At 65.9% G+C, this 57,671-nt stretch carries 52 protein-coding genes, 1 tRNA gene and 1 pseudogene (2 of these 54 only partly in view); 36 read left to right on the top strand and 18 right to left on the bottom strand.

Annotation, left to right across the window (positions count from 1 at the left end):
- The 5 genes from steA to xerD all read left to right on the top strand — a co-directional run.
- Positions 1-877, top strand: partial view of a putative cytokinetic ring protein SteA gene (steA, locus tag N4S67_RS27290; RefSeq protein ID WP_260996168.1) — the 3' portion only. It extends 308 nt beyond the left edge of the window; 877 of the gene's 1,185 nt are visible here — the last part of the coding sequence; the start codon falls outside the window, past its left edge; the stop codon is at positions 875-877.
- A 9-nt stretch (positions 878-886) separates the two neighbouring features.
- The gene (locus tag N4S67_RS27285) at positions 887-1,828 is read left to right on the top strand and encodes a copper transporter (RefSeq protein WP_260996167.1); all 942 of its coding nucleotides are present in this window, start codon (positions 887-889) and stop codon (positions 1,826-1,828) included.
- A gap of 141 nt (positions 1,829-1,969) precedes the next feature.
- Positions 1,970-3,733 carry a CTP synthase gene (locus N4S67_RS27280; RefSeq protein ID WP_260996166.1) on the top strand — a complete coding sequence of 588 codons (1,764 nt, stop codon included), beginning with the start codon at positions 1,970-1,972 and terminating at the stop codon, positions 3,731-3,733.
- A complete protein-coding gene (locus N4S67_RS27275; protein ID WP_260996165.1) occupies positions 3,726-4,346 on the top strand; it encodes an NUDIX domain-containing protein in 621 nt (206 codons plus the stop codon). The genes N4S67_RS27280 and N4S67_RS27275 overlap by 8 nt, the downstream gene beginning before the upstream one ends.
- Positions 4,343-5,290 (top strand): site-specific tyrosine recombinase XerD, encoded by a 948-nt coding sequence (gene xerD / locus N4S67_RS27270; RefSeq protein ID WP_260996164.1) that lies wholly within the window; start codon positions 4,343-4,345, stop codon positions 5,288-5,290. The genes N4S67_RS27275 and xerD overlap by 4 nt, the downstream gene beginning before the upstream one ends.
- Here the strand turns inward: xerD and N4S67_RS27265 are convergent.
- Positions 5,235-6,134, bottom strand: coding sequence for an endonuclease/exonuclease/phosphatase family protein (locus N4S67_RS27265; protein WP_260996163.1), 900 nt, complete (start codon positions 6,132-6,134; stop codon positions 5,235-5,237). The two genes, xerD and N4S67_RS27265, sit on opposite strands and share 56 nt — an antisense overlap.
- 38 nt (positions 6,135-6,172) lie before the next feature.
- Positions 6,173-6,925, bottom strand: a complete 753-nt coding sequence (locus tag N4S67_RS27260; RefSeq protein ID WP_260996162.1) for an O-methyltransferase — start codon at positions 6,923-6,925, stop codon at positions 6,173-6,175.
- 129 nt (positions 6,926-7,054) lie between these two features.
- Here N4S67_RS27260 and N4S67_RS27255 point away from each other — a divergent pair, with 129 nt between their 5' ends.
- From N4S67_RS27255 to N4S67_RS27220, 8 genes are all read left to right on the top strand, one after another.
- Positions 7,055-7,930, top strand: coding sequence for a ParA family protein (locus N4S67_RS27255; RefSeq protein ID WP_260996195.1), 876 nt, complete (start codon positions 7,055-7,057; stop codon positions 7,928-7,930).
- 8 nt (positions 7,931-7,938) lie between these two features.
- Positions 7,939-8,784: a segregation/condensation protein A gene (locus N4S67_RS27250; protein WP_260996194.1), complete on the top strand. Its 846-nt coding sequence runs from the start codon at positions 7,939-7,941 to the stop codon at positions 8,782-8,784.
- Positions 8,777-9,478 carry an SMC-Scp complex subunit ScpB gene (gene scpB, locus N4S67_RS27245; RefSeq protein WP_260996161.1) on the top strand — a complete coding sequence of 234 codons (702 nt, stop codon included), beginning with the start codon at positions 8,777-8,779 and terminating at the stop codon, positions 9,476-9,478. The genes N4S67_RS27250 and scpB overlap by 8 nt, the downstream gene beginning before the upstream one ends.
- Positions 9,471-10,214 carry a pseudouridine synthase gene (locus N4S67_RS27240; protein WP_260996160.1) on the top strand — a complete coding sequence of 248 codons (744 nt, stop codon included), beginning with the start codon at positions 9,471-9,473 and terminating at the stop codon, positions 10,212-10,214. Before scpB ends, N4S67_RS27240 begins: the two co-directional genes overlap by 8 nt.
- Complete coding sequence (cmk, locus tag N4S67_RS27235) at positions 10,211-10,897, top strand: (d)CMP kinase (protein WP_260996159.1); 687 nt, start codon at positions 10,211-10,213, stop codon at positions 10,895-10,897. Before N4S67_RS27240 ends, cmk begins: the two co-directional genes overlap by 4 nt.
- Complete coding sequence (gene der / locus N4S67_RS27230) at positions 10,894-12,297, top strand: ribosome biogenesis GTPase Der (RefSeq protein WP_260996158.1); 1,404 nt, start codon at positions 10,894-10,896, stop codon at positions 12,295-12,297. Before cmk ends, der begins: the two co-directional genes overlap by 4 nt.
- Before the next feature lie 82 nt (positions 12,298-12,379).
- Positions 12,380-13,147, top strand: coding sequence for a sulfite exporter TauE/SafE family protein (locus tag N4S67_RS27225; RefSeq protein WP_260996193.1), 768 nt, complete (start codon positions 12,380-12,382; stop codon positions 13,145-13,147).
- 231 nt (positions 13,148-13,378) lie between these two features.
- Complete coding sequence (locus N4S67_RS27220) at positions 13,379-14,293, top strand: sulfite exporter TauE/SafE family protein (RefSeq protein WP_260996157.1); 915 nt, start codon at positions 13,379-13,381, stop codon at positions 14,291-14,293.
- A gap of 1 nt (position 14,294) precedes the next feature.
- On the opposite strand, the gene N4S67_RS27215 is transcribed toward N4S67_RS27220, so the two are convergent.
- Positions 14,295-15,788, bottom strand: a complete 1,494-nt coding sequence (locus N4S67_RS27215; RefSeq protein ID WP_260996156.1) for a cryptochrome/photolyase family protein — start codon at positions 15,786-15,788, stop codon at positions 14,295-14,297.
- Positions 15,789-15,878: 90 nt separating this feature from the next.
- On the opposite strand from N4S67_RS27215, the gene N4S67_RS27210 reads away from it, so the two are divergent.
- Both N4S67_RS27210 and N4S67_RS27205 read left to right on the top strand, forming a co-directional pair.
- A tRNA-Pro gene (locus N4S67_RS27210) sits at positions 15,879-15,952 on the top strand.
- 154 nt (positions 15,953-16,106) lie between these two features.
- Positions 16,107-16,889: a phage terminase large subunit family protein gene (locus N4S67_RS27205; RefSeq protein ID WP_260996155.1), complete on the top strand. Its 783-nt coding sequence runs from the start codon at positions 16,107-16,109 to the stop codon at positions 16,887-16,889.
- 153 nt (positions 16,890-17,042) lie between these two features.
- Here N4S67_RS27205 and N4S67_RS27200 read toward each other — a convergent pair whose 3' ends face one another.
- Positions 17,043-17,684 carry a TetR/AcrR family transcriptional regulator gene (locus N4S67_RS27200; protein ID WP_260996154.1) on the bottom strand — a complete coding sequence of 214 codons (642 nt, stop codon included), beginning with the start codon at positions 17,682-17,684 and terminating at the stop codon, positions 17,043-17,045.
- Positions 17,685-17,688: 4 nt separating this feature from the next.
- Positions 17,689-18,252, bottom strand: coding sequence for a hypothetical protein (locus tag N4S67_RS27195; RefSeq protein WP_260996153.1), 564 nt, complete (start codon positions 18,250-18,252; stop codon positions 17,689-17,691).
- Positions 18,253-18,471: 219 nt separating this feature from the next.
- On the opposite strand from N4S67_RS27195, the gene N4S67_RS27190 reads away from it, so the two are divergent.
- From N4S67_RS27190 to N4S67_RS27170, 5 genes are all read left to right on the top strand, one after another.
- On the top strand, positions 18,472-19,839 hold the full coding sequence (locus N4S67_RS27190) for an aromatic ring-hydroxylating oxygenase subunit alpha (RefSeq protein ID WP_260996152.1): 1,368 nt from the start codon (positions 18,472-18,474) through the stop codon (positions 19,837-19,839).
- A 68-nt stretch (positions 19,840-19,907) separates the two neighbouring features.
- Positions 19,908-20,342 carry a hypothetical protein gene (locus N4S67_RS27185; RefSeq protein WP_260996151.1) on the top strand — a complete coding sequence of 145 codons (435 nt, stop codon included), beginning with the start codon at positions 19,908-19,910 and terminating at the stop codon, positions 20,340-20,342.
- Positions 20,339-21,631 (top strand): cytochrome P450, encoded by a 1,293-nt coding sequence (locus N4S67_RS27180; RefSeq protein WP_260996150.1) that lies wholly within the window; start codon positions 20,339-20,341, stop codon positions 21,629-21,631. Before N4S67_RS27185 ends, N4S67_RS27180 begins: the two co-directional genes overlap by 4 nt.
- A 12-nt stretch (positions 21,632-21,643) precedes the next feature.
- A complete protein-coding gene (locus N4S67_RS27175) occupies positions 21,644-22,399 on the top strand; it encodes an SDR family NAD(P)-dependent oxidoreductase (RefSeq protein WP_260996149.1) in 756 nt (251 codons plus the stop codon).
- Positions 22,396-23,028 carry a carboxymuconolactone decarboxylase family protein gene (locus N4S67_RS27170; RefSeq protein WP_260996148.1) on the top strand — a complete coding sequence of 211 codons (633 nt, stop codon included), beginning with the start codon at positions 22,396-22,398 and terminating at the stop codon, positions 23,026-23,028. The genes N4S67_RS27175 and N4S67_RS27170 overlap by 4 nt, the downstream gene beginning before the upstream one ends.
- Here the strand turns inward: N4S67_RS27170 and N4S67_RS27165 are convergent.
- On the bottom strand, positions 23,016-23,192 hold the full coding sequence (locus N4S67_RS27165; RefSeq protein WP_260996147.1) for a hypothetical protein: 177 nt from the start codon (positions 23,190-23,192) through the stop codon (positions 23,016-23,018). The genes N4S67_RS27170 and N4S67_RS27165 overlap by 13 nt on opposite strands.
- 419 nt (positions 23,193-23,611) lie before the next feature.
- Between N4S67_RS27165 and N4S67_RS27160 the strand changes: the two genes are divergently transcribed.
- The gene (locus N4S67_RS27160; RefSeq protein ID WP_260996146.1) at positions 23,612-27,694 is read left to right on the top strand and encodes a beta strand repeat-containing protein; all 4,083 of its coding nucleotides are present in this window, start codon (positions 23,612-23,614) and stop codon (positions 27,692-27,694) included.
- Positions 27,695-28,114: 420 nt separating this feature from the next.
- Here the strand turns inward: N4S67_RS27160 and N4S67_RS27155 are convergent, their stop codons facing one another.
- A complete protein-coding gene (locus N4S67_RS27155; protein WP_260996145.1) occupies positions 28,115-28,474 on the bottom strand; it encodes an Rv2640c family ArsR-like transcriptional regulator in 360 nt (119 codons plus the stop codon).
- Positions 28,475-28,573: 99 nt separating this feature from the next.
- Between N4S67_RS27155 and N4S67_RS27150 the strand changes: the two genes are divergently transcribed.
- From N4S67_RS27150 to N4S67_RS27125, 5 genes and pseudogenes are all read left to right on the top strand, one after another.
- A complete protein-coding gene (locus N4S67_RS27150) occupies positions 28,574-29,056 on the top strand; it encodes an ArsI/CadI family heavy metal resistance metalloenzyme (protein WP_260996144.1) in 483 nt (160 codons plus the stop codon).
- A gap of 106 nt (positions 29,057-29,162) precedes the next feature.
- Positions 29,163-29,543, top strand: a complete 381-nt coding sequence (locus tag N4S67_RS27145; RefSeq protein WP_260996143.1) for an ArsR/SmtB family transcription factor — start codon at positions 29,163-29,165, stop codon at positions 29,541-29,543.
- Positions 29,540-31,059 (top strand): annotated as a pseudogene (arsB, locus tag N4S67_RS27140) (ACR3 family arsenite efflux transporter). Before N4S67_RS27145 ends, arsB begins: the two are co-directional and overlap by 4 nt.
- Positions 31,059-31,487: an arsenate-mycothiol transferase ArsC gene (locus N4S67_RS27130; protein ID WP_260996142.1), complete on the top strand. Its 429-nt coding sequence runs from the start codon at positions 31,059-31,061 to the stop codon at positions 31,485-31,487. Before arsB ends, N4S67_RS27130 begins: the two are co-directional and overlap by 1 nt.
- Before the next feature lie 117 nt (positions 31,488-31,604).
- Positions 31,605-32,399 (top strand): bestrophin-like domain, encoded by a 795-nt coding sequence (locus tag N4S67_RS27125; protein WP_260996141.1) that lies wholly within the window; start codon positions 31,605-31,607, stop codon positions 32,397-32,399.
- A gap of 42 nt (positions 32,400-32,441) precedes the next feature.
- On the opposite strand, the gene N4S67_RS27120 is transcribed toward N4S67_RS27125, so the two are convergent.
- Positions 32,442-34,205 carry a putative bifunctional diguanylate cyclase/phosphodiesterase gene (locus N4S67_RS27120; RefSeq protein WP_260996140.1) on the bottom strand — a complete coding sequence of 588 codons (1,764 nt, stop codon included), beginning with the start codon at positions 34,203-34,205 and terminating at the stop codon, positions 32,442-32,444.
- 214 nt (positions 34,206-34,419) lie between these two features.
- Here N4S67_RS27120 and N4S67_RS27115 point away from each other — a divergent pair, with 214 nt between their 5' ends.
- Entirely contained in the window at positions 34,420-34,737 is a 318-nt protein-coding gene (locus N4S67_RS27115; RefSeq protein ID WP_260996139.1) for a hypothetical protein, read from the top strand.
- Positions 34,738-34,843: 106 nt separating this feature from the next.
- Positions 34,844-36,034 (top strand): metallophosphoesterase, encoded by a 1,191-nt coding sequence (locus N4S67_RS27110; RefSeq protein ID WP_260996138.1) that lies wholly within the window; start codon positions 34,844-34,846, stop codon positions 36,032-36,034.
- Here the strand turns inward: N4S67_RS27110 and N4S67_RS27105 are convergent.
- Positions 36,015-37,427: a WS/DGAT/MGAT family O-acyltransferase gene (locus tag N4S67_RS27105; RefSeq protein ID WP_260996137.1), complete on the bottom strand. Its 1,413-nt coding sequence runs from the start codon at positions 37,425-37,427 to the stop codon at positions 36,015-36,017. The two genes, N4S67_RS27110 and N4S67_RS27105, sit on opposite strands and share 20 nt — an antisense overlap.
- A gap of 37 nt (positions 37,428-37,464) precedes the next feature.
- Positions 37,465-38,346 (bottom strand): alpha/beta fold hydrolase, encoded by an 882-nt coding sequence (locus tag N4S67_RS27100; protein ID WP_260996136.1) that lies wholly within the window; start codon positions 38,344-38,346, stop codon positions 37,465-37,467.
- Between the two features lie 141 nt (positions 38,347-38,487).
- Between N4S67_RS27100 and N4S67_RS27095 the strand changes: the two genes are divergently transcribed.
- The 3 genes from N4S67_RS27095 (at position 38,488) to N4S67_RS27085 (ending at position 42,638) form a co-directional block, all read left to right on the top strand.
- Entirely contained in the window at positions 38,488-39,957 is a 1,470-nt protein-coding gene (locus N4S67_RS27095; RefSeq protein ID WP_260996135.1) for an amidase, read from the top strand.
- A gap of 147 nt (positions 39,958-40,104) precedes the next feature.
- Positions 40,105-41,301 (top strand): NAD(P)/FAD-dependent oxidoreductase, encoded by a 1,197-nt coding sequence (locus N4S67_RS27090; RefSeq protein ID WP_260996134.1) that lies wholly within the window; start codon positions 40,105-40,107, stop codon positions 41,299-41,301.
- Positions 41,302-41,354: 53 nt separating this feature from the next.
- Entirely contained in the window at positions 41,355-42,638 is a 1,284-nt protein-coding gene (locus N4S67_RS27085) for an acyltransferase family protein (RefSeq protein ID WP_260996133.1), read from the top strand.
- Here the strand turns inward: N4S67_RS27085 and N4S67_RS27080 are convergent.
- Both N4S67_RS27080 and N4S67_RS27075 read right to left on the bottom strand, forming a co-directional pair.
- A complete protein-coding gene (locus N4S67_RS27080) occupies positions 42,586-45,462 on the bottom strand; it encodes an MMPL/RND family transporter (protein WP_260996132.1) in 2,877 nt (958 codons plus the stop codon). The genes N4S67_RS27085 and N4S67_RS27080 overlap by 53 nt on opposite strands.
- 160 nt (positions 45,463-45,622) lie before the next feature.
- Positions 45,623-46,270 carry a cutinase family protein gene (locus tag N4S67_RS27075; protein ID WP_390893538.1) on the bottom strand — a complete coding sequence of 216 codons (648 nt, stop codon included), beginning with the start codon at positions 46,268-46,270 and terminating at the stop codon, positions 45,623-45,625.
- 160 nt (positions 46,271-46,430) lie between these two features.
- On the opposite strand from N4S67_RS27075, the gene N4S67_RS27070 reads away from it, so the two are divergent.
- Positions 46,431-47,819 carry a DUF7159 family protein gene (locus tag N4S67_RS27070; RefSeq protein WP_260996131.1) on the top strand — a complete coding sequence of 463 codons (1,389 nt, stop codon included), beginning with the start codon at positions 46,431-46,433 and terminating at the stop codon, positions 47,817-47,819.
- Between the two features lie 21 nt (positions 47,820-47,840).
- Here the strand turns inward: N4S67_RS27070 and N4S67_RS27065 are convergent, their stop codons facing one another.
- From N4S67_RS27065 to N4S67_RS27045, 5 genes are all read right to left on the bottom strand, one after another.
- Positions 47,841-48,281: a DUF5078 domain-containing protein gene (locus tag N4S67_RS27065; protein ID WP_260996130.1), complete on the bottom strand. Its 441-nt coding sequence runs from the start codon at positions 48,279-48,281 to the stop codon at positions 47,841-47,843.
- Positions 48,282-48,294: 13 nt separating this feature from the next.
- Positions 48,295-48,621 (bottom strand): DUF732 domain-containing protein, encoded by a 327-nt coding sequence (locus tag N4S67_RS27060; RefSeq protein ID WP_260996129.1) that lies wholly within the window; start codon positions 48,619-48,621, stop codon positions 48,295-48,297.
- Positions 48,618-51,530 carry an MMPL/RND family transporter gene (locus N4S67_RS27055; RefSeq protein ID WP_260996128.1) on the bottom strand — a complete coding sequence of 971 codons (2,913 nt, stop codon included), beginning with the start codon at positions 51,528-51,530 and terminating at the stop codon, positions 48,618-48,620. The genes N4S67_RS27060 and N4S67_RS27055 overlap by 4 nt, the downstream gene beginning before the upstream one ends.
- A complete protein-coding gene (locus N4S67_RS27050) occupies positions 51,527-51,955 on the bottom strand; it encodes an MmpS family protein (protein WP_260996127.1) in 429 nt (142 codons plus the stop codon). The genes N4S67_RS27055 and N4S67_RS27050 overlap by 4 nt, the downstream gene beginning before the upstream one ends.
- A gap of 162 nt (positions 51,956-52,117) precedes the next feature.
- Positions 52,118-52,711 (bottom strand): TetR/AcrR family transcriptional regulator, encoded by a 594-nt coding sequence (locus N4S67_RS27045; RefSeq protein WP_260996126.1) that lies wholly within the window; start codon positions 52,709-52,711, stop codon positions 52,118-52,120.
- Between the two features lie 49 nt (positions 52,712-52,760).
- Between N4S67_RS27045 and N4S67_RS27040 the strand changes: the two genes are divergently transcribed.
- Positions 52,761-53,597: a mycofactocin-coupled SDR family oxidoreductase gene (locus tag N4S67_RS27040; protein WP_260996125.1), complete on the top strand. Its 837-nt coding sequence runs from the start codon at positions 52,761-52,763 to the stop codon at positions 53,595-53,597.
- Between the two features lie 8 nt (positions 53,598-53,605).
- Complete coding sequence (locus N4S67_RS27035; protein WP_260996124.1) at positions 53,606-54,817, top strand: cytochrome P450; 1,212 nt, start codon at positions 53,606-53,608, stop codon at positions 54,815-54,817.
- A 321-nt stretch (positions 54,818-55,138) separates the two neighbouring features.
- On the opposite strand, the gene N4S67_RS27030 is transcribed toward N4S67_RS27035, so the two are convergent.
- Positions 55,139-55,387, bottom strand: a complete 249-nt coding sequence (locus N4S67_RS27030) for a DUF6457 domain-containing protein (RefSeq protein WP_260996123.1) — start codon at positions 55,385-55,387, stop codon at positions 55,139-55,141.
- Positions 55,388-55,482: 95 nt separating this feature from the next.
- Between N4S67_RS27030 and N4S67_RS27025 the strand changes: the two genes are divergently transcribed.
- Together N4S67_RS27025 and N4S67_RS27020 are read left to right on the top strand one after the other, a co-directional pair.
- Positions 55,483-56,856 (top strand): aromatic ring-hydroxylating oxygenase subunit alpha, encoded by a 1,374-nt coding sequence (locus N4S67_RS27025; RefSeq protein WP_260996122.1) that lies wholly within the window; start codon positions 55,483-55,485, stop codon positions 56,854-56,856.
- Positions 56,853-57,671: the beginning of an FAD-binding protein gene (locus N4S67_RS27020; protein ID WP_260996121.1), read on the top strand. It continues 840 nt past the right edge of the window; the window shows 819 of its 1,659 coding nt (coding positions 1-819); its start codon is at positions 56,853-56,855; its stop codon lies off the right edge, out of view. Before N4S67_RS27025 ends, N4S67_RS27020 begins: the two co-directional genes overlap by 4 nt.

Here is a 57,671-nt window from a genome sequence, read left to right as displayed (position 1 = left end):
CGGCGCCCGGATCCGGCTGCACGACGGCGGCGTCTACTCCGGTGACCGGCGACTGGCCCTGGGCGCTGAGCGCACCGAACACGAGATCAACGAGTTGATGCACGAGGCCAAGAGTGGCCTGGTCGCCCATCTGGAGGCCTTCGCGGGCAACACGATCGAATTCATCCGCAGTGAGAGCCCGCTGCTGATCGACGGCATCGGCATCCCCGATGTCGCCGTCGACCTCAACCGGCGTCACGTGGTCATCGTCGCGGAGGAACCCAATGCCGCGGCGGACCTTAAGGCGCTCAAGCCCTTCATCAAGGAGTACCAACCGGTGCTCGTCGGCGTCGGCACCGGCGCCGACGTGCTGCGCAAGGCGGGCTACCGACCCCAGCTCATCGTCGGTGATCCCGACCGGATCAGCGCCGACGCGTTGCGGTGCGGGGCACAGGTGGTGCTGCCCGCCGACGCGGACGGGCACGCGGCCGGCCTCGAACGGATCCAGGACCTCGGCGTGGGTGCAATGACGTTCCCCGCCGCCGGTTCGGCCGCCGACCTGAGCCTGCTGCTGTGCGACCACCACGGCGCGTCGCTGATCGTCACCGCAGGTCACACCGCCAGCATCGAGGAGTTCTTCGACCGCTCGCGTCAACAGAGCAACCCCTCGACGTTCCTGACCCGGCTCAAGGTCGGCGAGAAGTTGGTCGACGCCAAGGCCGTGGCCACCCTGTACCGCAGTCGGGTGTCCGGCGGCGCGATCGCGCTGTTGGTGCTCGCGATGCTCGTCGCGGTGATCGTGGCGCTGTGGGTGTCGCGCGCCGATGCGGCCCTGCTCGACTGGGTCGTCGACTACTGGAATCGGTTCTCGCTGTGGGTCCAGAGCTGGGTCACCTAGGAGACGGACATGATCTCCCTACGCACTCATGCGATTTCGCTCGCCGCCGTCTTTCTCGCGCTGGCCATCGGCGTGGCCCTGGGTTCGGGGTTGCTGTCGAACACGGTGCTGTCCGGACTCCGTGAAGACAAGCAGGAACTGCAGAACCAGATCAACACCCTCACTGACGACAAGAACGCACTCAACGAAAAGCTCAGTGCTGCGGGAGAATTCGACGCCCAGATGTCGCCCCGCATCCTGCGTGACACCCTCGTCGACCGATCAGTGGTGGTGTTCCGCACGCCGGACGCCGCGGACGACGACGTCGATGCACTGACGCGGTTCGTCGGCCAAGCCGGCGGCGCGGTCACCGGGACGATCACGTTGACGCAGCAGTTCGTCGACGCAAACGCCGCCGAGAAACTGCTGTCGGTGGTCAACTCGCCGATCGTGCCCGCGGGTAAGCAACTGAGCACGACGGCGGTGGACCAAGGCTCACAGGCCGGCGACCTGCTGGGGATCGCGCTGTTGATCAACCGGGATCCGAAGGTGCCCGCCGTCGACGACGTCCAACGCGACACCGTGCTGGCCGCGCTGCGCGATACCGGCTTCGTCAGCTACGAGGACGCACGCATCGGCGCGGCCAACACCGCATTGATCGTGACGGGCGGGGGACTGGGCGACGACGCGGGTAACCGCGGGTCCACTGTCGCCCGGTTCGCGGCTGGACTGTCGGCCCACGGATCGGGCACCGTGCTCGTCGGTCGCGACGGGTCGGCGTCGGGCACCGCGGCCGTCGCCGTGACCAGATCCGACGCGGCGATGGCGTCGGCCGTCAGCACCGTGGACGACGTCGATTCGGAGTCCGGCCGGATCACGTCGGTGCTGGCCTTGAGCGATCTGATCAACGGCGGCCGACCCGCGTCCTACGGCATCGGCCAGGGTGCCGCGTCGGTGACCGTCCCGCAGTAGTCGACGAGACCGTCCCCCTTCTCGCGTGTGCGCGGCGCGTCAGCGACGCCTTGTCGGTGTCGGTGTTAGGGTGAGATTCCGTGGGTCGGCAGGCCCCAGCTACTCACAGCGCATCCCTGCCCGTCGTCACGGAGGTTGCTCTTGCCAGCGCTACGCAAGCACCCACAGACCGCGACCAAACACCTCTTCGTCACGGGCGGTGTGGTTTCCTCGCTCGGCAAGGGGCTCACCGCGTCGAGTCTGGGGCAGTTGCTGACCGCGCGGGGTCTGCAGGTGACCATGCAGAAGCTCGACCCCTACCTCAACGTCGACCCCGGCACCATGAACCCGTTCCAGCACGGCGAGGTGTTCGTGACCGAGGACGGTGCGGAGACCGACCTCGACGTCGGGCACTACGAGCGATTCCTCGACCGCGACCTGCCCGGCTCGGCGAATGTGACGACCGGGCAGGTCTATTCGACCGTGATCGCCAAGGAGCGGCGCGGCGAGTACCTCGGCGACACCGTCCAGGTGATTCCGCACATCACCGACGAGATCAAGAACCGGATCTTGGCGATGGCCGCACCTGGCCCCGACGGATACCGGCCCGACGTCGTGATCACCGAGATCGGTGGCACGGTCGGCGACATCGAATCGCTGCCCTTCCTCGAGGCCGCGCGGCAGGTGCGCCACGAGGTCGGCCGCGAGAACTGCTTCTTCCTGCACTGCTCGCTGGTGCCCTTCATGGCGCCGTCCGGCGAACTCAAGACCAAGCCCACGCAGCACTCGGTGGCCGCGTTGCGCAGCATCGGCATCACCCCGGACGCGCTGATCCTGCGCTGCGACCGGGACGTGCCCGAATCACTGAAGAACAAGATCGCGCTGATGTGCGACGTGGACATCGACGGCGTGATCTCCACGCCCGATGCCCCGTCGATCTATGACATCCCCAGGGTGCTGCACCGCGAGGAACTCGACGCCTATGTGGTGCGGCGACTCAACCTGCCGTTCCGGGATGTGGACTGGACCCAGTGGAACGATCTGCTCGAGCGGGTGCACGAACCCCATGAGAGCGTGCGGATCGCGCTGGTGGGCAAGTACATCGACCTCTCGGACGCCTACTTGTCGGTGGCCGAGGCCCTGCGCGCGGGCGGGTTCGCGCACCGCGCCAAGGTCGAGATGCGGTGGGTGGCCTCCGACGACTGTGAATCCGAGACCAGCGCGGCCGCGGCGCTCGCCGAAGCGCACGCCGTGCTGATTCCCGGCGGCTTCGGCATCCGGGGGATCGAGGGCAAGATCGGCGCCATCCGCTATGCCCGCAAGCGCGGGTTGCCGGTACTGGGACTGTGTCTCGGTCTGCAGTGCATCGTGATCGAGGCGGCCCGCTCCGTCGGACTCGGCGAGGCGAACTCCGCCGAGTTCGACCCGTCGACGCCTGATCCCGTCATCTCCACAATGGCCGACCAACGCGATGCCGTCGCCGGCGAGGCCGACCTCGGCGGCACCATGCGGCTGGGCGCCTATCCGGCCGTCCTCGAGCCGGGTTCGATTGTGGCGCAGGCCTATGACGCCACGGAGGTTTCTGAGCGGCACCGCCACCGCTACGAGGTCAACAACTTCTACCGGGACCGCATCGCTGAGAGCGGGCTGAAGTTCTCGGGCACCTCACCCGACGGACACCTGGTCGAGTTCGTCGAGTACTCACCAGACGTCCATCCGTTCATCGTCGGCACTCAAGCGCATCCGGAACTCAAGAGCAGGCCCACGCGGCCACACCCGCTGTTCGTCGCGTTCGTCGGCGCGGCGCTGACATACAAGGCCGAAGAACGGCTGCCGGGCATGGACATCCCCGAACAACGGTCCAATGGCGCCGACCATTCGGAGGATGTGGGGCAACTGCTGCAAGAACCCGCGGCCCGTGGCTGAACACGACTTCGAGACCGTCTCCTCCGAAATCCTGTACACCGGAAACATTTTCGCGCTGCGCGCCGACGAGGTGCGCATGCCCCACGGTAACGTGGCACGCCGAGAAGTCGTCGAGCACTACGGCGCGGTGGCCGTGCTCGCGATGGACGACGACAACAACATCGTGATGGTCTACCAGTACCGCCACCCCATCGGCAGGCGGCTGTGGGAACTGCCCGCTGGCCTTCTCGACGCCGGTGGTGAGCCACCGCACGTCACCGCCGCACGCGAACTCGAAGAAGAGGCAGGTCTGAGCGCCACGACGTGGCGTGTGCTCGTCGACCTCGATTCGGCGCCCGGGTTCAGCGACGAGAGCGTTCGGGTGTACCTCGCCACGGGGGTCAGTGAGGTCGGCAGGCCGGACGCACACGACGAGGAAGCCGATCTGCAGCTGCGGTGGCTACCCCTTGCCGAGGCCGTGCAAATGGTGTTCGCCGGTGAGATCGTCAATTCCATTGCAGTGAGCGGAATTCTGGCCGCGCATGTCCTCGACGACGTCGAGTCGCTACGGGCTGTCGACGCAGGGTGGACCGACCGGCCGACGGCGTTCGCACGTCGCAAGGGCCATCCGTGACGACGTTCCGCCCCGCGCTCGACGACCAGATCCAGGGCTATCTGGACCATCTGACCATCGAGCGTGGTGTCGCAGCGAACACGCTGTCGTCGTACCGCCGCGACCTGCGTCGCTACGCCGAGCACCTGACCTTGCGCGGCGTCGACGATCTGGCCAAGGTGACCGAATCCGACGTCAGCGAGTTCCTGGTGGCGCTGCGCAGAGGCGATTCGGACGTCGGCAGCGCGCCCCTGTCGGCCGTGTCGGCGGCGCGCGCGTTGATCGCCGTACGGGGACTGCACCGCTTCGCCGCGTCGGAAGGACTCGTCGACCTCGATGTGGCTCGCGCGGTCAAGCCGCCCACCCCGAGCCGACGACTGCCCAAGAGCCTGACTCTCGATGAGGTCCTGGCGCTGCTGGAGGCGGCGGGCGGGGACAGCGAGGCCGACGGCCCGCTGACGCTGCGCAACAGGGCGCTGCTGGAACTGCTCTACTCGACCGGAGCGCGAATTTCCGAGGCGGTCGGACTCGACATCGACGACATCGACACCCAGGCGCGGTCGGCGTTGCTTCGCGGCAAGGGCGGTAAACAGCGACTGGTCCCCGTCGGCAGACCCGCCGTCACCGCGCTGGACGCTTACCTGGTGCGGGGTCGCCCCGACCTGGCCCGCCGCGGCCGGGGTACGCCCGCGATCTTCCTCAACGCGCGCGGCGGCCGATTGTCGCGCCAGAGCGCGTGGCAGGTGCTGCAGGACGCCGCAGAGCGGGCCGGCGTCACCGCGGCGGTGTCGCCGCACGTGCTTCGGCATTCGTTCGCCACCCACCTGCTCGACGGCGGCGCCGACGTGCGAGTCGTACAGGAACTACTCGGCCACGCATCGGTGACGACGACGCAGATCTACACGATGGTCACCGTGCACGCGCTGAGGGAGGTCTGGGCCGGCGCGCATCCACGCGCGCGGTGACGCCGGAGCCCGCCTTCCCGCGTCGAATGCGGCAGCGCAATCCGAAGTGGTCCGACGGAAAGATTCGCGGATGCTTCTTCGAAATCGGCTCGGTGCCTAGCAGTTCGATGTCCTCTGGCACCCAGTCGCGGCCCTTGAGCAGCACCCGGTCGAACCGGACATGTCGATGCTTGTCCTTCATGTCGTAGCGCATGAGGTTGATCGACGTGTCCTCGGTGAAGCCGTCGTCGTCGGGTCGTAGCGTCGGCCAGACGTCGCGGTACGGCTCTGCGATCCGCTCGTTCTCGTCGTCGCGCATGTTGAAATCGCCCATGATCAACGCATTTTCGACGTCGCGCAGCGCACGGAACACCGCCCGCAGCTGCCAGCCTCTGATCCAGCGCGACCGCTTGCCGCTGTCCAAGTGCACGGAGCAGACGGCCGTCGTGCCGCCGTTGATCATGAACTCCGCGCGCAGCAGCCCCCGGTCCGCCTTCGTGGGGAGGCGGGTGTAGACGACGCGGCGAATCGGCAGCCGAGACAACAGCAGCATCCCGTACTTGCCGACCTCGTCGTCGACCACCGCCGCGCACGCGTAGTCGTCGCGGATCCACCGTTGCGCGAGGAACACTTTCAAGGCCTCGGCGGTGACTTCCTGGAACACCATGACGTCCGGGGAGTCGCGTGACAACAACTCGGCGATGTGGCGGAAACGCAGGTCTGCGCACTTGCTGTCGAACCAGACGTTGTAGGTCGACACCGTCAGCTCGTCACGGTCGACGCTGCCGCCTCCGTTGCAGCCGACCCAGCGGCCGGATTCGGGGTCGAAGGCTCGCACGTCCACCTTGCGCGTGCGCGGCCTCACGCTCGCTCGGCTACCCGGCACCGCACACCGCGAAACGGTCAGCCGAGGTACTCGGATTCGAGCACCAAGTCCGCCAGCAACGTCTGGTACTCGGCGTGGGTCTTGTGCTCGACGGTGTCGAAGAGCACGCCCTGCTGCTGCCGCATGTACTCGCGGTACTTCGGCGCGCCGGGGATCCGCACGTTGTCGGCCACCACGATGGAACCTTTGTGCAGCCAACCGCGGTCGAGAATGCCCTGCAGGTCTGACAGGTAGGCGTTTTTGTCGTGGTCGAGGAACAGCACGTCGAGAGTGCCTGCTGCGAACCCATGCTCGGTGGACAGCGCGTCGATGGTGCTGCCGCCGTCACCGAGGGTGCCGACCACACACGTGATGCGATCGGCCACGCCGGCGTGCTCCCAGATGCCGCGAGCGACGGCGGCGTTCGCCTCGGCCAGTTCCACCGAGTAGACCCGCGCGGCCGGGGCGGCCCGGGCGATCCGCAGCGCGCCGTAGCCGCAGTAGGTCCCCAGTTCCAGCACCTGCCGCGCATCGACCCGCTGGACCGCGGCGTCGAGGAGGGCGCCCTTCTCGTCGCCGACATTGATCAGGAAGGACTTCTCGTAGGCGAACTGGTCGATCTTGGCGATGACGTCGTCGATGTCGCCCCGGCGGGCGTTGGCCACCACCCAGTCCAGGACGGCGGCCTCGCGTCCGTCGCCGATCTGGCCCGTGGTGGAGATGTTGCGGACGCCGAGGGCCATTCGGAGGAAAGACCACCGCAGGAGGGGTATGCGTTGCTTCAAGGACATGGCGTCACCATAGGACGGCTCAACTCGATGAAGTTGCCCGCGGGTCTGCCAGACCAGGCAGGCGCGCACCGTTAAACTTGCCCGGATGTTCGCCATGGGGTCCGGATGCCTGACCAGCGACGGTTCCGCATGACCGACGAGGGCGGTCCGCCCGCCGGGACGGCGGAGCCTGCGAGTTTGACCGGGCGCCCACCCCGGCCCATTCCTGAACCTGCGCCCAAGAGCACGCACGGTCCGGCCAAGGTCATCGCGATGTGCAATCAGAAGGGCGGCGTGGGCAAGACGACGTCGACCATCAACTTGGGCGCCAGCCTCGCCGAGTACGGCCGTCGCGTCTTGCTCGTCGATCTCGACCCGCAGGGCGCCTTGTCGGCGGGCCTCGGGGTGCCGCACTACGAACTCGCTCACACCGTGCACAACCTGCTGGTCGAGCCGCGGGTGTCGATCGACGACGTGCTTTTCAACACCCGGGTGAAAAACCTGGACCTGGTGCCCAGCAACATCGATCTGTCGGCAGCGGAGATCCAGTTGGTCAACGAGGTGGGCCGCGAGCAGTCGCTGTCCCGCGCGCTGTACCCGGTGCTGGACCGCTACGACTATGTGCTGATCGACTGCCAGCCGTCGCTGGGACTGCTGACCGTCAACGGGCTGGCCTGTAGCGACGGTGTGATCATCCCCACCGAGTGCGAGTACTTCTCGCTGCGCGGCCTGGCCCTGCTGACCGATACCGTCGAGAAGGTGCACGACCGGTTGAACCCCAGGTTGTCGATCAGCGGCATCCTGATCACCCGCTACGACCCGCGCACCGTCAACGCGCGCGAGGTGATGGCGCGGGTGCTCGAACGCTTCGGTGACCTGGTGTTCGACACCGTCATCACCCGCACCGTCCGCTTCCCGGAAACCAGCGTGGCCGGTGAGCCCATCACCACGTGGGCGCCGAAATCGGGTGGGGCACAAGCGTATCGGTCGTTGGCGCGGGAAGTCATCGACCGGTTCGGCGCGTGACCGACTCGCTGACAGAGGACGGAGCCGAGGAGGCGGCGACATCTCGCTCCGCCAAGCAGACCCAGCAGGCAGGCTTCCAAGTTCGGCTGAGCAATTTCGAGGGTCCCTTCGACCTGCTGTTGCAGCTGATCTTCGCGCACCGCCTCGACGTCACCGAAGTGGCGCTGCACCAAGTCACCGACGACTTCATCGCCTACACCAAAGCCATCGGTCGACAACTCGAGCTCGACGAGACCACAGCCTTCCTGGTGATCGCGGCGACTCTGCTCGATCTCAAGGCTGCCCGATTGCTGCCCGCGGGCGACGTGCACGACGAGGAGGATCTCGCGCTGCTGGAGGTGCGCGACCTGCTGTTCGCCCGGCTGCTGCAGTACCGCGCGTTCAAGCATGTCGCCGAGATGTTCGCCGAACTCGAGGCGGCGGCGCTGCGCAGCTACCCGCGCGCCGTTGCGCTGGAGGAGCAGTATCAGGACCTGCTGCCGGAGGTGATGCTGGGCGTCGACGCCGACGCCTTCGCGCAGATCGCCGCAGCGACCTTCACCCCGCGACCGGTGCCTACGGTCGGCACCGAGCACCTTCACCAGGTGGCGGTCTCGGTGCCCGAGCAGGTCGGCAATCTGATGGCGCTGCTCCAGACCCGGGGCATGGGGCAGTGGGCGTCGTTTCGCGAACTTGTGGCCGATTGTCAGGCGCCGATCGAGATCGTGGGCCGCTTCCTGGCGCTGCTCGAGCTGTACCGGGCGCGGGCGGTAGCATTCGAACAACCAGAACCGCTTGGTGTGCTCCAAATTTCGTGGACCGGCGAACGCCCGACGAACGAACACCTCGCGGCGGAAGTAGACCACTATGACTGACGACACCTCAACGGATCTCGAAATCGGCATCGATGTTGCCACCGCGCCCGAGTTGGAAGACGCTGAACTCGGGGCGGTGCTCGAAGCGCTGCTGTTGGTGGTCGACACGCCGGTGACCGTCGAGCAGCTCGCGGCCGCGACCGAGCAACCCGCCTATCGCGTCGCCGCCAAACTGACGATGATGGCCGACGAGCTCGCGGCCCGCGAGAGCGGTATCGATCTGCGCGAAGCCGGCGGTGGCTGGCGGCTTTACACCCGGGCGCGGTTCGCGCCGTACGTAGAACGGTTGGTGCTCGACGGTGCCCGCTCGAAACTCACGCGCGCGGCGCTCGAGACGCTGGCGGTGATCGCCTACCGGCAGCCGGTCACGCGGGCCCGGGTCAGCGCGGTGCGCGGGGTCAACGTCGACGCGGTGATACGCACACTTCTTGCGCGCGGACTGATCACCGAGGCCGGCGCCGACTCGGACTCCGGCGCGGTCACGTTCGCCACGACCGAATTGTTCTTGGAGAGGCTGGGATTGACCTCATTGGCCGACCTACCCGACATCGCGCCGCTGCTGCCGGATGTCGACGTGATCGACGACCTCAGCGAATCACTGGACGACGACCCGCGTTTCATGAAGCTCAGCGGCACCCCGGCACCGGCCGTACAGCCGATGTCGTTCGACGTCGACCGGGATGCCGATGCCTGACACGGAAGGCATACGGCTGCAAAAAGTCCTGTCGCAGGCCGGGATCGCCTCCCGGCGGGTCGCGGAGAAGATGATCATCGACGGCCGCGTCGAGGTCGACGACCGCATCGTCACTGAACTCGGCACCCGCGTCGACCCGACCGCCTCGGTGATCCGCGTCGACGGAGCCCGGATCACCGTCGACGACACCCTGGTGCACCTGGCGATCAACAAACCGCTCGGAATGCATTCGACGATGTCGGACGACCGCGGCCGACCCTGTGTCGGCGACCTCGTGGAATATCGGGTTCGCGGCAACAAGAAGCTGTTTCACGTCGGGCGACTGGACGCCGACACCGAAGGGCTGATGTTGTTGACCAACGACGGTGAGTTGGCGCACCGTTTGATGCACCCGTCTTACGAGGTGCCCAAGACATATGTGGCGACGGTGGACGGCGCCGTGCGTCGCGGAGTAGGTAGCACGCTGCGCGCTGGAGTCGAACTGGACGACGGCCCGGCGCGCGTCGACGACTTCGCCGTGGTGGACAAGCTGCCCGGCAAGACGCTGGTGCGGGTCACGCTGCATGAGGGCCGCAAGCGGATCGTGCGCAGGCTGCTGGCCGCGGTCGGGTATCCGGTCCTGGAATTGGTGCGCACCGACATCGGGTCGGTGTCGCTGGGCGAGCAGCGGCCGGGCAGTATCCGGGTCCTCACACAGAAAGAATTGGGCGAGTTGTACAAGGCGGTCGGACTGTGAGCGTTCCGGTCGTGATCGCCGTGGACGGGCCCGCGGGTACCGGAAAGTCCTCTGTTTCAAGGGGGTTGGCGCGGTCACTCGGCGCGCGCTATCTGGACACGGGGGCGATGTATCGAATCGTCACGTTGGCGGTGCTACGCGCGGGAGTGCGGTTGGACGACACGACGGCTGTCGCGAGGGTGGCGGCGAACGTCCCACTGTCCGTGGGCTACGACCCCGACGTCGACCGCGCTTACCTTGACGCTGAAGATGTCTCGAGTGAGATCCGTGGCGACGAGGTGACCAAGGCGGTGTCAGCCGTCTCGGCGGTGCCCGCGATCCGGGCACGACTGGTCGATTTGCAGCGGGAGCTTGCGGCGGGCGCCGACAGCGTTGTGGTCGAAGGCCGCGACATCGGCACGGTCGTACTGCCCGACGCCGATCTGAAGATCTTCCTGACGGCTTCGGCCGAGGTGCGAGCACGGCGGCGCAACGAGCAGAACGTGACCTCGGGTCTGGCCGACGATTACGAGGCGGTGCTCGCCGACGTGAAACGCCGCGACCATCTGGATTCGACGCGCAAGGTATCGCCCCTGCGCGCCGCCAACGACGCGGTGGTCGTCGACACGAGCGACATGACCGAGGCCGAGGTCGTCGAGCATCTGTCCGAATTGGCACAGCAGCGCTGCGGGGTCCGGCCATGACCGACGGCACATGGACCGACGAAAGTGACTGGGAACTCGGGGCAGAGGACGTCGCGGAGGCCATCGAGGAGGCCGCGGCCCCGCCGCCGGTGGTCGCCGTCGTCGGGCGGCCCAACGTCGGCAAGTCGACGCTGGTGAACCGGATCCTCGGGCGCCGCGAGGCGGTCGTGCAGGATGTGCCGGGCGTGACCCGCGACCGGGTGTCCTACGACGCCACGTGGTCGGGCCGCCGGTTCGTCGTGCAGGACACCGGCGGATGGGAACCCGACGCCAAGGGGCTGCAACAGCTGGTGGCCGAACAGGCGTCGGTAGCGATGCGTACCGCCGACGCAATCATTTTCGTGGTCGACGCGGTGGTAGGTGCGACGACGGCCGACGAGGCGGCGGCGCGGCTGCTGCAACGCTCGGGCAAGCCGGTGTTCCTGGCGGCCAACAAGGTGGACACCGAGCGCGGCGAGGCCGACGCCTCAGAACTGTGGTCGCTGGGACTCGGTGAGCCGCACCCGGTCAGCGCGATGCACGGCCGCGGGGTGGCCGACCTGCTCGACGAACTGCTCGAGGCGTTGCCTGCGGTGTCAGAGTTGGCTGCCGGCGGGGGAGGCCCGCGCCGCGTGGCCTTGGTGGGTAAGCCGAACGTCGGTAAAAGCTCACTGCTGAACCGGCTTTCCGGTGATGAGCGGTCGGTGGTGCATGACGTCGCGGGCACAACCGTCGATCCCGTCGACTCGCTGATCGAGATGGACGGCAAGCTCTGGCGGTTCGTGGACACCGCAGGACTCAGGCGCAAGGTCGGCCAGGCCAGCGGGCACGAGTTCTACGCGTCGGTGCGCACCCACGGCGCCATCGACTCCGCCGAGGTGGCGATCGTCTTGATCGACGCCTCACAGCCGCTGACCGAGCAGGACCTGCGGGTGCTGTCGATGGTGATCGAAGCCGGCCGGGCACTGGTACTGGCGTTCAACAAATGGGATCTGGTCGACGAAGACCGCCGCTATCTGCTGGACCGTGAGATCGACCGCGAACTGGTGCAGGTGCAGTGGGCACAACGGGTGAACATCTCGGCGATGACCGGCAGGGCGGTGCAGAAGCTGGTGCCCGCGCTGGAGACGGCGCTGGCGTCGTGGGACTCCCGGGTGTCGACGGGCCGGCTCAACACTTTCTTCAAAGAAGTCGTCGCGGCGCATCCGCCGCCGGTGCGCGGTGGTAAGCAGCCGCGAATCCTGTTCGCCACGCAGGCGACATCGCGACCGCCGACCTTCGTGCTGTTCACCTCGGGATTCCTCGAAGCCGGCTACCGGCGCTTCCTGGAGCGACGGCTGCGGGAGACGTTCGGGTTCGAGGGCAGTCCGATCAGGATCAACGTGCGGGTGCGCGAGAAGCGGGGCGCCCGCTCCCGGTGAGTCGGGCGTATCCGGTCACGCTCAGCTCGACATACTGCGCCGATTTCGCTCCATTAGGGTTGGCCGAGTGCCCGTCGTCGACATGGTCTTCATAGCGTTGGCGGGGGTCGCGGCCGGCGCCATCAACGCCGTCGTCGGCTCCGGCACGCTGGTGACGTTCCCGACTCTCGTCGCGCTGGGTTACCCGCCGGTCGTGGCGACGATGTCGAATTCGGTCGGGCTGGTCGCCGGCAGCGCGTCGGGCACGTGGGGCTACCGGCGAGAACTTCGCGGTCAGTGGAACCGGGTGCGCTGGCAACTGCCGGCGTCGTTCGTCGGCGCGGGCGTCGGCGCGTGGCTGCTGCTTCATCTTCCGGAGAAGGTGTTCCAGCAGGTGGTGCCCGTGCTGCTCGTCCTCGCGCTGGCGCTGGTGGTGATCGGCCCGAAGATCCAGTCGTGGGCGCGCATCCGTTCGGAGGCGGCGGGGCGCTCGCTCGAGCATGTGTCGCGGGGACGAATGGCGGCGCTGGTGTTCGCGACGTTCGCCGTCGGGGTGTACGGCGGGTATTTCACGGCGGCGCAGGGAATCCTGCTCATCGCCGCGATGGGCGCACTCTTGCCCGAAGACATGCAACGGATGAACGCGGCCAAGAACCTGCTTTCGCTGGTGGTCAACATCGTGGCCGCGGTGGCCTACACGATCGTCGCCTATGACCGCATCAGCTGGCTGGCGGCGGGACTGATCGCGGTGGGCTCGCTGATCGGCGGCTTCCTTGGCGCGCACTACGGACGGCGGCTCTCACCCAACGCGCTGCGCGCGGTCATCGTCGTCGTCGGATTAATCGGGCTGTATCGATTGTTAACTCTTTAATCCGGCCCGGTAGCATCGCAAGATGTGCTCACGGACCACAGAAAGGGGCTGACCGGTGGCTGAACGTGCTTTCCGCACCGCGCCGTCGGCCCTGTGGGCCCTCGAGCCGTTCTGGCCGTCGCGCCGACTGATGGCCTTCGACGAGTGGTGTCGCGCGCGCATCTGATCTGCGCCCACTCGCCCGTCGTGGTCATCTGCGGCTGACCGCCACCTCGAAAGCAGCCGAACCTGATGCGTTCGCTTCTAATCTTCGCCCTCGTCGGCATCGGCGCCCAGCTGGTCGACGGCGCCCTCGGCATGGCGTTCGGCGTCACCGCGTCGACGCTGTTGGTGCTCAGCAGCGTCGGAGCCGCCCAGGCGAGCGCCGCAGTGCACCTCGCGGAGGTGGGCACCACGCTGGCCTCAGGGTTGTCGCATTGGCGGTTCAAGAACATCGACTGGTCGATCGTGTTGAAGCTCGGAGTGCCGGGTGCGATCGGAGCGTTCATTGGCGCCACGGTGCTGTCGTCGTTGTCGACCAAGGACGCGGCGCCGCTGATGGCGGGCATCCTCGTGGTCATCGGTGCCTATGTTTTGCTGCGATTCTCGATGCGCAATCCGCCGGTGCTGCGGCACGGCGAGACGCCGCACAGCGCGAAGTTTCTCAGCCCGCTGGGATTGTTCGGCGGGTTCATCGACGCGTCCGGTGGCGGCGGTTGGGGCCCGGTCACCACCAGCACGCTGCTGTCGCGGGGCAAGACGGCGCCGCGCACGGTGATCGGTTCTGTGAGCGCGTCGGAATTCCTGGTGGCGGCGTCGGCCTCGGTCGGCTTCGTGGTCGGACTCCGGGAGGAATTCATTCAGAACTTGCCGGTTGTCGTCGGTCTGGCGGTCGGCGGTGTCATCGCGGCGCCGTTCGCTGCCTGGCTGGTCAGCCGGATCAACCCGGCTCTGTTGGGCACCGCGGTTGGCGGGGTCATCGTGCTGACCAACAGCCAGAAGTTGGTGCACTACTTCGGCATCCACTGGCCGTGGTCGACCGGCATCTACAGCGTGATCGTGATCGCCTGGACGGCCGCGCTGGTCGTTGCATGGCGGACATCCCGTGCGGTGCAACGGGTTTCCGCCGAGGTCGCGGCTCAGGACTTGACGCGCGCCGGCGCCTGATTCAGAACTCTCGACGCTTGGCCTCTTGCTCGACGACGCCGTCGAGGTCCTTGAGCCGCTCCATCGACGAGACCGACCGCCTCGTGCGGTTGTTCCCGGCGAGCCGGTCACGGTGCCGGTGCACGAAGTTCCAGTAGCCGGCGGTGAACGGACAGGCGTCCTCGCCGAGGCGCTTCTTCGGGTCGTAGGCGCAGTCGCCGCAGTGGTCGCTCATCTTGTTGATGTAGGCACCGCCCGCGGCGTAGGGCTTGGTGGCGAGCTTGCCGCCATCGGCGTGCTGGCTCATGCCGACGACGTTGGTGGGCATGACCCAGCGGAAGCCGTCGACGTATGCCGTGGCGAACCACTCCGTGAGTTCGCGCGGCTGATAGCCGCGCTGCAGCGCGTGGTTGCCGAGCACCATGAGCCGTTGAATGTGGTGAGTCCAACCGCGATCGCGGACACCCATCAGCGCGTGGCGCAGGCATTCGGCGGTGACGGCATCGGCGTCGAGGTCCTTCCACCACGCGGGTAACGGGGTGTGGGCGTCGAGTTCGTTGTTGCGGGTGTAGCCGGGGCCGAAGTGCCAGTACAAATGCCACATGTACTCGCGCCAGCCGAGGATCTGACGGATGAAGCCCTCGACGGCGGCCAGCGGGGCGTGTCCGTCGCGGTAGGCCCGTTCGGCGGATTCGACGGCGTCGAGGGGGTGCAGGACGCCGAGATTGAGTGGGACGGACAGCAGGGAGTGCGACATGGCCCAGTCCTGAGCCATGATGGCGTCCTCATAACGGCCGAAGTGGGGCAGGCGGTAGTCGATGAACCGGGCGAGCGCCTGTTGCGCCTCGTCGGGAGTGACGGCGAACAAGCGTGGACCGTCGACCCCGACGGTTGGTAGGTTCATCCGGTCCAGGTCGCGGCGAACCTCGTCGTCGATGTCGTCTTCGGTTGGCCAGTAGGGTTCCGGAACTCCCAGCGTCGCTTGCTTTTTCGGCGGTGGCTGGCGATTCTCCTCGTCGTAGTTCCATCGATTGCCGACGGGGTCGGCGCCGTTCATGAGGATGTCGAAGCGGCGCCGCTGGTCACGGTAGAAGTCCTCCATCCGGAACCTCGTGCGGTTGCCCGCCCACTGGGCGAACTCGGCGCGGGGGAGGGCGAACATCGGGGTTGGCAGGACGTCGGCGACGAGTCCTTCCTTCTTGAGGCGGTGGACGAACTGCTCGGCGGCGTGCGAGGTGGGCTCGTGTACCAGAACGGGACGGCCGTACCGTTCGAGGGCGTCGGTGTAGGTGTCGGTCTGAATGAACGTCGCGCGATCACCGAGCTCTTGGTCGGCATGACGCAGAGCGGACAGCACAATGTGCAGCTTCTGGCGGTGGTAGGGGCGGCGGTGCAGGGCAGTAGTCGCCTCGACGAGAAGGATTTCGCGGTGCGCGTGCTCGCCGCCGTGCAGCGCCGGGCCGAGTTGATCGGCGAACAACCAGAGCGGGGTGTCGTCGCGCACGTTGTCGCTCATTGCGTGCGTGTACCCACTGGTGGTGGTTGGGATTGTGACGTCGCGCTGCGGTAGGCTTTCGACTCGCTGCCGGCGATCCCGGCAGCACCGCGGGCTGTGGCGCAGTTTGGTAGCGCACTTGACTGGGGGTCAAGTGGTCGCAGGTTCAAATCCTGTCAGCCCGACAAAGTAAAACCCGCTCCGACCAGTCCGGAGCGGGTTTTTGCGTCTCGGGGGAGTGCCCGTCGAGGCGGTCCGGCGTCCCAGTGGGCCAAGAGTGTCCCAACACGTCGACGCGCGCCTGGCCGGCGCTGGCATCCCGGCGACCTGATCGGCACGTTGCTCGCCGAGGAGCGCGAGCGGGGCACACCTGAGCACTTCGCCGACCTGCGCCGCTCGGTTGGCGAGCGGACCTGGTCCGCGGAGTTCCAAGGCGTACCGGCCTCGCCCGAGGGCAACGTAATCCGACGGGAGTGGCTTGACCGGTGGCGGCTACCCGCGATGCCGACCGCGCCTCTGCGCACGGTCGTCGGCGTCGATCCGTCCGACAGCGGCCACGGCGACGCCTGCGGCCTCGTCGCGGCCAGCCTGACCCGCGAGGGCGTGGTCGTCGTGCACCGGGACATCAGCGAGCCGATGACGCCGGAACGCTGGGCGCGGGCGGCGGTCGAGCTGGCGCAGGACCTCGGCGCGTCCGAGATCGCCGTCGAGGCGTTCACCGCGCGCGAGGGTTATCTGTCGGTAGTTAACAACACGCTCCGCCGTCACCGGCTCACTCACCCGATCAGGGTGACGTCGTGGCCACCTAAGGGCGACACCACCGGTCGCGGCCGGGGTGACGCTCTGGTGCGCAGCACGAAGCTGGTCGCCGGGCTAGAGAACGGCACCGTCAGGATCGCCGGGTCTCTGTCGACCCTTGAGGAACAGGCGGTGCGCTGGCAGGGCACACAACACCAGCCCGACTGCATCGCCGCGCTGACCGTCGCTCACGACGTCCTGGTGCACTCCATCGGCCATATGCACATCGTGTCGATGGCCGACATCGAGCGCCGTGCCCGCGAGGGTCGGAGGCCGCCGCCGCCCGAATGGATGCGCCGCAGGATCGGCGGCTTAGGACGCTGACGAATGTCCACAGAGTCCCCTCAAATTTACTGTCTAACAACGTATCTGACCGACACCCCGACCGTCGCAGCGTGGCTGCACACCCGCCTGCCATGCTGCGCTACATGACCGCCGTAGTAGCTCCCACCCCGACGCTGTAAGACCCGGCCGCGCTCACCCCGGCGCATTAGCCGGCAACGAGCCGCGTTCGGTTGAACTACCGGGGGTCTCGATGCTCGACATCACCAGCTGCAGATACGGGCGATAGAGGTCTTCGCCATCCAGATGGCTATCGAGGGTGATGCCGTCGTTGGCGGCAAGGATTACTCGGGCCAGCGTCTCCGCCTCGATGGTGAGGGTTCCTCCGATACGGGCGACGTTCTTGCTGATAAATTCGCCGAGGGCGCGGGTGGTTTCGAGGCGCTGAGCTGCGACGCGCTCAAGCGCGTCGGGATTGCGCAGCAAGAACAGCTTCAACTCCAGTCCGAGTGCCGCCCGATCTGTTCCGCGGCTCAATCGGCGCCACCGGTCGGCCAACTCGTCGAGATCGATGTCACTGGGGCGATGAAACGACATCATCACCTCGACGAACCCGTCGAGGAAGCGCTGCCGCTGGCGGTCCACGACCGCCAAGAACAACTTCTCCTTGGCACCGAACTGTGAGTAGATGGCGCCACGCGTGAATCCGGCGGCGTCGGCTATTTCCTCCAGCGCTGCACCGGTCAGGCCCTTGCGAGCGAAGACCTCCTCTGCGGCATCCAACAGGATCTGGCGGGTGTGCTCGGCACGCCGCTCTTTCGTCCACCGCTCGGCCACGCGGTCATCCTCCCACCAAAGTGGGCGAAGGCGACCGGGCTTCGAACTCGTCGTCGCATGTCTGCGATTCGAGCGAGCGATCGACCAGGAGGTCTGGATCGAAAACATCCTTCGACCAGAACTCCTCCGACGGTTCTACGCGAGTGTCCAGACCAGCGGCGTGCAGCGCATGGGCTTTGAACATCCGGGCCGCCGGGCTCAATTCATGGCGGACGGGGTACACGGTCGCGGCGGTCTCGCAGTTGACGTGCGGTCCCCAGAACAGAAGCTGCGAACCGGACTCGACCCGTGGCAGCTCTACGCGCGCTGTGTAGTGGTTCACCGAAAGCGTAGCGCCCGAGAGGATTCGGGTGCGGACCACTCGACCCAGCTTCCCCAGAACTAGCTCAGGTTGCCCAGGGGGCTGCGCGCGGGCCCCGAGAATGGCCAGCGCTGTTGAGTGGGTGAGGTCCTCGGTGACGACAACGACGCACCACCCCGCACGACCGCGGTCGAACATCAGACCGCCGGCGTAACGAACTGCGTCGGCGACGCTGGCGCTTATCACATCGAGTCGGTAGCTGCTCACGGCCCGCCCTCCTTGGTCGCTTCGACTGATGTGACGCCGACCACCTTTATACACTGTTGTATCGGTGATACATTTATGTATATGGTGAACCATGTCACAGGCGGCGGACACTCGGCTCCATGCCACAGCCAAGGCGGGGACTAGCGCCAGCGACCCCTTCTGGGTATCGAATGCCAGCCACCCGCCGCGTGGTCTCGCCGACTGAGGAGGACTCCCTTGATGCCAGCAACGCGACCCGGAGATTGGCTCGACCCCGACTCCGGGCTGGGTCTCGGTCTGGAAGACGTCCAGCCGGGTACGTTCAACATGACAATCCCGACAGACCGCTACACCTCGCGCGAATACGCGCAGCGGGAGCGGGAAGCGATCTGGATGCGCGTGTGGCAGATCGTCGGCCGCGCCGAGGACCTGCCGAAACCCGGTGACTGGAAGAAGTGCGACATCCAAGACCAGTCGTTCGTCATCGTCCGCGGGAAAGACGACAAGCTTCGCGGGTTCGTGAATGCCTGCCGGCACCGCGGGAACGCGCTGTGCATCAACGAAACCGGGAACGCAAGGCGCGGCTTTCTCTGCCAGTACCACCTGTGGTCCTACGATCTAGAAGGAAACCTGCGCGGCGTGCTGCGGGAAGACCTTGCCGGCCAGATCGACAAGAGTGAGAACTCCCTGTACGAGGTGCCCGTCGACACGTTCGCCGGATTCATCTTCCTCAACCCCAACCCCCAGGCCGGGCCGCTGCGCGAGTACCTGGGCGAGGAGGTCTACCGCCTGCTCGAGCCCTACCACATCGATCAATTCACCACCGTGATGGATGTGAAGGAGGCCATCGACTGCAACTGGAAGGTCGTCATGGACGCCTTCGAAGAGGGCTACCACATCAACGGCATCCATCCCCAGTTGCTTGCGGTCCTGAACATCAACCCGAAGACAGCGCGGTACCAGTTCTTCGAGCGCCACAGTGTGGCGGTCGCACCGTTCGAGGTACAGGGCGCCGGTGCGCAGAAGCAGGTCGACGGGATCATGGCGCTTCCTGAGACATTCCCCGGCACCGCGGCGGTGATTCCGCGCTTCCAGGAACTTGTCGCGCCCTACCAGGGCAAGGACGGCGAGGTGGAATTCCCGGATGGCGTCACTGCCCGCGGGTTGCTGCAAGAGGCCACCCGCGATGTCTTGACCGGTATGGGACTCGACGTCAGTGAACTGACCGACAACCAGATGAGCGACAACCAGGGATGGGTGCTGTTCCCCAACTACTTCATGACCGTGCGCGCCGGCGAATGCCACGTGATCACGGCGGCACCGCACCCCGATGGTGATCCCAACCGTTGCATCTGGCATGTCGCGAGCTACATGTATCTGCCGTCCGAGCACCGCGATGCGTTCCGCGCCGACCCGATCGTGGTGGAGGAGCCCGGAAGCTATAAGTACTTCGAGGCCCTACAGCAGGATTACGTGCAAATGCCGCGCCAGCAACGCGGTTTGCGTAACGACCGGCTCGACCACATGTCGCTGGTGAAAGAGGAAGTAGTCATTGCGCACTTCCACTCGGTGATCGACCGCTACATGGCCGACGCCGCGAAGTCCTGACCTCCACCAGCAGATCCCAACTCTTCTGAAAAGAGGAACAATTGACGATCGCAGATATCCTTGCGACCGTGACGGGACGATCCCGCACCGTACTGAAGTACAGCCAGATCACTAAGCGATTGGTCGACAACGCAAAGCAACCCGGGTTCTCTGTCGAGAGCTGGATGCCACTTGCCGAGCTCATCGCCGTTGACGAGTTCGTGCGCATCGGCCCGTTCAAGGAGGTCATGAACTGGGCCGAATACGCGGAATTCCTGACGAACTGGGCGATCTCAGCGGACTGGGACTGCTCGTTCCAACGAATCACCGAGACACCGGATCTGGTGTTCCTCGAACTAGAAGAGCGCAGTCGCATCGGCGACTTCAGCAGCGTGGTCAACACCATCTCGGTCTACGAGTTCGATGCCGACGACAAAGTGCGTCGGATAGCCGTCTATCTGCAGATGGAATTGCCCAACACGCGCACCGTGCCGAGCTTTGACGGCGCCCGGGGTACGGAGTGACCCAGCCGCAGACGACCACCACCGACGGTGGTGAACTCGACGCCGTCGACTTCTTCACCGACAACGAGCTACTGCACGACCCCTATGACTACCTCGCCGCTCTGCGCGACGAGTGCCCGCTGCGCCGAGAGTCTCACCACGACGTGGTCATGGTGACCGGGTACGACGAGGGTGTCACCATCTACAACGACACGGCGCGGTTCTCGTCATGCATCTCGGTCACCGGCCCGTTCCCTGGGTTCCCAGTGCCGCTGGAAGGAGACGACGTCTCCGAACTGATCGCCCAGCACCGCGACGAGGTGCCATTCAGCGACCAACTGCCGACCTTCGACCCGCCCGTACACACCGCACACCGGGCGCTGCTGTCGAGAATGCTCACTCCGAAGCGACTCAAGGAGAACGAAGACTTCATGTGGCGGCTCGTCGACCGCCAACTCGACCGCGCGCTCACCGGCGGGCGCTGCGAGTTCATCGGTGATTTCGCGGCCCCATTCGCAATGCTCGTCATCGCCGACCTGCTCGGCGTGCCGGAATCCGACCACGACGAGTTCCGCGATGCGCTACTGACCGAAGCGGGAACGATCGGCAGTAGCGAGGGCGACCAGATGCAACATTCACCGCTGGAGTACCTCTACGGCAAGTTCGCTCAATACATCCATAGCCGCAGAGACGAGCCCCGCGACGATGTGCTGAACGGGATTGCCGCGGCGAGGTTTCCGGACGGCACGATCCCGGAAGTGATCGACGCGGTCCGAGTCGCGGCGAACCTGTTCGCCGCCGGCCAGGAGACAACGGTTCGCTTGTTGAGCGCCGCGGTGATGCTGATCGCTGAAGACGCCGAGCTGCAGGCGAAATTGCGCGCGAACAGGGACCTGATCCCACGTTTCATCGAAGAGACGCTGCGCTACGAGAGTCCTGTACGGGGCGACTTCCGGCTGTCGAAATGCCCCGTCACGGTGGGTGGTGTAGACCTGCCCGCCGGAACAACCGTCATGCTGCTCAACGCAGCGATGAATCGCGACCCCCGCAGGTTCACCGAACCCGACACCTTCGACATCGAGCGAGCCAACGCGCGCAGCCACGTCGCGTTCGGCCGGGGGCCGCATGCCTGCCCGGGTGCACCGCTGGCCCGCGCCGAAGGCCGCATCAGTCTGGAGCGGCTCTTCGACCGAACCACCGACATCCGGATCGACGAACGCAAGCACGGCCCTGCCGGCCGCCGCCGCTACACCTACCTGCCGACCTTCATTCTGCGCGGACTGACCCGCCTGCACATCGAATTCTCGTAGGGCTATAACGACATGCCGTTCGAAGACACCACCGCCATCGTCACCGGCGGTGCCGCCGGCCTCGGCCTGGCCATCACCGAGGCACTCGCCGCGCGTGGCGCGAAGGTCGCGATATTCGACATCACCACCGATGAGATCGAGACACAAACCGACCGCCTGCGCCGCGAAGGCGCGAAGGTCGCCGGCTATGTCGTCGACGTCTCAAACCGTGCCGCGGTGGAATCCGCCCTGGCGCAGGTCCGAGCCGACCTCGGCCCGGTGCTGATCCTGATCAACAACGCCGGCATCGAGCAGTTCGGCAAGTTCGCCGAAATCACCGACGAGCAATGGGACCGCGTGATGGCGGTGAACCTGCGCGGACCGTTCATCTGCACGCAGGCGGTACTGCCCGACATGCTCGACGCGCAGTGGGGTCGCATCGTCAACATCTCGTCCTCGAGCGCGCAGGGCGGCCAATCCCGGATGGCGGCCTACGTCAGCTCTAAGGCCGGAGTCATCGGATTCACAAAGAGTCTCGCGTTGGAACTGGGGCCAAAAGGCATCACAGTCAACACTATTCCTCCTGGCATGGTGGTCACCCCGATGCTCGAGAAGGCGATCGCCGAGGGCCGGTTCACCGCATCGCTGGACCATTTCGCCAAGATCACGCCAGTGCGGCGGGCGGGCCGGCCCGAGGACATCGCCAACGCGGCGATCTTCCTGTGCCAAGACGAGTCCTCCTACATCACCGGCCAAATCATCCCCGTCAACGGAGGGCGCCGAACGTGACCGGCACCCAGAGCACACCGCCGCTCCTTGCACCGCTGACCGCCGACGAGTGGGGCGACGACGAGTACGCCGCGTTCGGCGCACTACTGGGCCTGCCGGGCGAAAAGGTGCCCCGGGCCGGATCGGGCCATCCCGCCGACCCTCTCGGATTCGACATCATCGGCCTGCTGGCGCGCCACCCGAAGATGGCCCGGCGGTTCCTAACTTTCAACGGTTGGCTGTTGCAGCGAGGCGAGTTGCCGTTGCGCCTGCGTGAACTGGCAGTGCTACGAGTGGCGCTCACCCGACGGTCCGCCTTCTTCTGGGGCGAACACTCCAGGGTCGCCACCGAAGGCGGTGTGCCCGAGAACGATATCGCTCGCCTTGCCGAGGGCAATGACGGCTTCGACGGCACAGACCGGGTGGTGCTGGAGGCCACCGACGAGCTGCTCAGTGACGGCCGCGCCGGCGAAGCGACGTGGCAACGCCTCACCGACGAACTCGGCACGCACCAGGCGATGGAACTCATCTTCGTCGTCGGCACCTACGCGATGCTGGCGATGGCGATCGACACCTGGCGCCTCGCACCACCCGCGGGCAGCGCGCATCTACCTGAAGAACCTACGAACAGCAGCGGTCAGAAGAAGTGACAACCGTGCAGGACGACATCGGTGTGTTGGCCGGTGATGAGCGGATGCTGATCGAAAGGCCAGTTGCTTTCCGGCGGGCGCTTGATCAGAGCTTCGCGCGGGTCGAACGCCCGTTCGTCACTGGCCCAGCGGTGTCCCAGGACGGGGAGGAACACAGTGGACACGGCATCACCGGGTGGACGGCGGCGCGGTGCTGAACTGGACGGATTGGACGCGGTAGAACACCGTTCACATTGTCCAGTTCCCGGGGGTCAAGTGGTCGCAGGTTCAAATCCTGTCAGCCCGACAACGTAGATACCGCCTTTCCTGTCGCGGAGTGCGGAGGCGGCCGAAATTTACTGGTGGGCACCCTCGATGCGGCTCGTTCCTCGGGAGCCGCGTTTACAGCATCGGCCAGCGGCGTCGTGCTGCGTTCCAGTTGGCGCCGTCGCGCAGCAATGACGGCCGACCGCCGTTACGCAAGCGAATACATGGTGCTTGCTTTGGGAAACGTAGGGAAACACCCGATTCCTCGGGGCACCACCTGTCCTTAGCCTTCTGACGAACACCTTGCAGTGTGTTCCTAGGCTAAGAGGAGTCCGCAATGGCCAAACTGACCGCAAAGTCCGTCGCCGCTCGCCACCGCATCGTTAGGGGCGACCGGCACGCGGCGCTGCATCGGCCAGCATCTGCTGGGGCGGGCTATGCCCGCTATGTGGGGCGCGTCGGCGCCTTGGCCGTCGCGCTGGGCGTCGGTTTGGCTGTAGCTACCACCCCCGGTGTCGCTTGGGCAGAAGAGGGCGGCGAGGAGTCCGCCTCGATGGACGCCGGCCCGAACACCACCGAGCCCGACCCGTCGCCCTCCACTCAGGACGGCAACGGCATCCCCGGTGCTGGCGCCGACGCTGGCACGACCACGACCACGACCACGACCACAGTGACGGATGGGCAAACGACGACCACCATCGGTGGTAACGGCAGCCCTACGGTGACCATCAGCGGCACCACCATCGACAACACCGACAGCACCCCCACCCAGACGCCAACGCCGACCGCCGGGCCCACCCCAACGCTCGATCCGACCACCGCGGCCCCCACATCCCAGCCCGTTCCGACCGCTGATCCGACCTCGGCCACACCGATACCGACCGTCGCCCCCACCTCTGCGCCGACAGCCGGTGGCAGCGCATCTCAGCCGACGGCCGCGGCCAACGACGAACTCGGCGCCACGGCGATGCTGTCGACGCTGTCCGGCGCTCACGGCGGGGCACCCGACATCGGCTCGCGGATGATGACCCTCGGCGCCGACGACGAGCAGAACCTGTCGAGCGCAGGCCTTACCGGCAATGTCAGCACCCTCGACGCCCCGCCACCGGCAACCCCGAACCCGGTCGAAGCTTTGTTGGCGATTCCCGGCACCTTCATCAGCGGCATTCTCAACGCCGTCACCTCGTTCTTCGCCCCGATCATCGGCCCAGGCGCCCCAGGCGACAACCCGCTGGTATGGGGGCTACTGGCGTGGGTGCGCCGCCAGTTCAACCAACCCTTCGCCAACTCAACCCCTGCGCTGAACTTGCAAACCACCGGCCAACAAGATGCTGATGACCGCGAAATCCACGGCACACTCGGCGGATCCGACCCCGACGGGGACACCCTCACCTACACCGTGACATCCCTACCAACGAAGGGCACGGTATCGATCAACGCCGCCGCCGGCACCTGGACTTACACCCCCAGCACCGACACCAGCGGCACCGACACCTTTACCATCACCGCTTCCGACGCCGCCGCCGGCTGGCACATCCACAGTCTGGGACAAACCCACAGCACGAGCGACAGCATCACCGTGACCGTCGCTCCGCCGGTCAACCCCAACAGCGCACCAGTAGCTAATAACAACGCCTATCAATTAAACGAGGATTTTGCGTTCGCCGTCGGCGTTCCCGGTGTCCTGGCCAACGACAGCGACCCCGACGATGACCCGTTGACGGCCGTACTGGTTGACGGTCCCGACGATGCAGCGGTGTTCAATCTCAACGCCGACGGCTCGTTCACCTACACCCCTGGACTGAACTTCAACGGCTCCGACTCGTTCACCTACAAAGTCAACGACGGCACGGCAGACAGCAATACCGCCACCGTCACCATCACCGTGAATGCCCAGAATGACGCGCCCACCGCCGATGACGCCAACCTTGAAACCGACGAGGACACAGCGCTATCCATCGATGTAATCGGCCTGGCCAACGATGTCGACGACGATGACCTGACCATCACCATCATTGACGGTCCGAACAACGGCACCCTCGTAGACCTAGACGGGGACGGCGTTTACACCTACGCACCCGAGCAAAACTTCGCCGGTGAAGACTCCTTCACGTACACCGTCTCCGACGGCACCGCCGACAGCAACATCGCCACCGTCACTCTTACCATCACCCCCATCGATGATGCGCCGGTCATTCAATCGGTGACGTCTACTCCGGCCCAACCCTCCACGGGTGCGGTCACCTACACGGTGACAGTCACCGATGCCGACACACCCCTGGCAGACCTCGATGTGTCCACCACCCAACCTCTCGACGGCAGCGGCACTGTCTCGACGCCCGAATTCAGCGCGACCACCCAAACCTGGAGCTTCACCTACACCCCCGACCCACAAGAACGCCTCAACGCCTACAGCACCACAGCGGTCGAACAGGACCTCTTCACGATCACCGCGGCCAGTAGCGGACAGGCGCAGGACTCAGAATCAATCGCTGCCACCGTCGACCCCGCCGGCGCCGCGATCACCAACACCGCCACCTTCCCACCCGTCGACGGCGCCCCGACCTTCTCTGTGGTGGTCGGCGCGGACGGCACCGCTGCCCAAGTCACCCGCACCGGGGACGGCACTACCGCCAACCCCTACCAGACAACGGTCACGGTGATCCACCCCGACGGCACCACCACCACCGAAACCGTCAACGGCCTCGGCGCTGTGGTGGTCGGCGCGAACGGCACCGCAGCCCAAACCACCTACACCGGCGACAGCACGGGCACCAACCCCTACCAGACAACGATCACGGTGATCCACCCCGACGGCACCACCACCAGCGAAACCGTCGACGGCTTCCCGAACATCGGTGTGGGGGTCGGCGCGGACGGTACCGCCGCCCAAACCACCTACACCGGCGACAGCACGGGCACCGACCCCTACCAGACAACGATCACGGTGATCCACCCCGACGGCACCACCACCAGCGAAACCGTCGACGGCTTCCCGAACATCGGTGTGGGGGTCGGCGCGGACGGTACCGCCGCCCAAACCACCTACACCGGCGACAGCACGGGCACCGACCCCTACCAGACAACGATCACGGTGATCCACCCCGACGGCACCACCACCAGCGAAACCGTCGACGGTATCCCGAACTTCGGTGCGGTAGTCGGCGCGGACGGTACCGCCGCCCAAATAACTGAGATCGGCGACGGCAGCGCCGCCCACCCCTACCAGACCACGCTCACCGTGGTCCACCCCGACGGCACCACCACCAGCAAAACCGTCGACGGTATCCCGACTGGCGACGGTGCGGTGGTCGGCGCGGACGGCACCGCAGCGCAAGTCACCCGCACCGGCGCCGGCAGCGCCGCCCACCCCTACCAAAGCACGCTCACGGTGATCCACCCCGACGGCACCACCACCAGCAAAACCGTCGACGGCTTCTCCTACGACACTGCGGTGGTCGGCGCGGACGGCACCGCCGCCCAAACTATCGTCACGGGCGACGGCAGCGCCGCCAACCAGACGACGGTCACGGTGATCCACCCCGATGGCACCACCACCACCGAAACCATCGCGGGCACGAGAACCGGCGATGCGGTGATCAGCGCGGACGGCACGGCCTACCAAACCACCGTCGCGGGCGACGGCAGCGCCGCCAACCCCTACCGGACCACGATCACGGTGATCCGGTCCGACGGCACATCAACCCCGATCATGATCGACGGCATCGCGTTCGGCGGTGCAGTGCTCGGCGCGGACGGTAGCGCAGCCCAAACCACCCGCGCCGCCAACCTCTCCCAGACCACGGTCACGGTAATCCATCCCGACGGCACCACCACCACCGAAACCGTCGACGGTTTGGCAACCACCCCAGTGGTGGTCGGCGCGGACGGCACCGCCGTCCAAACCACCTACACCGACGACGGCAACACCGCCAACGCGTATCAGACGACGGTCACGGTGATCCGCCCCGACGGCACCACCACCACCGAAACCGTCGACGGCATCGGCTCTGCGGTGGTCGGCGCGGACGGTACCGCAGCCTTTTCCACCCTCACCGGCGACGGCAGCGCCGCGAACCCTTGGGAGACGACCGTGACGGTAATCCACCCCGACGGCACCACCACCACCACCGAAACCGTGAACGGCTACCCGTTCGGCGCTGCAGTGGTCGGCGACGACGGCACCGCGTACCAAACCACCCTTACCGGCAACGGCAGCACTTTCCAGACGACGGTCACGGTGATTCGGTCCGACGGCACCAGTACCCCCATCACGATCGACGGCTACCCGCAGGGCGGTGTGGTGGTCGGCGATGACGGCACCGCCTACCAAACCACCCGCACCGGCGACGCGGCCAATCTCTACGTCAATTCCGTTACGCGCATTTCGCTGGCCCCACCGCCGGCAGTGGTGGTCTGACCATGGGCCGGGGCCAGCCCGGCCGCTAAACCGACACCGGCACAGCCTCTCCAACATCCAGGGCGGTGGTTCGGTTTTCACGCCGCAACTCGAAATGACACTCGGACACGGATGCTAGGTTCCAGACTCTGGCGTCGACGGTGCACCCATGCGACGCGAGGGTTGTAGACGAATGGGCATGCGGTGCTGGTGGGATTCGCCCGTGCAGACACCACGTTACGAGCGTCAACGTCGGCTTCGTCGCAATGACGTGCCACGTCTGGACGGCAATCAGATCCGCTCGACCCTCCTGCGCCAAGGTGCGGAGCGGAAGCGTGTCGACTTGATGCTGATGAGCCGGCTGGGTTTCGGGTCGGGCGCGGTGGCCTTGCGGTACGAGCCGAGAAGGTAACACCGACGAGTTCGGCCCCAGCGGGTATGTCAGGTGCAGCAGGTGGGGTCCAGGACGGCACAGAGCGCGACGACAGCGTCTCGGTGGGGACGGTGAAAGACGTTCATGCCGCGTCGCTCCGAGGAGACCAGTCCGGCCCGCCGGAGCTGGCTGAGGTGGTGGCTGACGGTGGACTCGGTCAGGCCCAACGCCGTAGCGAGATCGCTGCTGTTCTCTTCGCCCGCGGCGGAGCTGAACAGGTACGACATGATCTTGACCCGCGCGGGATCGGCAAGAGCCTTGAGACGCAACGCCACGTGCAGCGCATCGTCGTCGCTCATCGGGCCGGCCGCCACCGGCGCACAGCACACCGGCGCGGACATATCGATCATCGGCAGACTCTTCGGCACACGCCCATCCTGCCGAGAACGTTGACATAAGTCAAAGAGGTGGGCATCATGGGCGCAGCCGGCTACTTCGATATAAGTCACAAACCCAGGAAGGTTCCCATGTCCCGCGTACAGCTCGCACTCAATGTTGACGACCTCGACCAGGCCGTCACGTTCTACTCCAAGTTGTTCAACACCCCGCCCAACAAAGTGAAGGAGGGCTACGCCAACTTCGCCGTGGTAGAACCGCCGCTGAAGTTGGTGCTGCTGCAAAACCCCGGCAAGGGCGGGACCATCAATCACCTCGGCGTCGAGGTCGAGTCCAGCGACACCGTGCACGCCGAGATCGCGCGGCTCACCGGTGAAGGTCTGTTCACCGACGAGGAAATCGGCACCACCTGCTGCTTCGCCACCCAAGACAAGGTCTGGGTCACCGGCCCCGCAGGCGAGAAGTGGGAGGTCTACACCGTGCTCTCCGACTCCGACACCTTCGGCACCAGCCCGGAGCATCCCGATGAGAGTGGCAACACCGGGGGCGGGGTCTGCTGTGGAGGTACCTCCGCCGACCAAACCAAAGTGGCGGCAGGGTCGTCCTGCTGCTGACCGTCGAGCGCTGACCCGGCGAGCTCACACCCACAGCTCGCCGGGTCGCCCCGGCGACACCAACCGTTCATTTGCGCCTTGATTCGATAACTGTCAATATCGATGAGTGTCTAAACCAGGTCTTCCGCTGACCGATGTGTCGGCATGCGCCTATGCCCCGTTGGTCCGAGAGCCGCTGTCGAGCGCCGCCGCCGCGGACATCGCAGCGAAACTCAAGGCCCTGTCCGACCCGGTGCGTCTTCGCCTGTTCAGCCTGGTTGCCAGTCATGCAAATCGCGAAGCATGTGTCTGCGACATCTCCGGCGATTTCGACGTCAGCCAACCGACGATCTCCCACCACCTCAGGGTGCTCAAAGAAGCCGGTCTCCTCGCTTCCGAGCGCCGAGCCTCCTGGGTGTACTACTCCGTGGTTCCTGAGGCATTGAACTTGATCTCGTCAGTGCTGAGCACCGCGGCCGACGACATGGCGTTGGGGGCGCCGGCGTGACCGAGCCCGTCACCTCCGACGCGCACTCCACCGTCATCGAAAAGCTGTCGCTCCTCGACCGGTTCCTGCCGGTGTGGATCGGTATCGCGATGGCCGCAGGACTGCTGCTTGGACGGCTCGTGCCCGGTTTAGACACTGCTCTCAATCTTGTTCAGTTGGACGGTATTTCGTTACCCATCGCGCTCGGCCTGCTGATCATGATGTACCCCGTTCTGGCCAAGGTGCGCTACGACCGCCTCGACGCTGTCACCGGCGACCGCAAGCTCCTGCTCAGCTCGCTGGTGCTGAATTGGGTGATCGGCCCGGCGCTGATGTTCGCCCTGGCCTGGCTGCTGCTGCCGGATCTGCCCGAGTATCGCACCGGCCTGATCATCGTCGGCTTGGCGCGCTGCATCGCGATGGTGATCATCTGGAACGACCTGGCCTGCGGTGACCGGGAAGCCGCCGCCGTCCTGGTCGCGCTGAACTCCGTGTTCCAGGTGATCATGTTCGCCGTCCTCGGCTGGTTCTACCTCTCGGTGCTGCCCGGCTGGCTCGGGTGGGAACAGGCCACCATCAGCACCTCGCCGTGGCAGATCGCCAAATCGGTCCTCATCTTCCTCGGCATCCCACTGCTGGCGGGCTATCTGTCCCGGCGGCTGGGTGAAAAGGTTAGGGGCCGAACGTGGTACGACTCCACGTTCCTGCCCAAGGTCGGCCCGTGGGCGCTCTATGGACTGCTGTTCACCATCGTCATCCTCTTCGCGCTGCAGGGCGAGCAGATCACCAGCCGCCCCCTCGACGTCATCCGCATCGCTCTGCCGCTGCTGGTCTACTTCGCCGTCATGTGGGGCGGCGGCTACCTGCTGGGCGCCTCGGTCGGCCTCGGGTACGAACGCACCACCACCTTGGCCTTCACCGCAGCAGGCAACAATTTCGAGCTGGCCATCGCCGTGGCCATCGCCACCTACGGGGCAACCTCCGGCCAGGCCCTCGCCGGAGTCGTCGGCCCACTGATCGAAGTGCCCGTCCTCGTCGCGCTGGTCTACGTCTCTCTTGCCCTGCGACGCCGATTCACTCCCAACAACCCGGCAACGATGCTCACCGATCGGAGCCCACGATGACCGACAACAAGCCCACCGTGCTGTTCTTGTGCACCCACAATGCGGGCCGCTCCCAGATGGCACTCGGGTACTTCAACCATCTCGCCGGAGACCTGGCAGTGGCATGGTCTGGCGGGTCCGAACCGGGCGATGAGATCAATCCTGCCGCTGTCACTGCGATGGACGAGGTCGGCGTCGACATCACCGGTGAGTTTCCCAAGCCCTGGACCGACGAAATCGTCCAGGCCGCCGATGTCGTCGTCACCATGGGCTGCGGCGACGCCTGTCCGGTCTTTCCCGGTAAACGGTACGAAAGTTGGGAGCTGCCCGACCCGGCAGGCCAGGGCATCGACGCCGTCCGGGTCATCCGCGACGACATCGAGAAGCGTGTCCGCCGCCTCCTCGACGAACTCGGCATCACCCCTGGCGCCTGATGCAACACGCTGCGCTCCCGCCGTCGGTACTGTTCGTCTGCGTCAAGAACGGGGGCAAGTCCCAGATGGCCGCCGGGCTGATGCGCAAAGCCGCCGGCGAGGCCGTCTTGGTGTACTCGGCGGGCACGCAGCCAGCAACCACAATCAATTCGCTCTCCGCCGAGGCGCTCCTCGAAGTCGGCGTCGACATCAGCGCCGAAACACCGAAGTTGCTCGACCCTGAACTCGTCCGCGAAGTAGACATCGTCGTCACTCTCGGGCGCGAAGCCCATGTCGAACCCGTCGACGGAACGGAACTCGAGAACTGGGACACTGACGAACCGTCTGAACGGGGCATCGATGGCATCGAACGCATGCGCGCAATTCGAGACGACATCGCCGTCCGCGTCGCTGGACTACTGACACGGCTGACGGCCGGGCGGACGTGACACCGATCCCGCTGTGCCAGTCGCAATTCCGGATTTTGCAATCGTCCTTCGGGAACCGAGCAGACACCTATGGTCGAGAAGCCCGTATCGGGGGTGCCGGAATCGAGAGGAGCGGCCTTGAGTCAGTGGTTGGTGAGCAACCTGCCGTCGTGGTTGCTGTTGCTCGGACTCATCGCCGTCGTCGCCGGTGGGGCAGTGCTCCTGCAACGGTTCGTGCGCAATCGCTTCCCGAACCTCAAAGGAGACGAACACAACGACGTGATCAGATTCGCCTTCGGCGTGGTCGGATTCGTGTTTGCCTTCTTCATTGGTTTCGTTGTCTCCGCAATGTGGGGCCAGATCAACGATGCAGACGGTAGGGCACGGATCGAGGGCGCGGCCGGTGTGCAACTCGCTAGAGACCTCGCCGTGTTCGACGACCCCGATCGCGGGCGAATTCGGCAGAGCCTTCTGGAGTATGAACACGCGGCGGTAGCCGAATGGACGGAGGCTGCCAGCGGGCGATCCTTCCCCGAGGCCGACGACGCGTTGGCGCGACTTTATTCCACGTACGGACAGGTCCAGGCGCGCACTGACGCCCAAAAGACGCTTCTGGCGGCCTCTTTCACGAACCTCAACAGCCTCAGCCAGGCCCGCACCGAACGGGTGCTGCAAGCACGCACCGACGTCGGCCCGCCTTGGTCGCTGTGGGCGGTCATCGTTTTGACCAGCGGCCTGCTTCTGGCCTGCGCCATCATCTACGACGTCGAGAAGGCCGCGACGCACTACACGATGGTCGGGATCCTGGGCGTTCTGGTGGCCGCCAACCTCTTTCTCGTCTTGGAACTCTCGCACCCGTTCGTCGGCGAGATCGGGACCTCTGTAGAACCGCTGCGGCAAGTCATTGAGGTCGCGTCGCATCCACGCGGGTAGCTCTGCCACCCCGACGACGGTTAGCCGGGGCCGCGCCGCAGGTCATTGGGCTGCCAGCGAGCCCGCAATGGCTTCGTAATCCTGCGGTATGCCGAAGAAGTAGCCCTGAGCCAGGTCGAAGCCGAGGTTCCCCAACACGTTTGCCTGCTCCGCGGTCTCGATTCCCTCGACGATCACCGCCACATCGAGCGCCTCGGCCAGTGCCGCGATCGCCCGCAGGAGAGGCTTGGACGAACACGCGTCGTGCATGGACGCAGTGAACGCCGCTTCGAGCTTCAGGTAGTCGGTCGGGATCGTGTGCAACCGGCTCAACGAGGAATAGCCGGTCCCGAAATCGTCGATGGCGATCCGTACGCCCCGCGCGCGCAGTTCATGCAGGGCGGAGATCGAGGAGGGGGTGTCGGCATCCAGTACGGTCTCGGTGACCTCGAGCACGAGCTGATGAGCCGGCCATCCGGTTTCAGTGAGGATTTCGGCGACACGGGCGGCGTAGCCGTCCTCGGTCAGCTCCAAACCGGAAACGTTGACGCTCAACGACAGTCGCTGCTGCGGCGACCGTGCCTGCATCCGCTGAGCGTCAAGGCACGCGCGGCGCAGCACGACGCGGTCGAGCGCCCCGATCAATCTGGTGTTCTCCGCGACCTCGATCACCTCAGCCAGGGTGACACACGGCCGCGACTCTGGTGCCCACCGCAACAGCGCCTCGATACCCACTATCGTCTCTGGGGCCGATAATCGGACGATAGGCTGGTACAACACCTCAATAGCTCCGGCGGCCAATGCCTCTCGTAATTCAACCGCGATTGGGGGAAGTCCCGCAGACTCCAGCATTGTGCGATTGCGGCCGACGCGTTTCGCTCGGCGCAGAGCGACGTCGACGCGACTCAGCACGTCCGAGGCCGATTCGCCTGGCTGCCAGACTGTTACGCCGACCGAACAGTCCCACGGCACCGCCTCGCGCATACGGTGCGACAGTGCGACAGCCTCTTGATCGGTCACGTTGTGGGCGAGCACCACGAATTCGTCGTCGACCATGCGGGCCAGCACGAGCTCGCGACCGATCACCTCGCGCCAGGCCGCAACCACCGCCCGCAGCATCTCGTCACCGGCTCGGTAACCGAACTGGCGGCGTACCGCCCCCCAGCCGTCCACCGACAACAGCACGAGTGCCGGCCGCTGTCCGACAGACTGCGCCCGGGAGATCGCCATAGCGAGCAGGCGCTCGAAGCCTCGCCGGTTGGGCAGCCCAGTCGCCGTGTCCAGTTCGGCCCCTGAAACGATCCGCCCGAGCAGAGCGATGACGAAGCCGATCACCACGGTCGTACTCGCAGCGAAGACGCCCGCCCACCACGCTGCGGCCGACGTCACACCCAGCGCCACCATGCAGGATCCCGCCGCCAGGCTCACGTAGAACACCGCGGCCCACCACGGGACGAAGAATCCCGCCGTGGCAATGAAAACGTAGAGGGTCGCAAAAGACACCGCGACCGTGGCTTCGGCTGCCTGGCTGACCGAGACGGTGATCTGCACCGTCGACATCACCACCAGCAAGTGAAACTGCCACAACTGCAGGCGGTGGCCCCACAGCAACACTCCGACGCCGACCACTGCGGCCACCGCGGCGTTGGCGTACTGGACCGCCACAGAGTGAAACGACGTCGGCACCAACGTGGTGAGAAATGCCACCAGTAGACCCCCGACCAGCAGGCACGCAGCCGCCGTGCGGGAAGTCAGGGTCGGCGTCGCGATACCGGGCCACAGTCGGGCACGCCGGAACGACGCCCAGTCGCCCCATGTCCACCCCACGCGGGGATCTTAACTCGGCAAAGATTCGGCCACGCTCGAATGCAATTGCTACCCGCGTCGGAGCGGGGACGGGCGGTGCTTGCCTGGTGGATAGGAAACTCTTCCCCTTCCGGCGACGGACTCTGGCTTATCGGCGATTACGCAGCAGGTGCTGAACGCGCAGTATTTCTCTCAACAACCGCAACACCCCGAAGACCATCGAGAGGAAGCCACCATGACCACGTCGACCACCCGCAACCTGACCCGCTTCAAGTACGCCGCAACGCTTCTCGGCGCGTTCGCCGTTCTCGCTATCGCCCCCGCGACCGCTCATGCCGTCGACAATGAACAGACTCCCGGCAGCGGCGGGTGCACCTACACCGACGCAGACGGCTACCCGGTGCCGATTGACAACGGCCAGGACGTCTTCGTCGACGGAAAGATCGTCAGCTGCCGCGACGGCAAGATCGTGGTGACCACGGCACCGAAGCGCAACGACGTGCGCAAGCCGGTCTTCGACCGCACCTCGCCGGTCTTCTCGATTGTCCCCTGACCAAAGTCGTCAGTCGGCCCGTCGCCTGTGAGGTGGCGGGCCGCCTGCTTGGCCCGACGAAGTCACGCGCCGGGTGGCCGGCTCGAGGCTGGGTACCGTGGGCGCGGTGACAGACAATCCGGCCGAGGTAGTGGAATCCCCCCGGTCGCCGCGGCGGTCGCGGCGGCGATGGCGGCGCATGGGCATCGTGTTCACCATCATGGCGCTGCTGTTCGGGGTGCCGTGGTGGACGCTGCTGGCATCCGGCGCGGCCTGGCCGGCGCCCGCCGTCGCGACGGGCACGTTGCTGTTCGCGGCCGCCTTCGCCGCGCTGCCGGCCCTGATGGCGTTCGGGCACGGGCGCAGGCACCTCGACTGGGCCGCCGCTCTCGGTGACGCTCTTCTCGGTGCGGCCTGGGTGTTATTCGTGTGGTCGGTGCTGGGCCAGTTGTTGCGGCTGGCTCTGCTCGTCGCCGGCGTCGACGACCCGGCGCGGTCACGACTGGTCGCAGGCGCGGTCGTGGCCGTCGTCGCGATATTGCTCGTGTGGGGTCACTTCGAAGCGATGCGCGTGCCGCGCGTCAAGGAGGTCGACGTCGCAGTCGACGGGCTGGGCCGCGGCTTGGACGGTCTGCGTGTCGCGGTGATCACCGACACGCACTACGGGCCGATCGATCGCGCGCGATGGTCGGCGGCCGTTGTGGCCCGGGTCAATGACCTCTCCGCTGACGTGGTGTGCCATGTCGGGGACATCGCCGACGGGACGGTCGACGTGCGGGAGGCGCAGGCGAGTCCGTTGGCCTCTGCACGCGCCACCCTTGCGCGTGTGTACGTCACCGGCAACCACGAATACTTCAGTGAGGCGCAGGGCTGGCTCGACTACATGGAAAGCATCGGCTGGACTGCGCTGCACAACCGGCACCTCGTCATCGACCGCGGCGGCGACAGGCTGGTCATCGCCGGTGTGGACGACGCCACCGCCGAGGCGTCGGGTCTGCGCGGGCACGGCGCCGACCTGGACGCCGCGCTCGCCGGCGCAGACCCGGGTCTACCGGTGCTGCTCCTCGCGCACCAGCCCAAGCAGGTTGTGCACGCCGTGAGAGCGGGTGTGGCCCTGCAGATTTCGGGCCACACTCATGGTGGGCAGATCTGGCCGTTCAACTTTTTGGTGCGGCTCGAGCAACCGGTCGTGCACGGGCTCAGCAGACACGGTGAACGAACGCGCCTCTACACGAGTCGCGGAACCGGCTTCTGGGGACCGCCGTTCCGGGTTTTCGCGCCCAGTGAGATCAGCCTGCTCACGCTTCGTCACGCGTGACGCGACCGATGCTTTCGTCGGTGGCGTCACGCAGTTCGGCGAACGCCGCGACCAGGGCCTCGGTCACCTCATGGGTGTCTCGGAACGTGCTGTCGTCGGACAGCACGGCGACGGCCAGTTGGTCGGCGTAACTCCACACGGTGATGTTGAGCGCCGAACCGGCGGCAAGTGGTCCGACCGAATAGATCTCCGTAACGACCGCACCGGCGATCCGGCCGCGTTCCCGCGGCCCCGGAACGTTCGACACGATCACGTTGAAGAGTTGATTGGGCGCCTGGCGTCGCGACATCCACCGGAACACCATGCGGGTCAGCGACGGCGGGACGAATTCCAGGAACCCGCCGACGGTCGTCGGCCCGAGCAGTTCGTGATCCTCCTTCGCGATGCGCGTCGACGTGCGGATCAATTCCAGGCGCTGCAGCGGCTCGTCGATCTGGACGGGCAACGACACCAACATCGTGGCCAGAGCGTTGCCGGTGATCCGGTCTGGCGACACGTCCGTCGCTGTCGGTATGGACGCGATGAGGGGGCGGTCGGCGGCGTCGCCGTAGCTCAACAGCAGCTGACGCAGACCGCCGGCGGCGATCGTCAGCACCACATCGTTGACGGTGGCCTCGTGCTTCTTGCCGATCGCTTTGACGTCGTCGAACGGCAAGGTCGCGCTGGCGAAGGTTCGCCCCGCTGCGATCTTGCGATTGAAGAAGGTCGGCGGCGGGTCAAAGCGGTCGGCCAGTTCCGGTTGGTCACGACGCTGACGCGCCCGCTGCCGCAGGCGGTAGGCGCCGACCACTCCGCGTCGCACGGCGGACGGCAGCGTCCGCATTCGCGCCATGTGATCGCGGGCAGCGAAGCCGAGGACGTTTCGCGCCGTCGGGGCGGGCTGCGCTGGTTGAAGGCGCGGCTCGGGCGATTGACCGTCGTCCCACTCCATTGCTCTGGTCATGAGGTTCGCCGAAGCCACCCCGTCCGCCAGGACGTGGTGCACCTTGCCGATCACCGCCACGCGCTGATCGGTCAACCCGTCGGCGAAGTAGAGCTGCCACAACGGGTATCGGCGGTCCAGTGGTGTGCTGGCAATGGCACCGATCACGGCGTCGAGGTCCCGGCGATTGCCGGGGGCCGGAACCCGTACCTGCTGTAGGTGATAGTCGAGGTCGACGTCGGCGTGCTCGCTCCACAACGGCCGGTGCAGCCGCCACGGAGTGTCGATCAGGTGATAACGCAAAGGATCCAGCGCAGGCAGTCGGCTGAGGAACACTTCGCGAAACGCCTCGAAGGTGGGCTCGCCGTCGAAGTCGGCGGCGTCGATGACCGCAACCTTGAGTGTGTGCTGATGGACGGTGGGCGTCTCGCTGGACAGAAGCAGGATGTCCCACCCGCTGAGTCGTTTCACCGGCTCTCCCTCCTGCGAACCGGATACGCCGGCCGCGCTACTCGGCCACTCGCCTCGTGGCCCGCGATCGCGGAAGCCTTTGGTGTACCGACTCGACGGCACGCTCCAACGCCGGAACGAACGCGGTGGGCTGCAGGGTGCACCCGGCGTGGCCGGCGTCGACGGTCACCATCTCAGCGCCCGGTATGTGGTTGGCCAGCCACTTCTGCCGCTCGACACCGAAAGCACGGTCCTTCATGGTCACCAGAACCGCAGTCGGAACGTCGATCTCGGCGACCCACGTTGTCGAATCGAACCGGACCACTTCTGCGATTGCTCGCGTGATGCCGCCCACGGACGTCGCGCGGACCTGTCCGAGAACCCAAAAATGGTCGGGGAACAGCCCGCCCGACACCGCCGCGGCGGGTCCGCAGCGGCGCGGCGCCGGACTGAGTGACTCCATGAGCGCCGCGAACACTCCGGTCGCGAGCCGCTCGTAACTGGCGCGACTGACCGCGGCGGCGGCAGCGCACAGCACCAGCCCGTCGACGCGTTCACGGTGGCGCCGCCACACCAACTGCGCGACCAGCGACCCCATGGAGTAGCCGACCGGCACGAAGCTGTCGATACCGAGCACATCGGCCAGCGCAGCGACGTCGTCGGCGCAATCCTCCAGCAACATGCGCGGCGGCGAAATGCCTTGTCCGTGGCATCGCTGGTCGAACACGACGACCCGGCCGAACCGCCGCACAGTGTCCAACGCCGGATACCAGGTCATCAACCCGGTGCAGGCCAGCGAGTGCAGGAGTACGTAGGTGGGCCCGTCCGCAGGTCCGGAGTCGAACACGTAGGTGCTGCCCCGGCCGGGAAGGTCGACGACCGAGCCCTGCGGGATCTTCGCGGCCGACGCCACCGCGGGGACCCTGGGTAGCCGCGGCATCGGGAGGCCTCCCGGAGGCCAGAAGCTGGCGATGCGGCTTATTGAAACACGTTCCAGTATTCAGATCTATGAGGCGCGCGCGTTTGCCCGCCTTGCGCGCGATGTCGACCGGTCGCGCGCCGGCCGCATACGGTCATCGGTGTGAACTTCGACGAATACCGGACGTATGACGCCACGGGGCTGGCGAAGCTGGTCGCCGACGGGGAGGTGTCGGCGACGGAGCTACTGACGTTGGCACGTGAGCGGGCGGCCGAGGTGAACCCGCGGATCAACGCAATCGTGCGCGATGTCCCCGCCTCGCCCTCCACCGAACAGGGCGGCCCGTTCGCCGGTGTCCCATTCCTGATCAAAGACATCGCCCAGGACTACGCCGGCCTCCCGACCTCGCAGGGGTCACGCTCGCTGCTGGCCTTGCCGGTGACCGAGCATGCGACCGTCGTGCAGCGCTGGATCGATGCCGGTCTGGTCATCTTCGGTAAGACGAACCTGCCGGAATTCGGCGCGAAGGCGATTTCCGAGCCGGCGGCGTGGGGCGCCGCGCGCAACCCGTGGAATCTCGAGCGGAGCCCCGGCGGGTCCTCGGGCGGGTCGGCGGCCGCTGTCGCCGCGGGGATAGTGCCGTGCGCGGGGGCCAACGACGGCGGCGGGTCGACGCGTATCCCGGCGGCGTGCTGCGGGCTGGTCGGTCTGAAGCCGGGCCGGGGTTTGACGCCCATGGGTCCTGGTGTCGGCGAGCCCATGCACGGGGCGGCGGTGCAGGGCGTGGTGTCGCGAACCGTGCGCGACACGGCCGCGATGCTGGACGTCATCGCCGGCGGTGAGCCGTCGGGGCCGTATGGACCCGCGATTCCTGATTGGCCGTTCGCATCCTGCGTGGGCGACGACCCCGGCCGGTTGCGCATCGGCGTGCGGGTTCCGTCCGCGATCAATCCGACCCCGCACCCCGAGGCGTACGCGGCCGTCGAGGGGACCGTGCGCGCGTTGACCGATCTCGGCCACCACGTCGAGGAACTGCCACAAGCGCCCTACGACGACGCGGCGCTCGCCAAGCAATTCCTGCTCAGCTGGTTCGTCTACATCGCCTGGGAGGTCGACGAGGCCAAGCGCCTCACGGGTGCCGATGATGAGGCGTTCGAGCGCGACACCTTGATCATGGCGGCCCTGGGCCGAGCGACGAGCAGCGTGGACTACGTCGATGCCGTCCAGCGGCGCCACGAGCACGTCCGCCGCCTCAGCACGTTCTTCGAGTCCTACGACCTGCTGCTGACGCCCACACTGGCGACGCCGCCACCGAAGATCGGCGAATTCGACCTACCGGTGGCACTTCAGCGTGCGTCGGACGCGTTGATCAAGACCCGCACCGCCCGCTTCCTGCGCTACACCAAGATCGTCGACGACATGGTCGATAAGAACCTCAGTTGGGTGCCCTACACACAACTCGCGAATCTTACGGGGCGACCGGCGATCTCGCTTCCATTGCACTGGACCGCCGACGGTCTGCCATTGGGCGTCCAGTTCGTTGCGCCGCTTGCGGGGGAGTCGCTGCTTCTCCGGCTCGCAGCACAATTGGAGCAGGCGCTGCCGTGGGCCGATCGCGTCGCGCCGGTCTGAGAATCACCTCGCTCAGGCCCATCGCCTGGAGGACGCCGCGACGGCGAGGTACCCCAGTCGGCGAATGTGGCTCGCGGACCACCCACACCGACGTATGACCCACCATGACTGGAGGTATACCGCTGCTGGGCCCGCTACCGTTGGCTCGTGAGCGATGTTGTCGTGCTGGGTTCGGGGTTCGCCGGGTTGTGGGCCGCGCTCGGTGCGGCCCGGCGCATCGACGAACTCGGCGCTGCTGAAGTGAACATCACCGTCATCAGCTCACAGCCCTACCACGACATTCGAGTGCGCAATTACGAAGCCGACCTCACGCCGTGCCGAATTCCCCTGCGCGACTTGCTCGATCCCACCGGCGTCGCGCACGTCACCGCTGAGGTGACCGCCATCAACCCGCTCTCCAAATCGGTCACCACTTCGTCGGGCACTTACGACTACGACCGCCTCGTGGTCGCCCTCGGCAGCCAGGTCGTGCGACCCGACATCCCCGGCCTGAAGGAATTCGGCTTCGACGTCGACACCTACGATGCCGCACATCATCTGCAGAGCCATCTCGAAGACCTCGTGCGCGGTCCGCACACGCCCGCTGCCTCCACCGTGATCGTCGTCGGCGCCGGACTCACCGGCATCGAGACCGCATCCGAGCTGCCCGACCGCCTCGCCGCGCTGTTCCCCGACACGACACCACGCGTCGTGCTCGTCGACCGCAACGCGCACGTCGGCTCCGACATGGGCCCTTCAGCGCGCCCGGTCATCGAAGCCGCCCTGACGGCCAACCGCGTCGAGACCCGACTCGGCGTTGGAATCATCGCCCTCGCCGAGGACTCCGTGACACTGTCCACCGGCGAGAAGCTGGCCGCGTCGACCGTCGTCTGGTGCGCCGGAATGCGCGCCAACCCGCTGACCGCAGACCTCGGCGTCGAACGCGACGGCCTGGGCCGCGTTGTAGTCGATGACCACCTGCGCGTCATCGGCGTGCCCGACGTCTTCGCCGCTGGTGACGTCGCGGCCGCCACGATGGACGACCAGCATTCCTCCGTCATGTCCTGTCAGCATGGTCGCCCGATGGGACGATTCGCCGGCTACAACGTGGTCAGTCATCTCGTCGGCGCGCCGATGCTGACTCTGCGAATCCCCTGGTATGTCACGGTGCTCGACCTCGGACCCGCCGGCGCGGTCTACACCGAGGGCTGGGGCCGACAGGTCGTCGCTACCGGCGCCGAGGCCAAGGCGACCAAACGCACCATCAACCGCAGCCGCATTTATCCGCCGCTCAGCGCCAAGCGCGCGGATCTATTGGCCGCAGCCGCGCCGGCTGTACAGACTCGTCCGACCCCGCACGGGTAGGAGCGGGTAGTACTACTCATCCGCCTCGGCTCGCCGCCCGGCATGCTGGACCCATGACACGGTCCTTGTCCGACGCGCGCACGGTCTCTGATGCCACTCCGGCCACCCGCGACCGCGCGGTCGACGTCGCCCGGCTCGCAGCCCTCGTCGTCGTCATGTTCGGCCACTGCGGCCTGCTGCTGGCCACCATCGACTCCGACGGCCTGCGCATCGGCAACCTGCTGGGGGAGGTGCCCGCGATCGCCCCGGTCACCTGGCTCGTCCAGGTCATGCCACTGTTCTTCCTGGCAGGCGGGGCCGCCGGCGCGTACGGCTGGCACAGCGGGAAAGCCTGGGGCAGCTGGCTTTTCACCCGCGCGCAGCGACTGTGTCGGCCTGTGTTCTGGTACCTCGCGGCATGGTCGGTCGGCCTGATCGTCGTGCGTCTGACGCTGGGCGCCGACGCGGCGGCAGGCATCGGCCGCGAATCCGTTGCGTTGCTGTGGTTCCTGGGTGTCTACCTCGTGGCGCTCGCCTTCGTCCCCGCCCTGACCCGCCTTCGGAGCGGCCGTCAGGCTGCGATCCTGGTCGCCGCGCTGCTTGCCGTGGCCACCGCGTTCGACGGATTTCGCCTCGCGACCGACGCGCCCATGGCCGGTGTCGCGAACTTCCTGATCGTCTGGCTGATCCCGATCGTGATCGGCGTCGCCTATGCTCGTCAGCTGATCCGCCCGCAGGCCGCACTCGCGGCGGTCGTGCTCGCGCTCGCCGCCCAGATCACACTCGCCGCCATCGGACCTTACGACGTCTCGCTCGTGGTGACCGGTACCGAGCGCATGTCCAACGTATCGCCGCCCACCCTGTTGCTCGGCCTGCACTGCACCTGGATGTCGTGCGCGTTCGTCGTTGCGGCCCGCGCCATCCAACGGTGGGCTGAGGGTCCCCGCGTCTGGCGCGTCATCGCGGTCGGCAACGGGGGAGCGATGACCCTCTACCTGTGGCACATCCCCGCCATCGCAGTGGCCGCCTTCGCGATGAACGCTGTCGGTCTCGACGCCTACGACGTTGACGCGCCAGGCTTTTGGGGGCTGCTGGCGCTGCGCGCGGTCGTGTTCGCGGTCGTCATGGCGGTGATGTTCCGGCTGCTGTCCCCACTCGAGCATCGGAAGCTGCTGTGGTGGGACGCGCCGGCGCGTGCGACCGGCGCCCGCGCGACCGTCGCCGGTGCGCTGATCATCCTCGCCGGCATCACGCTGGTACTGCTGGCCAAGAACGGGCTGACCGGGGTGACGGGATGGGCGTCGCTTAGTTGCTTTCTTCTTGCAACTGCTTCGGCGCGGGCCACGGCGCGGGCTTAGGCCGTTGCCGAACCGTCTGCGGCCACCAGAACCACTTGCCCAACAGTGCCGCGATCGACGGCGTCATGAATGCGCGGATCACCAAGGTGTCGAACAACAGACCCATGCCGATGGTGGTGCCCACCTGGGCGACGACGGTCAGCGAGCTGACCGCCATCGACATCATCGTGAATGCGAACACCAGGCCAGCGGCGGTGACCACCGATCCGCTGCCGCCCATCGCGCGGATGATCCCGGTGTTGATGCCCGCGTGCAGTTCCTCTTTGAGGCGTGACACCAAGAGCAGGTTGTAGTCCGCACCGACGGCCAACAGGATGATGACCGCCATGGCCATCACCATGAACTGCAGCTCTATGCCCAGCAGATGCTGCCATATGAGGACCGACAGCCCGAATGAGGCGCCCAGCGACAGCACCACGGTGCCGACGATAACCGCGGCCGCGATGAGGCTGCGCGTCAAAACCAGCATGATGATGAAAATGACTGTCAGCGCGGCGATTCCGGCGATGAGCAGGTCCCAGTCGTTACCGTCCTGCATGTCCTTAAACACCGACGCCGTGCCACCGATGTAGATCTTTGAACCCTCCATCGGAGTGCCCTTGACGGCTTCCTTCGCCGCTTGCTTGATGGCGTCGATGCGCTTGATCCCGTCGGCGTCGAGGGGGTCTCCCTCGTGCGAGATGATCATCCGCACGGCATGGCCGTTCGGCGAGATGAAGTTCTCCATGCCCCGCCTGAATTCGGCGTTGTCGAAGATCTCGGGCGGCAGATAGAACGTGTCGTCGTTCCACGAATTGTTGAACGCGTCGCCCATCGCCGACTGGCCCTCGCTCATCGCGGCCATCTGATCCTGCATCCCCGCCTGCGTGGAATGCATGGTCAGCATCATCGTTCGCATGTTCGTCATGGTCTTGACGGTCTCGGGCATCAGCGAGAGGAACTGCGGCAGCAGCGCATCGAGGCGCTCTAAGTCCGGTACCAGATCCTGGATCTGGTCGGTCATCATGTTGAGCCCGTCGATCGACTCGAACAACGACCGCATCGACCAACAGACCGGGATGTTGTAGCAGTGCGGTTCCCAGTACAGATAGTTGCGAATCGGGCGGAAGAAGTCGTCGAAATCCGCTATGTGGTCGCGTAATTCGGCGATGTCCTCGGTCATGTCCCGCGTCTTGCCGACCATGCTGTGCGTCGTCGCGCTCATCTCGCCCATCAACGCGATCATCTTGTTCATCGTGTCGATGGTGCTTTGCATCTCGTCGGCCTGTACGAGCATGTCGTCGAACCGGTCCATGAGGTACTTGCGGTTCATGTCCTGGTTGACACCGCTCATACTCAACTGCGCCGGGATCGTGCTGAACTCGATGGGCTTGCCGCCCGGGCGGGTGATCGTGGAGACCCGTCCGATGCCGGGCACCCGGAACACCGCCTTGGCGATCTTGTCGATCACGATGAAGTCCGCGGAGTTTCGCAGGTCGTGGTCGCTCTCGATCAGCAGCAATTCGGGGTTCATCGTCGCCGGGGAGAAATGACGTTCGGCGGCGGCGAAACCCTGGTTGGCGGGCAAGTCGGCAGGCAGGTAGAGCCGGTCGTTGTAGTTGGGCTGGTAACCCGGCAGGGCCAGCAGTCCGACGAGCGACAGCGCAATCGTCGCCAACAGGACCGCGCCCGGCCACCGGACGACGCCGGCGCCCAGCCGCCGCCAACCACGGATTCGCATGGCTCGTTTGGGTTCCAGCAATCCGAACCGGGTCGCGACCGTGACGATGGCGGGTCCGAGCGTGAGCGCGACGAGTACGGCGACGATCATCCCGACCGCCAGTGGGATGCCCAGCGTCTGGAAATACGGCAGCCGGGTGAACGTCAGGCAGAAGGTGGCGCCGGCGATCGCCAGCCCCGAGCCCAGCACCACATGGGCGGTGCCATGAAACATGGTGTAGTAAGCAGACTCCCGGTCCTCTCCGTTCGACCGCGCCTCCTGATATCGCCCGAACAGAAATATGGCGTAGTCGGTGGTCGCGGCTATCGCGAGGGTGACCAGCAGGTTGGTGGCGAACAGCGACAGGCCGATCAGGTCGTGATATCCGAGGAACGCGACGACCCCGCGGGTCGCCGACAGCCCCAGCACCACCAGCACCACGGTGATGACCACCGTGACGATCGACCGGTACACGAGCAGCAGCATCGTGATGATGACGCCGAACGTGGCGAACTCGATCAGGCGGACCGTCTGGTCGCTGGCGATCTGCTGATCCGCCGCCAGTGCCGATCCGCCGGTCACGAAGACCTTCACACCGGGCGGCGGATCCAGGCCTTTGACGATGTCCTGGACAGCCTTCACCGACTGGTTGGCGAGCTCCTCACCCATGTTGCCTGCGAGATAGAGCTGGACGTAAACGGCCTTGCCGTCGGCGCTCACAGCGCCGGCCTCGGTCAGCGGGTCGCCCCAGAAGTCCTGAATGTGCTCGACGTGCGTGGTGTCGGCCCTTAACCGGTCGACCATCTCGGCATAGAACTGGCGCGTGTCGGTGCCGAGCGGCTGGTCGCCCTCGAGCACGATCATCACCGAGCTGTCGGACTTGAACTCGTCGAAGACCTCACCGACGCGCGTCATCGCGATGACCGACGGCGCGTCCTTGGGGCTCATCGACACCGAACGCTCTTGACCGACGACCTCGAGCTGCGGCACCGAGATGTTCAGAAAGGCGACGAGGGCGACCCAGCCGATGATGATCGGTAACGCCAAACGGCGGATCCACTTCGCAATCGCGTTGCGATGCACCGGCTCAGCGACCGAGATGGGTTCGGTGACGGGAGCGCCCATCAGCTGGTCATCCGGGGCGAACCGCTGTCGTCGGGTCCCATGGAGGAGTCGGGCACGTCGGCGGAGCTCCTCCCTACGCTGTTAGGACGCCCTTAGTCCTACCAGATTGACAGCCAATGTTGTTAGTCGGCTTAGCTATCTGCAGCGTAGTCGTTGTAACTCAGATTCGGCTCGCCGCGAACCCCGCGGCTTGCGCGACCAAACCGGTCTGTATGTAGGCGCCGTGCGCGCCCATGTCCCAGCCGCCTTCGGAGCAGATCGGGTCGTTCGGCACGCACAAGTCGATGGTCTTGCCGGCGTAGAGCGGTCCGATGGACGGTAGTGGGCCGGCCGACAGCGAGTCCGCGAACGAACTTCTGGGGCCTCCGAAGACGGCGGCCGCCGCGACGTGGTCGGCTACCGGCGGCGGCATCGCGGTGGTCGCGAGATCGATGACCGCCGCTCCCTGCGAGTAACCGCCGAGCACCATCCGCGTATCGGGACAGTTGGCCGCCGTCGACTGGATGTGGGCGCTGGCGTCGTCTCGTCCAGCCGGCGTGCTGACCTCGAAGTCGCGGCTCGCCGGGTACTCGACGGCGTACACGCCCACCGACCGCCCGCCGAGTTGGGCGCGCAAGGAGTCGACGAACGCCTGGCCGACCGCGCCGACCCCGGCCGGTTCGGTGGTGCCGCGGGCGAACACCACTTCCACATCCGGGCACGGGGCGGCATCGGCCGAAAGCGGCATCGTCAGCGCGATCGGCCAGGCCGCGGCGAGAGCCGTCGCAATGCCGGCGGCGCGTGTAGTCGCGAAACGCAAAGGGTCCATGCCGATATGTCGGTCGCTCGACTCGAAATGTGACAGTGAATTGACTCATCCGTCATCGGTCAAGACGACATGCCGAGCGGGGCCGAGCAAACTATGCTCAGTGGGCCGAACAATCAAACGGCCGGCAGTGTCGGGTTCCGTCGACGAAGGTGGGGCAGCGGTGAAGGTTGCGCTCGGGCTGTCGATGACGTCCACCGGCGTTGCCTGGGTACTGCTCGACGGCCAAGATCCCGAAGGCGTTCCGCTCGACCACGACGCGTTCGACGTGGCCATCGACGGCGACATCGCCACGTACCTGGCGGCGGTGCGCGGCGCCCGGATGATCGCCACCGCCAGTGGCCATCAGATCTCTACGGTCGGGATGACGTGGACCGAGGACGTCGCCGGGCCGGCACGGGTGCTGCGCGATGCGCTGTCTGATTCCGGGTTCGAATCCGTTGTCGCCGTGGGGTTGTCGCACGCCGCTCGGGCATGGGCGCGGGCGTACGGACCCGCTCTCGGATTCGAGACCTGCGCGGTTTGTGTGGTGGAGTCCGCTGCCGCGACGGTCCTGACGGTCGGTCGCTATACAGTGCAGACGTCGGTGACCCATACCCGCGATGGCATCGGCTCCTGGTTGACGGACACATTCGCGCGCAACCAGTCGCAGCCCGAGCGATTGTTTCTGGTCGGGTCCCGCGGCGACCTCGAGAACGTCTCGGCAAGCCTCGGCGACGCGATGCCCATGCCGGCGGTGGCGTCCGACGAGGCGCAGTTGGCGCTGGCGCGTGGTGCCGCGCTCGCGCTGTCGACCGATGCCGAACCGACCGAGGATCTATCCATCAAGGAATTCGTCGACGCCGCGGATGTGCGACGCCGACCCTGGTTCGGCGCGCACGCGCGGGCCGCGACCGCGGTGGTGGCCGGCATGATCGCGCTCTTCGCCGTCGTTCCTGCACTTGCCGGGCACGACACACCCAGAAGCGAGCAGGCCCAGCCGGCGGCCGCGCCCGCGGCGGCCGTCTCGAGCTCGGTCTCAACTGTCGGCGTCAACGCCGTCCGCACTCCTGCGCCATCGACTGCCATCCGGCCGCTGATCGCGGAGCCGGCGGCGTTGCCCGCACCCGTCGTGCCGTCACCGGCGCCGGCTGTGGAGGCGCCTGACACCGATGCCGTTGCCGCGCCGGCACTGTCGGTCGCTGCGGAGCCGGTCGTACCAGAGCCCGTCACCGTAGAACCCGCCGTCGCCCCGGCGGCGCCGATCACCGCGCAGCCCGTCGCCGTGCCGGTGGCACCGATCGCCGCACCGCCGCCACCTGCTCCACTGCTGCCGGGGCTGCCCTTCGTCTTGCCGCCGTGGCTGGCTCCGCCGCCACCGGCCGTGCCTGCCGCGGCACCTGCCATGCCCCCACCGGCGGCTCCGCCACCGATCGCTGCTCAACCCGCGCTCGTGTCGCCGCCCGCGGCAGCGGCGTCACCGCCTCCGCAGGCACCCGTCCCTCCGCCGCCTGCGGCCCCGCTCGATCCGATCGGCGCGGCGCTCAACCCGATCTTCATCGGACTGCCCTAGTAGGGCGCTCCGCTCAGCGGATCACCAGGTCCATACCGACGGGTCGTTCGGCGGATAGTTCATGCACACGTCCGTGCCGTGCGCGACGACTCCCTTGTTGTTGAAGAACAGCTTGGCCCAGTTACCCCAGCGGGTCGCCATCTGCTCGTAGAAGACGTTCGTCGCGGTGTTCTCGGAGTACTGCCTGCGCGCCGCGTAATCCAAGGAGAAAAACCAGTAGATCCGGTCACGAGCGCCCTTCTGAACATCCGCGGGCCGGTTCTTGTAGTCGATCATGTAGCGCTCGTAGTAGACGGGATCGGTGTCTCGCACGGCAGCCATGTACTGGTCGACCGTGCACGTCGTCCTCATGATCCGGTTCGGGATCGGATAGTCGTCGGTGGCGTCGGCCGCCGCGGCGGCCGGGAAAATCGTTGCTGCACAACCGATTGCGGCCAGCGCGATGCTCGCTTTGCGTATCACTTGAGTCTCCTCGCTATCGCGCCTGGTCCATGATCGGCAACTTGTCGGGGCAGTAGAAGCGCAGCGCCGCGCCGAGGAACTGCCACGACTGCTCGGTGCTGTTCTGGTTCTTCGCCAGCTGTGCCTGGATGAACCGCGCCGAGGCGAAGGCGTCACGATCGACACCGTTGCGCTGCCGCTTGCACATGATTTTGCCGATCCAGGCGTTGTAGTCCTTCTGACCGTAGATACCGTAGGTGTGCAGCTCGTTGGTGAAGTCGGTGTCAGGGTCGGCCTGCGCCGGCGCTGCGAGCGCCAATGCCACTGCAGCCGCTGCTATCCCGGCAGCCACACGTTTCATGACTGGCCTCCTTCCGGACCCGCTCGGGTCAACTCCTTGGGCCTCGGCCACGGCGAGGGCAGCGGACGTTCGCGTACCCGCTGTGGCCACCAGAACCACTTGCCCATCAGCGCCGCTATCGACGGTGTCATAAATGCCCTGATGACCAACGTGTCGAACAGCAGACCCAGCCCGATCGTCGTGCCGACCTGCCCGATCACCGTCAGCTCACTGACCGCCATCGACATCATCGTGAAGGCGAACACCAGGCCTGCCGACGTCACCACGGATCCGCTGCCACCCATGGCGCGGATGATGCCGGTGTTGATTCCGGCATGAAGTTCCTCTTTGAGGCGTGACACCAACAACAGGTTGTAGTCCGCGCCGACCGCCAACAGGATGATGACCGACATCGCCATCACCATCCAGTGCAGTTCGACGCCGAGAAGGTGCTGCCACACCAGGACCGAGAGCCCGAACGACGCCCCCAACGACAGCACCACCGTGCCCACGATGACCGCGGACGCGACCACACTGCGCGTGATGAGCAACATGATGATGAAGATCAAACCGAGCGAGGCGATCGCGGCGATCAGCAAGTCGTAGTTACTGCCGTCGGCCATGTCCTTGAACACCGCGGCGGTGCCGGCCAGGTAGACCTTCGACCCTTCGAGGGGGGTGCCTTTGATGGCCTCCTTGGCGGCCTGCTTGATCTTCTCGATCTTCTCGATGCCCTCGGGGGTCATCGGGTCGCCCTCATGGGAGATGATGAAGCGCACCGACTTTCCGTCGGGGGAGATGAAGTTCTCCATACCCTTCTTGAACTCTTCGTTCTCGAAGACCTCTGGGGGCAGGTAGAACGAATCGTCGTTCATCGACGCGTCGAACGCCTCACCCATGGCAGAGGAGTTCTCCTGCATCGCGGCCATCTGGTCCTGCATGCCCTTCTGGGTGGCATACATGGTCAGCATCATGGTCCGCATCGTCTTCATCGTGTCGATCATCGGCGGCATCAGCGTGACCATCTGAGGCATGAGCTGGTCGAGCCGCTCCATGTCCGGGATCAGGTTCTGGATGTCGTCGGTCATCGTGTTGATGCCGTCGAGGGTGTCGAACACCGATCGCAAGGCCCAACAGATCGGGATGTTGTAGCAGTGCGGTTCCCAGTAGAAGTAGTTGCGGATCGGCCGGAAGAAGTCGTCGAAGTTCGCGATGTTGTCCCGCAATTCGGCGACGTCGACCGTCATGTCCTTCATCTTGCCGACCATCGAGTGCGTGGTGGCCGCCATCTCCTTGGTGAGCGCGGACATCTTGGTCATCGTGTCGATGGTGGTCTGCATCTCGTCGGCCTGCACCAGCATGTCGGCCATCCGGTCCTGCAGATACTTCTGGTTCATCTGCTGGGTCGTGCCCTGCATGCTGATCTGGAACGGGATCGAGGTGTGCTCGATCGGTTTTCCGTCCGGCCGCGTGATCGCCTGCACGCGTGAGATACCCGGCACCCGGAAAACCGACTTGGCGATCTTGTCGATGACCAGGAAGTCCGCCGAGTTGCGCAGATCGTGGTCGCTTTCGATCAGCAGCAGCTCGGGGTTCATCCGGGCCTGCGAGAAGTGCCGGTCCGCCGCCGCGTATCCCTCGTTGGCCGGCAGGTCGGCTGGTAGATAATTGCGGTCGTTGTAGTTGGTTTCGTAACCGGGCAGCGTCAGCAGTCCGATCAGCGACAGCGCGATCGTCGCGACCAGGATCGGACCGGGCCAGCGCACCACTGCCGCACCGATCTTGCGCCAGCCGCGCACCCGCATCGCCCGTTTGGGGTCGAGCACCTTGCCGAAGCGGCTGCTGGTGGCGATGATCGCCGAGCTGAGCGTCAGCGCGGCCAGCACACCGACCGTCATGCCGATGGCCAGCGGGACGCCGAGCGTCTGGAAATAGGGCAGGCGCGTGAAACTCAGACAGAACGTCGCGCCCGCGATGGTGAGGCCCGATCCCAGCACCACGTGGGCTGTTCCGCGGTACATGGTGTAGTACGCCGACTCGGGATCTTCGCCGGCACCGCGCGCTTCCTGATAGCGGCCGACCAGGAAGATCGCGTAGTCGGTTCCTGCAGCGATCGCGAGCGTGACCAAGAGGTTGGTCGCGAACGTCGAAAGACCGATGATCTCGTAATATCCGAGGAACGCCACCACGCCGCGGGCCGCCGCCAACTGGAGCACGACCATCACCAGAGTGATCAACACCGTCACGATCGACCGGTACATCAAGAGCAGCATCACGATGATCACCGTGAAGGTGAGCGCCTCGATCATCCGCAGACTGCGGTCGCCCGCGATGTGCTGGTCGGCGGCCAGCGCGGCCGGACCGGTCACATAGACCTTCAGGCCTTCGGGCGCCTGCAAGCTGTCGACGATGCCCTGAGTGGCTTTCACCGACTCGTTGGCCAGCGCCTCGCCCTGGTTACCCGACAGATACACCTGGACGTAGGCGGCTTTGCCGTCGTTGCTCTGCGAACCCGTGGCCGTCAGCGGGTCGCTCCAGAAGTCCTGAACGCTCTGAACGTGCTTGGTGTCGGCTTCGAGCCGGTCGACCATCTCGTCGTAGAACTTGTGCGCCTCGTCGCCGAGCGGCTGCTGGCCTTCGAGCACGATCATGACGGAGCTGTCGGAGTCGTACTCATCGAAGACCTGGCCGACGCGTTTCATCGCGATCATGGACGGCGCGTCGTCCGGGCTCATCGAGACCGCACGGAGCTCACCGACCTTTTCGAGCTGCGGCACCACGGCGGGGGTGTTCAGAACCCCGATGAGCACGATCCACCCGAGGATGATCGGGACGGCAAAGGTACGGATGAACCGCGGGATGAAGGGTCGTTTGGCGTGCCGTACGGGTGGGAACGCGTCAGTCGGAGCGTCGTTGGTGGGCGCGCTCATGCGGATTTCACGAAGCAGAAGGTCTGGGCATTCACTCCGGTGGAGGTTCTTTCGTCCTTGATCTCGTCGTCGACGGTGATGCGGCAGGTGATGGTGCCGCCGTCACCCTGCGCCACGATGTTGGGGGCCGCCGAGGGTGCGGTGGTCTCCAATGTCAGCGACCAGGGCAGAGCTGCGCCGTCAACTCGCTGCGGCTTGGCATCGAGATCGAGATAGTTGACGTCGGCATAACTGCCCGACCCGAAGATTTCATATTTGATGACTTTCGGGTCGAACGGCTCGGGATCCTCGGCGAAGACCTTCGGCGTGACGATGATCCCCTCCGCGCCGAAGAACGTCCGGATGCGATGCACGGTGAAGCCGGCGACGAGCACCACGATCAGGATGACGATCGGAATCCATACCTTCTTGGCGAGGCCAATCACGACAATTGCCCCCGACCACTGCGACCCATATCCGCCCTTACGATTTTCGTGTCCGCTGTTCGCCAATGCGTAACTTAGCCCGTATAAGTTCTCACCCTGGCATAGGGTAACTCAAGTCAATGTGCTGCTGGTCACTACTGCCTGAGCATGCGGTTCGGGTCACTATGAGGGCAATTCGAAGCGTTGCAGGTAGTCGTCGATGAACGCCTGCACCTCGGCGTGCCCGCGCGTGATCCCGAGTCCGCGTTCCAGCAGCACGATGCGCGCCAGGCTGGTGACGATCATAGACATCACGACCGGCGGGAAGGCCTCTACGTCGACGCCGTGCGAGCGCATCGCAAGCGCGACCACGCTCTGCTCGATGTCGCCGAACCGGTCGGCGTAGGCGGCGATTTCGCTGCGGATGGACTTGCGGTGGTTGGCCAACGCCATGAACTCCATCCACAGCTGCGCGCCGTGGGCGCTGTTGAGCTCCCACAGCGAGTGCAGCGGCTGGTCCTCGGCGAGCGCCTTCTGCTGCCGGGCGAGGTTGGCTTCGGCGCCGGCTTGAAGCACTGCCAGGAACAACTCGTCCATGCTCGGGAAGTAGTAGTGCACCAGCGCAGGCTTGACGCCGGCCTTGGCCGCAACCCGGCGCGATGTCGCGGCGGCATAACCCTCTTCGAGCATGATTTGAGCGGTCGCTTGGATCAACGCCCGCCGTGTCGTGGATTCACGAACGGGTCTTGACCCCTGCTGCGCTGGCCTGCTAGACATGGGCGCAGCTTAGATGTTGGGCGATCGCTCAACAAGTGAGGGAGTGCAGATGGCCGGTCGGGTAGAGGGCAAGGTCGCGTTCATCACCGGTGCCGCGCGCGGGCAGGGACGCAGTCACGCGGTGCGACTGGCTGAGGAGGGCGCCGACATCATCGCGGTAGACATCTGCCGCGGGTTCGAGAATTCGACGGCGCCGCCGGCTACCCCCGACGATCTCGCCGAGACCGCCGACCTGGTCAAGAACCTCGGCCGCCGCATCGTCACCGAGATCGTCGACGTCCGGGACTTCGACGCGTTGAAGTCGGCCGTTGACAATGGAGTAGAGCAGCTGGGCCGGCTGGACATAGTCGTGGCCAACGCCGGCATCGGCACCACCGGCGTGAAACTGCACAAGATGCACGAGGACATCTGGGAAGAGACGATCGACGTCAATCTCGGCGGTGTCTGGAAGACGGTCAAAGCCGCAGTGCCGCACCTGCTGGCCGGTGGTCGCGGCGGCTCGGTCATCATCACCAGCTCGGTCGGCGGCACCAAGGCGTATCCGCACGTTGGCCATTACATCGCCGCCAAGCACGGCGTCGTCGGCTTGATGCGCACGTTCGCCGTCGAACTGGGCCAGCATTCGATCCGCGTCAACACCGTGCACCCCACGCATGTCAGCAGCCCCCTGCTGATGAACGAGTCGACGTATCGGATGTTCCGGCCGGATCTGGGCAATCCCGGACCCGACGACCTCGCGCCCGTCTGCCAGTCGTTCCATTTCCTCCCGATTCCGTGGGTCGAACCAGTTGACATCAGCAATGCGGTGCTGTTCCTGGCCTCCGACGAGGCCCGCTATGTCACTGGTGTCACGCTGCCCGTCGACGCCGGCAGCCTCCTGAAGTAGGGCCGATCATGACGAAGGCCAGCCCAAGCTCCGATACCGACGTCTATTACGACCCGTACGACGTCGGCATCGTCAAAGACCCGTACCCCACCTACGCCAGACTGCTCGAAGAAGCGCCGATCTACTACAACGAGCGCTATGACTTCTGGGCGATCTCGCGCTACGCCGACGTCGAGAAGGCGCTGTCGAACTGGCAGACGTTCTCCAGCGACCGAGGCGACATCCTCGAACTCGTGCAGTCGCAGTTCGACATGCCCAAAGGCGTGATGATGATGGAGGATCCGCCGGTTCACACGATGCTGCGCGGCCTGATGTCACGGGTCTTCACGCCGCGGCGGATGGCGGCGATCGAGGATCAGGTCCGCCAGTACTGCGTGAACTGCCTCGACCCGCTCGTGGGTTCGGACGGGTTCGACATCATCGCCGAGCTTGCCTCGATGATGCCGATGCGGGTGATCGGCATGCTGCTCGGCATTCCCGAGTCCGAGCAGGTGACGGTGCGCGACGTCAACGACGCGAACCTGCGCACCAAACCCGGCGCACCGATGAAGGTGGTGAACGCCGACCGGATCGCCGACGGCCGCATATACGCCGACTACGTCGAGTGGCGGTCACACAACCCGTCCGATGACTTGATGACCGCGCTGCTCAACGTCGAGTTCGACGACGAGCACGGCGTGACCCGCAAGCTGACGCGTAAAGAGGTGCTGCACTACACACAAGTCGTGGCGGGCGCGGGTAATGAGACCACCGGGCGTCTCATCGGATGGCTGGCCAAGGTGCTCGCCGAACACCCCGATCAGCGCCGGGCGGTCGTCGAGGATCGATCTCTGCTGAACCGGACGATCGACGAGACGCTGCGGTTCGAGCCGACGGGTCCGCATGTAGCGCGTTATATGGCACGGGATTTCGAGTGCTACGGCACAACGGTGCCGGCAGGCAGCGCGATGCTGCTGCTGTTCGGAGCGGCCAACCGGGATCCGCGGCGGTTCGCGAACCCGGACACGTTCGACATCCACCGCGACAACATCAGCCACCTGACCTTCGGCAAGGGAGTGCATTACTGTCTCGGCGCGAACCTGGCCCGCCTCGAGGGCAGGGTGGCACTCGACGAGCTGCTGAACCGGTGGCCCGAATGGGACGTCGACTACGAGACCGCGGTGCTGGCACCGACATCGACGGTTCGCGGCTGGGAGCGGTTGCGCATCGTCGTGGGGTGAGCCGGCGAGTTTGGAATCCCGACGGCGGGGGCAGGATATTCGTATGGGGAAATTAGTCAGTCGCTCAGTGGTCGTTGCGGCGGCGCTTACTCCGATCGCGGCCTTGTCTGTGGGAATGTCGGCGACAGCTTCGGCGCAGCCTCTCAATTGCCAGAACGGACAGTGGTGGGACCCGGTGTCCAATTCATGCCGGGCGCCGCTCGTGCCGTTGAACTGTGAACCGGGGCAGTACTGGAATCCGGTGTCGAACCTGTGTCGGCCGCTCGGCAGCGTCTGAGCATCCTCCGGTTGGGAAGCCGCACCTCAGGGTGAATAGAGCGGCTATGTGTTCTCTGGCGGAAGCGCCGCCTGAACCCGTTGGAGCAGTTCACCGAGCGTGTCGGTCCGAGCGGCGCCGCCCGCGATTTGTCTGCCGACCGCGAGGCCGACGATGAAGGTCGACAGCGGTGTGAACTTTCGTTCCACGCGGTGGGCCACGTCGCGGGCCGCATCGAGAAGTTCCGCGGTTTCGCTCGCCGTGAGGGGTTCCTCGCCGAGCGCCCGCGCAAGGTCGTCGATCCAGTTGTCCATGCGCGCAGCATAGTTAAGCGGTATCCCTCCAGAATTGCTATTTTTGCTAAGATAACCTCCTGCCGCCGACAGCCGTGGCAGAAGGGCAGGGCAGCTTGGTCCGGCAAACGAGCACCGTCGAATGGGCGCCGCTTCCGGTGCCCCATGCCGTGCAGGCGGTCGACCGCATCCCGAAGCAGCGCTACTTCAACCGGGACTTCTACGAGTTGGAAGCCGAGATGTTGTGGCCCCGGGTATGGCAGATGGCCTGTCGTTTGGAGGAAATTCCCAAACCCGGCGATTTCGTGGAATACGAGATCCTCGACCAGTCCATCATCGTCGTCCGGGTCGATGACACCACGGTCCGCGCCTACTACAACGCCTGTCGGCATCGCGGCATGAAACTCGTCGAGGGACGCGGCACCAAGCGCACCTTCGTCTGCCCATTTCACGGTTGGTGCTGGAGTCTGGACGGCAAGAGCACTTTCGTTTTGCGGTCCGACGTGTTCGATGAAACCAACCTGAGCGCTGACGATCTCGCGCTCGCGCCGGTCAGGTGCGAGCTCTGGGGCGGGTGCGCGTGGATCAACCTCGACGACGGCGCACCTGCCCTGCGTGACTGTATCGAGCCGTTCGCGGCAAAGCACGACGAGTGGAAGGTGTCGGCCCTTCGCACCGAATGGTGGAAGTCGTGTGTGCTGCCGGTGAACTGGAAGCTCGCGACCGCTGCCTTCATGGAGGGCTATCACGTACCGCAGACCCATCCGCAGCTGTTGCCCTCGGCGTTTCATCCACAGTCGGAATCGGTGCACCCCGTCGTGCAGGCCAGCCTGTACTTCATGCGCACGCTCGGGTCCGGTATGGGCGGCATGACGCACGAGAACGATGTCCGCATCGCCGAAGGACTGCAGAACATGCCGCTGCCGGACGATCCCGCCAAGGCGATGACCGCATGGCGTAGCGCGGTGAACGACGGTGTCACGCAATGGCATCGCGCGCGGGGCTGCGACTTTCCCGACCTCAACGACCTCGACCGTCGAGGCGTGATCGACCCCATCGGGTTCTGTTTCCCGCATTACTTCCTGCTGCCGCAATACAGCAGCGCTTCGTCGTACCGGATCCGTCCGCTGGGTCCTGAGGAAACGCTCTTCGAGATCTGGTCACTGACCCGCTATCCGGAGGACCGTTCACCGGGCAGGCCGATCCCGCCCGAACCGCTGGCTCCCGACGATCCGAGTTGGCCGACGATCCCCGGCCAGGATTTTGCCAACCTCCCGCGTCAGCAGAAGGGGCTGCACGCCAGAGGATTCGAGTACATGCGACTGTCCACCCAGATCGAGGGATTGATCTCGAACTTCGAACGCGTCATCGACGGATTTCTGGCCGGCCTGCCGCAGGAGAGGCTGGTCCCGGCAATTCGACTCACGAATACCACTATCGATGTGCCTGTGGCGAACCTCGATCTGTCCGAGAGCGTGCCGGCACGATGAACTGGGACAAATCCGTCGACCTTCTCATCGCCGGCAGTGGCGGGGGTGGAATGGTCGCCGCGCTCGCGGCGATCGACTCGGGGATCGAGCCGCTGGTGGTCGAGAAGCAGGCGCTCGTCGGCGGATCCACCGGAATGTCCGGCGGCATGGTCTGGCTGCCGAACAACCCGCTGATGCGTGCCGAGGGAGTATCGGATTCGCACGAAGACGGCCTTGCCTACTTCGACGACGTCGTCGGCGACATCGGAGTGGTCTCCTCACCTGCCCGCCGCGAGACATTCCTCACCGCGGGATCGGAGATGATCGACTTCCTTGTTCGACAGGGCGTCCGGTTGGTCAGGTGCCCCGGGTGGAGTGACTACTACCCCAACCACAAGGGCGGCAACGCGGCAGGCCGCTCGGTCGAGGGAATCCCGTTCGACGCGGCGGAACTGGGGGACTGGCGCGACCGGGTTCAGCCTTCGATGGCCAAGAACTACGGGTTCGTGGTGATGACCAACGAGTTGCGCGCAGTGCAGTACTTCAACCGCTCACCGCGCGCGTTCGCCGTGGCGATGCGGGTGTTCTTGCGCACCCGGGCGGCGAAACTGCGGCGCCGCGAGTTGATGACCAACGGGGCGTCGTTGATCGGCCAGATGCTCAAAGCGCTCATCGGAGACGGCGCCGAGCCGCCGGTGTGGACGAACGCGGCGATGGAGGACCTCATCGTCGAGGACGGGCGCGTTGTCGGAGTGCGGGTCAGGCGCGACGGGTCGACGATGAATATCCGGGCCCGCAAAGGCGTCCTGCTCGCCGCGGGCGGCTTCAGCCGCGAC

Source organism: Mycobacterium deserti (assembly GCF_025345615.1).
GTDB classification, from domain to species: Bacteria; Actinomycetota; Actinomycetes; order Mycobacteriales; family Mycobacteriaceae; genus Mycobacterium; species Mycobacterium deserti.
This window is presented reverse-complemented; position numbering and strand designations above follow the sequence as displayed.

Excerpts from the sequence above, each read along its gene's own strand:
- N4S67_RS27285 (WP_260996167.1), top strand. The coding sequence starts at position 887 with ATGATCTCCCTACGCACTCATGCGATTTCGCTCGCCGCCGTCTTTCTC.
- N4S67_RS27260 (WP_260996162.1), bottom strand. The coding sequence starts at position 6,925 with ATGTCCTTGAAGCAACGCATACCCCTCCTGCGGTGGTCTTTCCTCCGA.
- N4S67_RS27255 (WP_260996195.1), top strand. The coding sequence starts at position 7,055 with ATGACCGACGAGGGCGGTCCGCCCGCCGGGACGGCGGAGCCTGCGAGT.
- scpB (WP_260996161.1), top strand. The coding sequence starts at position 8,777 with ATGACTGACGACACCTCAACGGATCTCGAAATCGGCATCGATGTTGCC.
- N4S67_RS27240 (WP_260996160.1), top strand. The coding sequence starts at position 9,471 with ATGCCTGACACGGAAGGCATACGGCTGCAAAAAGTCCTGTCGCAGGCC.
- der (WP_260996158.1), top strand. The coding sequence starts at position 10,894 with ATGACCGACGGCACATGGACCGACGAAAGTGACTGGGAACTCGGGGCA.
- N4S67_RS27225 (WP_260996193.1), top strand. The coding sequence starts at position 12,380 with ATGGTCTTCATAGCGTTGGCGGGGGTCGCGGCCGGCGCCATCAACGCC.
- N4S67_RS27220 (WP_260996157.1), top strand. The coding sequence starts at position 13,379 with ATGCGTTCGCTTCTAATCTTCGCCCTCGTCGGCATCGGCGCCCAGCTG.
- N4S67_RS27215 (WP_260996156.1), bottom strand. The coding sequence starts at position 15,788 with ATGAGCGACAACGTGCGCGACGACACCCCGCTCTGGTTGTTCGCCGAT.
- N4S67_RS27190 (WP_260996152.1), top strand. The coding sequence starts at position 18,472 with ATGCCAGCAACGCGACCCGGAGATTGGCTCGACCCCGACTCCGGGCTG.
- N4S67_RS27175 (WP_260996149.1), top strand. The coding sequence starts at position 21,644 with ATGCCGTTCGAAGACACCACCGCCATCGTCACCGGCGGTGCCGCCGGC.
- N4S67_RS27160 (WP_260996146.1), top strand. The coding sequence starts at position 23,612 with ATGGCCAAACTGACCGCAAAGTCCGTCGCCGCTCGCCACCGCATCGTT.
- N4S67_RS27150 (WP_260996144.1), top strand. The coding sequence starts at position 28,574 with ATGTCCCGCGTACAGCTCGCACTCAATGTTGACGACCTCGACCAGGCC.
- N4S67_RS27130 (WP_260996142.1), top strand. The coding sequence starts at position 31,059 with ATGCAACACGCTGCGCTCCCGCCGTCGGTACTGTTCGTCTGCGTCAAG.
- N4S67_RS27115 (WP_260996139.1), top strand. The coding sequence starts at position 34,420 with ATGACCACGTCGACCACCCGCAACCTGACCCGCTTCAAGTACGCCGCA.
- N4S67_RS27100 (WP_260996136.1), bottom strand. The coding sequence starts at position 38,346 with ATGCCGCGGCTACCCAGGGTCCCCGCGGTGGCGTCGGCCGCGAAGATC.
- N4S67_RS27085 (WP_260996133.1), top strand. The coding sequence starts at position 41,355 with ATGACACGGTCCTTGTCCGACGCGCGCACGGTCTCTGATGCCACTCCG.
- N4S67_RS27080 (WP_260996132.1), bottom strand. The coding sequence starts at position 45,462 with ATGGGCGCTCCCGTCACCGAACCCATCTCGGTCGCTGAGCCGGTGCAT.
- N4S67_RS27075 (WP_390893538.1), bottom strand. The coding sequence starts at position 46,270 with ATGGACCCTTTGCGTTTCGCGACTACACGCGCCGCCGGCATTGCGACG.
- N4S67_RS27060 (WP_260996129.1), bottom strand. The coding sequence starts at position 48,621 with ATGAAACGTGTGGCTGCCGGGATAGCAGCGGCTGCAGTGGCATTGGCG.
- N4S67_RS27055 (WP_260996128.1), bottom strand. The coding sequence starts at position 51,530 with ATGAGCGCGCCCACCAACGACGCTCCGACTGACGCGTTCCCACCCGTA.
- N4S67_RS27045 (WP_260996126.1), bottom strand. The coding sequence starts at position 52,711 with ATGTCTAGCAGGCCAGCGCAGCAGGGGTCAAGACCCGTTCGTGAATCC.
- N4S67_RS27040 (WP_260996125.1), top strand. The coding sequence starts at position 52,761 with ATGGCCGGTCGGGTAGAGGGCAAGGTCGCGTTCATCACCGGTGCCGCG.
- N4S67_RS27035 (WP_260996124.1), top strand. The coding sequence starts at position 53,606 with ATGACGAAGGCCAGCCCAAGCTCCGATACCGACGTCTATTACGACCCG.
- N4S67_RS27030 (WP_260996123.1), bottom strand. The coding sequence starts at position 55,387 with ATGGACAACTGGATCGACGACCTTGCGCGGGCGCTCGGCGAGGAACCC.